Here is a 57,671-nt window from a genome sequence, read left to right on the forward strand (position 1 = left end):
GTCAGCCAGGGCACCCACATCTCGTACGTGGACGCGTCGAAGGCCATGGGGGAGTGGAAGAGGACGCGGGTGTGGTTGCCGTTCGCGTACATCTCCTGGTGGGCCAGGTCGGCCACGTTGCGGTGGGTGACGGCGACGCCCTTCGGCACCCCGGTCGAGCCGGACGTGAACATCGCGTACACCGGCTGGTCCGGGTGGACCCGCACCGCCGGGTCGCTCGCGTCCGTGCCGGTGCCGTCCAGTCCGGCCACGTCGAAGAGCCGTGCGCCGGGCGGGAGCTGGAGGCCCGCGAGGTCGGTGTCCGTGAGGAAGAAGCCGATGCTCGACTGGGCCACGATCAGCTGGACGCGGTCCACGGGGTAGCGGGTGTCGAGCGGAACGTACACCGCGCCCGTCTTCACCACGGCGAGGGTGGTGACGACCGCGTTCACCGACCGTTCCTGGAAGAGTGCGACCCGGCTGCCGGCGCCGACGCCCTCGGCGATCAGCCGGTGGGCGAGCCGGTTCGCCCGCTCGTCGAGTTCCCGGTACGTCAGCTCCTCGGTCCCGTGGACGACGGCCACGGCGTCCGGGGTCCGGGCCGCCTGCGCGGCGAACAGCTCGCCGAGCCCGGCGCCGGCGCCCTCGGTGACCGTGCCCGCCCACGTACGAGCCGGTCGGCGGTCGCCTCGATGGTGCTCGCGTCGTAGAGATCGGTGGCGTACTCGACGGTGATGTCCAGGCCGCCGGGTGCGCCGTCCGCGCCCCGGTGCTCGGCGAAGGAGAAGGTCAGGTCGAACTTGGCGGCCTGAAGCCAGGTGAACTCGGCGTGGGCGTCGAGGCCCTCGGCGACCAGGGTCGGCGTGGCCGCGTCGGTCAGGGTCAGCATGACCTGGAACAGGGGGTGCCGGGACGCGGACCGCTCCGGGTTGAGGACCTCCACCAGCCGGTCGAAGGGCAGGTCCTGGTGGGCCCAGGCGGCCAGGTCGGTCTCCCGGACCCGGGTCAGCAGCTCGCGGAAGGTCGGGCTGCCGCTCAGGTCGGTGCGCAGGACGAGGGTGTTGACGAAGAAGCCGACCAGGTCGTCGAGCTTCTGGTCCGTGCGGCCCGCGATCGGGGAGCCGAGCGGAATGTCGTGGCCTCCGCCGGAACGGGACAGCAGGGTCGACACCGCCGCCTGCGCCACCATGAACACCGACGCCCCGGACTCGCGGGCCAGCCCGGCCAGCGTCGCGTGCACCGCGGGCGGGCAGTGCACGGTGTGCGTGGCGCCCCGGTAGGAGGCGACGGCGGGGCGCGGCCGGACCGCCGGCAGGGTGGCCTCCTCCGGCAGGTCGGCCAGGGCCGAGCGCCAGAAGGCGAGCTGGTCCTCCTCGCACCCCTCCAGCAGCTTCTCCTGCCACAGCGTGTAGTCGGCGTACTGCACCGGCAGCGGTTCCCAGGCCGGACGCTGACCGCGCGAACGGGTCGTGTAGGCGGTGCTCAGATCCCGCATCAGGGGCTGGTAGGACCAGCCGTCCGACACGATGTGGTGCATCACGACCAGCAGCACGTGCTCCCGCTCGTCCAGGCTGAACAGGGCGGCCCGCACCGGGAGTTCACCGCCCAGGTCGAAGGTCCGCGCCGCCTCGGCCGCCAGCAGACCCGGCACCGTGGCCTCGCTCGCCGCCGTGACCGGCAGCCGCACGCGGACCGCGTCCGCGGGCAGCACCCGCTGGTGGGTCCGGCCGCCCTCGCTGCCGAAGACCGTGCGCAGGCTCTCGTGCCGGCCCACCACGTCGGTGAACGCCGTTTCCAGCGCCCGCACGTCGAGTTCGCCCGTGATCCGCACGGTCAGCGGGATGTTGTACGTCGCCGAGGGACCCTCCAGCTGGTCCAGGAACCACAGCCGCTGCTGGGCCGCCGACAGCGGAAGCAGCCGGGGCCGCTCCTCGGCGGCCGTCAGTTCGGGGCGCCCGGAGCCGCCGCCCTCGGTGGCGATGTACTCGGCGAGCAGGGCCACCGTCGGGTGCTTGAAGAACTCCCGCAGGGTGAGCTGGACACCGAGGGTGGTACGGACGCGGCTGACCAGGCGGGTGGCGAGCAGGGAGTGGCCGCCGACGGCGAAGAAGTCGTCGTCGATGCCGACCGAGGGCAGCCCCAGCGCGTGCGCGAACAGGCCGCTCAGCACCTCCTCGACGCCGTTGCGCGGCGCCCGGCCGTTCGCCTTCGTGCCGGCGCCGGGCGCGGGCAGGGCGCGCCGGTCCAGCTTGCCGTTGGGGGTCAGCGGCAGTGTGCCGAGCGGGACGATCGCCGATGGGACCATGTACTCGACCAGTTCCCGGCCGGCGTACCCCAGCAGCTCGGCGGTGTCGACGACACCCTCGACGGCCGGGACGACGTACGCCACCAGGCGCTTGTCTCCGGGGCGGTCCTCGCGGACGATCACCGCGGCCTGGTTCACGGACGGGTGGCCGGTCAGCACCGTCTCGATCTCGCCCGGCTCGATGCGGTTGCCGCGCAGCTTGATCTGCTGGTCGGCGCGGCCCTGGAAGACGATCTCGCCGTGCTCGTTCCAGGCGGCGAGGTCACCGGTGCGGTACATGCGGCTGCCGGCCGGGCCGTACGGGTCGGCGGTGAAGCGCTCGGCGGTGGTGCCCGGGCGGCGGCTGTAGCCCTGCGCCAGGTGCGGGCCGGCGACATAGAGTTCCCCGGTCTCGCCGGGGGCCGTGTGGCGCAGGCCGGCGTCCAGGACGTACATCGCGGTGTTGGCCATCGGGACGCCCAGGTGGAGGCGGTCCAGGGTGCGCACGTCGGGGGTGAAGGCCTGGTAGCTGCAGAAGACGGTGGCCTCGGTCGGGCCGTAGACGTGCACGACCGTGGTGTCCGGGCAGTGGTCGAGGACCTTCTGCAGGGCGGTCGCCGACAGCACGTCGCCACCGGTCCAGATCTCCCGCAGCCGGGCCAGGCCCTCGATCGCCTCGCCGGCCATCGCGTCGAAGAGGGCGGTCGTGAAGTAGGCGGCGGTCACGTCGTACCGGGCGACGGCCTCGCCCAGCTCACCGATGTCGATCTTCGGGGAGGACAGCACGACGGCCAGCCCGCCGCGCAGCAGCGGCACCCACAGCTCGTACGTCGAGGAGTCGAAGGCCAGCGGCGAGTAGGCGAGGACCCGCTCGTGGGCCGCGGTGCCGAAGCCGGGGTCCAGGGCCAGCTCCACCACGTTGCGGTGGGTGTTGACGACACCCTTGGGGGTGCCGGTGGAGCCGGAGGTGAACATCACGTACAGCGCCTGGTCCGGGTGGACCTCGACCCGGGGCGCGGGCGCGTGGTCGTACGCGATCACGCTCGCGTCGCTCACTCGCAGTACGGGAAGCTCCCCCGCGAAGGAGGTCTCCTCCTCGGCCTGCCGGTCCGTCACCAGCAGCACGGCGGAGGTGTTGTCGAGGATCCAGCTCTGCCGCTCGGAGCGCTGACGCGGGTCCAGCGGGACGTACACGCCGCCGGACTTGAGGACGGCCAGCACGGTGACGACGTAGGCGAGGGACCGGTCGAAGAGCAGGCCGACCGCGTCCGCGGGGCCCACACCGGCGTCGATCAGCCGGTGCGCCAGGGCGTCGGAGGCGCCGTCCAGCTCCCGGTAGGTGAGCCGGCGCTCCCCGCTCACCAGGGCGACCGCGTCCGGGGTGCGGGCGGCCTGCGCGGTGAACAGCTCGTGCAGGGCACCGACGGGGAGGTCCACCGCCGTGTCGTTGTACGCGGCGATGTGCGCGGGCACGCCGTCGGCGCCCGTGGAGAGAGCCGGTTCGGCTTGCTGCTGGGACATCTCGACACCTTCTCGGGAAGCTCGGTTGGCTGGTCTCGCGGCGGGCCGGGAGACCGACGGGAGCCACGACGTGTACGAAAGCGGTGGAGCTGGTCAAGTCAGGGGAATCTCAAGGGAGTTCAGGTCGGTGGCAGCAGGACGTCCTTCGCGTCCAGCGCGTCCGCCCGGTACTTGCCGAGCGCGCTGATCAGCAGCCGCAGCTCCAGCGCGATGCTCTCGACGAGCCGGACGAGACCGTCCCCGGCGTCCTCGTCGACCGCCAGCAGGGCGGCCCGGCCGAGTCCGACGGCGTGGGCGCCGAGCGCAAGCGCCTTGACGGCCCGGGTGCCCTCCCACATGCGCCCGCTGGCCAGCAGGCAGTTACCGGTGCGGCCGATCCGGGTCAGGCACTCGCCGAGCGGGAGTCCGACCTGGCTGAGGAACCCGCTGGGGGCCCAGGCCGTGCCGCCCTCGGCGCCGTCGACCGTGACGGAGTCCGCGCCGGCCGCCCACGCGGTGGCCGCCGCGAGCGCGACATCGCGGCCGGGGTGCAGCTTCACCCACACCTTCACCCGCGGGAAGTTGTTGCGCATCAGCCGGATCTGCTGGCGCAGGATCTCCTCGGTGAAGGTGCCGGGGCTGCTGATCCGCAGCACGCGCTCGTCCCCGGCGCCGAACACCTCGTCGGTGGCGTACTGCTCGGCGACCCTCCCGGCGGCCTCGCGGCCCAGGACGGTCAGCCCGCCCAGCCCCGGCTTGGCGCCCTGGCCGACCTTCAGCTCGAAGGCCAGCCGGCCGGAGGCCAGCAGGGGTTCGCAGACCGGGTCGCTGTAGACGAGGTTCCACACCTCGGCGTCCGCGTCCTCGGTGGACTGCTGGACGACGACACCGCCGAACTCCTCGTTGCCGCCGGCCGCGGCGGCCTGTGTGTACGCGGCGATCCGGCCCAGCAGCGGCGAGACCTCGGCCTCGGCCGCGGCCCGGTAGCCGTTGACGGGGACGACGTTCTCGCCGATGACCATGGGGATGCCCAGCCGCCCCGCCTGCCGGCCCGCCGCCTCGCCGAGGTCGCGGCTGGCGACCTGGGTGGAGCCGAACGCCGACACGTACAGCGGCAGCCGGGAGGCGAACCCGCCGACCGCGGCGTCCAGTTCGACGTCCGTGTACAGCGGTTCGCGGGCCAGCTCGATCAGCTTCTTCAGCCGCTCCGGCATGAACACCGGCGGCACGATCCGGGCCCGCTCCAGCAGGTCGTACGGGTCCTGCCCGGCCGGGACGGCGCCGAGCAGGCCGCTGCCGTAGCCCTCCAGGGCGGGGAAGGCGGCGGCCGCGCCGTGCCGGGCCCGGTGCCGCACCTGCTCCTCGGGGAAGCCGGTGGCGCTCAGTACGGTGCTCATGCCGACACCACTCCCGGGACCTTCGGGTAGGCGCTGGCCTCCCACACCGCGGTGCGGCCGGTGACGTAGCGGGTGAAGCGCTCCAGGCCGATGCCGAAGCCGGAGCTGGCGGGGATGCCGCGCCGGGCCAGGTCCAGGTACCAGCCGTACTTGGCCGGGTTCTCGCCCGTCTCCCGCATCCGGGTCACCAGGGCCGCGTAGTCGTGCTCGCGCTCGCTGCCGCTGGCCAGCTCGCCGTACCCCTCGGGCGCGATCAGGTCGAAGTTGCGCAGCACGCCCGGCTGACCGGGGTCCTCGCGGTCGTAGAAGCCGCGCGAGCCCTTCGGGTAGTCGACCACGAAGAACGGCCGGCTGCACTTCGCGGAGATGATCTCCTCGCCCTGCCAGTCGATCTCGGCGCCCGGATCCTGCGGGTGACCCAGCGCCACCAGGTCGGCGGTCGCCTCCTTGTGGGTCGTCCGGCCGAAGACGCCCTGCACCACCTCGCGGAACGCGTCCGTGTCCCGGCCGAGCAGCTCCAGGTCGCCCGGCAGCTCCCGGACCACCTCGTCGACGACGTACGCCACCAACCGCTCGGCGACCTCCATCGCGTCCTCGCGGCGGGCGTCGCGTATCTCCACGTCGATCTGGTGGAACTCGGCGAGATGGCGGTGCGTGACCGCTGTCTCCAACGGCTCCAGACGGACGTTCGGCGCGATGTAGAAGATCTTGTCGAAGGCGAGCAGGGACGCCTGCTTGTACAGGATCGCGCTGGTCATCAGCTTGTACTTGTGGCCGTAGAAATCGACGTCGACCTGCTTGGAACCGCGGATGCCCGGGTCGGTGACCGGACCGATCACCGGCGGCAGCAGCTCCTGGAAGCCGCGCCCGGTCAGGAACGCGCGGGTCGCGGCCAGCATCCGGGACTGGATGCGCAGGGTGGCGCGGGTGTTCTCCCGCAGCAGGTGCTCGTCGGGCGAGGACGGGAACGCGGGCGTGCTGGTCATGCTGCTACCTCCTGGGTCTGGGGGGTGTCGTGGCGGCGCTGCACGAACGACAGCGCGTCGTACAGGCCCATCGCCGTGAGCCGGCGGCCGCGCCGTGAGACGTGGCCGATGGGCATCGCCCCGATCTCCGACCACACGAGCCGGCCGTCGCGGTCGATGGCGCTCCTGGTGCGGCCCGCGTTGTCGGGATGCAGGCAGTAGGGGACGTCGAGCAGACCGCGGGCGAACGCCTTCAGCAGCGCCCGGCCGAGATCCGCGTCCAGGTCGAGTACGGCGTCCACGAGGGCGCGGGCCTCCGCGTAGACGGGGTTGTCGGCGAGGCCGGCGCGCGGTGGGGGCGCCGCGACGTGCCGGGCGGCCGCCCGGGACGCGACACCCAGCGCCTCGGCGTTCTCCGCCACCGTCGGGATCCGGTGCGACTCGGCTGTCGTCTTCACGATCAGCCGGGCAGCGCCCGTCTCCACGGCCAGCTCGGCGGAGCGCTCAAGGAGGTCCAGGGCGCCGCGCCGGGTGCGGGGGTACAGGCCCATGTAGGTGTACAGGACGATGTGCCAGTCGGTGTCGGGCAGCAGTTCGCCGGCCAGCCGGCGCAGCGCGTGCACCGCCTCACGGTCCTGGGCGGGGCTGGTCTGCTGGGCGTAGCTGAGCGAGATGCTGCGCAGGCCCGCCCGGTGGAAGAACAGCGCCTCCAGCGCGCTGATCGCCACCAGCAGTCCCGGCGGGCACAGCTGGCCGAGCATGCAGCCGCCGAACGTCTCCAGGTGCGGCTCCGCGCCGGACGCCCGCAGCGCCGCCAGCGCCTCGCAGCTCTCCCGCCAGTTGCGCACCGAGTCCAGCAGCGGCGTGCGCCCGTACGGCAGGCAGTACGACACCGGCCCGCCCTCGGTGGCGTCCAGGCCGAGCAGGGACAGCGCGGCGACGATGCCCTGGGGGCGGGCCGAGCCGTGCCGCACCTGCACCGGGAAGGAGGCGTCGCGTACGCCGTCCAGCACCCAGGCCGCGGTGTGCGGGCTGTAGGAGGTGATCGGGAAGCCGTTGAGCGGGACCTGGTCGTGCAGCGCCCGGACTGCCGAGGGCTCGTCGCCCACCCGCGTGTAGCTGTCGATGGTGAGGGTGCCGACGACCGCGTCCGCCGCCCCCTTGGTGGCCAGCAGGCCGGCCCGCATCAGCGCCGGGTCCGAGAACCCCATCCGCGGCTGCACCACGAGCGCCCCGCGGGCCTGCGCCTCGGCGACGAACCGGCCGAAGGAGCGCGGGCGCCGGTGCAGCGCGTTCACCGTGTCACCGCCAGGGAACCGACGAAGGACGTGAAGGCGGCGAAGCCGGGCTCTTCGCCGGTCCCGTCCTGGAACACCGCGTCGAATCCGGCCCGCATCAGCTCGCCGGCCTGCTCGCGCTCACCGCCGCCGACGCCGAGCTTGCCGCCGATGACGGCCGGCAGGCCCGCCAGCTCCCAGCGGGACCTGACCGCCTCGATGAGCGGCCGGGCGTCGTTGAAGCCGTGCCCGTTGACACTGCTGACGACCAGCAGGTCCGGCTCGAACTTGCAGCAGGATTCCACGATTTCGTCCTGGGGAACGCACGGACCCAGGTTGACGACCTTGTGCCCGAGGTCTTCGAGCAACAGCTGGATGAATACCAGATTCCAGGTGTGCGCATCGGACGGCAGTCCGGTAACGACGACGTCCAGCGGCCCGGATCGAGGGCGATCCGCCCATTCCACAGGCTTCATTGTTCGTTTCGTCCACATCATGGGATGACAGGGGAGAAAGAGGTTCCGGCGATCCCGGAACTTCCTTTCGGACAACACCGTAGATTCACGCCACGGCCGTATCCGGCGCCCGCGGCGGCAACCGACAGGCAGCCGGGCAGCAGTTGGCGACCGGCTGCCGCCGCCGGCCTCCACGGGCCCCGACACTGGGGTGCACGAGACACCCGAGTGAGGAGTGAGGACATGACGGACACGCTGGAGGACGTGCTGGACCGGGCGCGTGAGGGCATCGACCGGAGCGAGGCCCTGGGGGAGGCCCAAGTCGCCGTGCTGGAAGCGGCATTGAGTCTCGTGCGGGCGGGCCGGCCGCCGGTCGCCCAGGCCCCGTCGGAGCGTGCGGCGCTGCTGCGTGAGGCGCTCGCCTCGGTCCGTGCGGCCACCGTCGCCACCGGGATCGCGGTCACTCGCGCGCACCGCAGTCCGGTTGCCGCCCAACTGCCCGGCTTCCTGCCCGGCAAGGCGGCCACGCGGATCTAGCGTTTTCCCCACAACCCGACTTCACAGAGGTGGACATCATGGCAACGAATCCGTTCGAGGACGCCGAGGGCCGCTACGTGGTGCTGGTCAACGACGAGGGGCAGCACTCCCTGTGGCCCGCCCGTATCGAGCAGCCGGCCGGCTGGGAACTCGTGAAGGAAGAGAGCGGAAAGCAGGAATGCATGGAATTCATCGAGGCCAACTGGACGGACATGCGCCCGCGTTCCGTGGTCGCCGCGCTGGCGGGCTGAAACGACACAAGGGCCGGGCGGGCTGGAGAATTCCAGCCCGCCCGGCCCTTTTCCTGTTCAGTTCCCGGACGAGACCACGCACCACTCCAGCACCGCCATCGCGGCCGTCATCTTGTGGTATGCCTGCCGCCAGGCGACGCTGCGCGGCCCGTCCAGCACCTCGTCCGTGACCTCCTGGCCGCGCACCGCGGGCAGGTCGTGCAGGAACACGGCGTCCGGGCGGCCGAACCGGTCGAGGAAGGCGTCGTCGATCTGGAAGCCCTCGAAGTCCTTCAGCCAGTCCGGGTCGGCCTTGGCCACGCCCATCGTCTGCCAGCGGCTGGTGTACACCGCGTCGACCGGCCCCTCGACCTCGTCCGGGTTCGTGATCTGCGTGACCGCGGCCTTGCCGCCGGCGAGCTCGTCGGCGAGGTCGAGCTTGTCCTTCGGCACCTCGTAGCCGCTCGGGCACAGCAGGGTCAGCCGCAGCCCCGGGCTGAGCGCCGTGGCCAGCGCCAGGGCGGCGCCGGAGCTGTTGCCCTCGCCGACAGCGAGGAGATGCAGCCCGTCCAGCGAGCCGAACCGCTCGGTGAGCGTGGCCAGGTCCGCGATCGCCTGGGTGGGGTGCTCGTCCAGGCTCAGCGCGTTGACGACGGCCAGATCCGGGCTGCTGCCGAGCCGTCGTATCTCCTCCACGTCCTCGTTGGTGCGCACCACCAGGGCGTCCAGGTACTGCCCGAGCACACGCGAGGTGTCCTCGACGGTCTCGCCGGTGGACAGCTGCAGCTCGTTCGGGCCGTAGGTGATGACGTCGGCGCCCAGCCGGGTCGCCGCGCTCCAGAACGACGTACGGGTGCGGGTCGAGGACTTGCGGAAGTACACGCCGACCTGCTTGCCGGCGAGTGACCTGCGGTCGACACCCTCGCGGCCGAAGAACACGGCCCGCCGCACGATCCGGTCGAGCTCGGCGGGCGTCAGGTCGGCGAGGGAGATGAGGTTGCGCATGGGTGGGGTGCCTTTCGTGGAAAGGGTGGTCGGGGAGTGAAGCGGGATCGGGTGTCGCGTGGACGGGATCGGGTGTCGCGTCGGCCGGGTGTCGCGTCGCCGGTCGTTCCGCCGGTCCGGTGTCGCCGGCCGGGTGGTGTGCCGGTCCGGGGGCCCCAGGGGGGTGCCTCAGTCGGAGGCGCCGACCAGGTCCGCGGCCGGTCGCCGCGCGGCCATCAGCTCGCGGACCAGGTTCAGCACCGTGAACCCCACGGGCCCGCCCGGCTCCGCCGGGTGCTGGCGGATCAGGCCCCGCAGCAGCAGGTCGTGCACGTCCCGGGCGGTCTCGCTCAGCGGCCTGCCGCCCGCGCGGGCGCCGGCGTCCACCGTCCACGGCTCGGGAAGGGCCGCCAGGGTGGTGAGCAGGGCGGCGGCACGGGCGTCCAGTTCGGCCAGTGCGGCGCCCAGCTGCTCGCTGAGCGTGGCGCCCGGCTCCGAGGTCGCCGTCGTGACGCCGTCGACGAGGAGCAGCGGGGTCGAGCGGGCGATCTCCAGGAGCTGGTCCGGCGAGTAGAGCAGCAGCCAGGAGGCGGCGGCCTCCAGGGCCTGCGGTATGCCGTCAAGGCGGTGGCAGATGTGCGCGACGGCGGTCGTGACGGTGTCGGTGGGCAGCAGGTCGGGACGCATGTGGCTGACGTACGACAGCATCAGCTCGACGGCGGGCCGGCCCGCGACCAGTGAGTCGCCGGGCAGCGTGGACCCGGCGGTGTGCGGAGCGGGCGCCGGCAGGGGGCCCAGCGGCAGCAGACGACCGGCCGGGGGCCGGGTCACCCGCCGCGAGGTGACGATGATCTTCAGCCGTTCGCAGGCGCGCAGCAGGTTCAGCAGGACGGGCACCGCGGGCGCCGAGTCGTCGAGGCCGTCCAGCACGATCAGGGTCGGCTTGGACCCGATGACCGAGGTCAGCTCCTCGAAGCGGTCGCCGTCGCGGATCAGCGAGCGGACCCATTCGGCCAGCGGCGTCTGCGGCCCCTGCTCCGGGCCTGCGTCGGGGCCGTGGGCCATGGGGACCCACAGCACCGGCATCCGGTCCCGGGTGTGCAGCACGGTCGCGGCCTCCTGGGCCAGCCGGGACTTGCCCACTCCGGCCAGGCCCACCAGGGTCAGCAGCCGGTCGTGCCGGTTGTCCAGCCGTTCCGTCAGCGCCTCCAGTTCGGCGCGACGGCCGGTCAGCGGGCGCAGCGGGGTGGGCGGGGCGGCCAGTTCGGCGCTGTAGAGGGACTGCAGGACCCGGCCCGCCGCGTGGGCGTCGGCCGCCAATTCCAGCTCGACGCGCCGGGCGTCGCTCATGCGCATGGCATCGGCCAGCAATCTGAGAGTTTCTTTACGAGGGTTTCGCACGCGCCCCTGCTCCAGGTCCCGGATGGCGCGCACGCTCACTGTGGCAAGCCCGGCGAGCTGCGTCTGGGTGAGCCCCGCCCGCCGCCGTGCATTCTGCAGCAGCACATCGAGACCGGGTGTGGACTCGGAGTTCATCGGTGTCTCCTTAATCCTCAGATTCTTGGCTGAATGCCAGGTAGGCGACCCGAGGCGATGAGGTGCCTGCCAACGAGGAAGAGACTCGATGAAGTGCTTCCCGAACGATTCCCCGTTCAGTACCGCAGCGTTCCGCGTGCCGTTACGATTCCTCCGGCGCGAAGCGGACTGCTTTAGGGGAGCGCGACCCAGGGGGGAGGCTGTCGGTGACGGCGGCGTCAGGAGATCAGCTTCGGTTCAATATCCTCGGCCCGATGGAAGGATGGTCGAATGGTGTTCGGCTGAAACTCGGCGGAGTCATTCAGGAGCGAGTTCTGGCCACGTTGCTGTTGGAGCCGGGGAAGGTCCTTACGGTCTCCCGGCTGGTCGAGGCCGCCTGGGACGAGGATCCGCCGGCGACCGCGTCCCACCAGGTCCGCAAGGCGGTCGCTGACCTGCGAAGACGAATACCGGGCGGCGCAGGCGTGCTGCTCACGGAGGGTCCCGGCTACCGGGTCGTGATCGACGAGACCCAGAATGATCTGTCCGAATTCGGAATGCTGATACGTACGGCGAAAACGGCCGTGGCCGAAAGTCGACTCTCCGATGCGGCCGAAATTCTACGCGGGGCCCTGGCGTTGTGGCGCGGTCCGGTGCTGTCCGGTATCGGGGGACCGGTCATCGAGGCGGCCGCCACCAGCATCGAGGAACGCCGGCTGGCCGTGTGGGAGGAGCACCTCGGCCTCCGCCTCACCCTCGGCGAGTCCGGCGAGCTCATCCCGGACCTCAGGGAGCTGGTCGCCCAGCACCCGCTGCGTGAGACCCTGCGCGGCCAGCTGATGCTCGCCCTGTACCGCTCCGGACGGCAGGCCGAGGCCCTGGAGGAGTACGGCAAGGTCCGCGAACTTCTCGTCGAGGAACTCGGCGTCGACCCGGGCGCGCACCTGACCAGGCTGTACGAGGGCATCCTGCGCGAGAGCCCGGAACTGGCCGGTCCGGAGCCCGCCGCTCCGGCGCCCGTCGCCGCCCCGCTCCCGGCCGAGCCGCCCTGCACCCTGCCCTACGACCTCGCCGACTTCACCGGCCGCGAGGTCGAGATGGCCGAACTGCTGCGCTGCGCGACGCAGAAAGGGGAGCAGGGGCCGAAAATCGTGGCTCTGGACGGCATGGGCGGCAGCGGCAAGACCTCGCTCGCGGTGCGCGCCGCCTACCAGCTCGTCCCCGAGTACCCGGACGGCCAGCTCCATATCGACCTGCGCGGCTACACCCCCGGTGACCAGCCGGTCTCCGCCGGCACCGCGCTGGACAGCCTGCTGCGGGCGATCGGCATCCCCGGCGACCGCATCCCCGACGACACGGCCGGCCGCACCGCCCTGTGGCGGGCCACGCTCAGCGGCAAGCGGCTGCTGATCCTGCTCGACAACGCGGCCGACGCCGCCGGTATCCGTCCGCTGCTGCCCACCACCTCCGGCTGCCTGGTCCTGCTCACCAGCCGGGGCCGTCTCGTCGACCTGGACGGCGCGCACTGGATCTCCCTGGGCGTGATGTCCCCGCGCGAGAGCGCGGCCCTGGTCGCCGAGACCCTCGGCGCCGGACGCGTCGCCGCCGAGCCCGAGGCCGCCGCCGAACTGGCCCGGCTGTGCGACCACCTCCCGCTCGCCCTGCGCATCGCCACCGCCCGGCTGCGCAACCGGCCCCGCTGGACCCTGCAGTACCTGGCCGAACGGCTACGGGACGAGACCCGCCGGCTCGACGAGCTCAGCTCCGGCGCCCGCAGCGTCTCGGCCACCCTGCGCCTGTCGTACCAGGCCCTGGACGAGGAGAGCCGCACGGCCTTCCGGATCCTCTCCCTGCACCCGGGCGGCGACATCAACGTCCACGCGGCGGCCGCGCTGCTCGGCTCCGGCATCTGGGACGCCGAGGACGTGCTGGAACGCCTGCTGGACGTGCATCTCGTGCAGCAGCCGGAGATCGGGCTGTACTCCTTCCACGACCTGGTGCGCAGCTTCGCCCAGAGTCTCTTCGACGCCGCCGACCAGGACGGCCGCGAGGCGGCGGCCGCCGTGGAACGACTGCTCTGCTACTACCTCACGGCGACCGAGGTGGCCTGCGACGTCCTCTACCCCGGCCGCCGCCACCGCCCCACCGGCATCGAGAAGTCCACGGCCGATCTGCCCTCCCTCGGTGACGCCGAGCAGGCCCAGACCTGGTTCACCCGGGAACAGGACGCGCTGCTCGCCGCGGTCACTCTGGCCGAGCGCCGGGGCCTGGACCGATATGTCGTCTGCCTGAGCCGCAACCTCGTCTTCCAGCTCAACGCGCGAGGGCAGCTGGAGGAGTTCGGGGCACTGGGGCGGGCCTCGGTCGCCGCCGCGAAACGCCTCGGCGATCTCGCCCTGCTGGGCATGAGCCTGTCCAACCTGGGCGTGGCGTGCTGGCGTCTGGGCCGCTTCGAGGAGGGACTGGAGGCGGCCAGGGAGGGCCGGGACGTCGCCGCGCAGCTCGGCGACCGGCACACCGAGGCGCACAGCGAGGGCACCCTCGGCCAGTTCAACAGCCTGCTCGGCAACTTCCCCGAGGCGCTGGTCCATCTGGAGCGGGCCACCGCCTACGAGCGGGAACTGGGCATCGCCCGGGCGGAGGCCGACAGCCTCACCCTGCTCAGCACGCTCTACGAGCAGTGGGGGCGCTACGAGGAGGCCAGGGCGGCGGCCCAGCGCGCGGTCGAACTGCAGAGCGGCCTGGGCAAGTTCGAGAACCAGTTCTCCGCCTTCACCGACCTCGCCTTCGCGCAGGCCGGTCTCGGCGAGTACGAGTCGGCCGCCCGCAGCCTGGAACGGGCCCGCACCCTCGTGGACGACGGCGCGGATCCGGGGAACGTGGCGCTGACCCTGGCCCTGTCGGCCGACGTCGACCAGCACCTGGGCCGGCCCGTGCGCACTCCCGACCTGGCCGAGCAGGCCCTCGAACTGGTGGCGTCCAACGCCTCGCCGCTGCGCCGGGCCAAGGTGGAGAACATCGTGGGCCGGCTGCGCCGGCGGCAGGGGGAGCGGCGGGCCGCCCGCGAACTGCACGCCGACGCCCATGAACTGGCCTCGGCGATGAGCTACCGCATCGAGGAGGCGTACGCGCTGTGCGGGCTGGCGGACGCCGAGGACGACGCCGCGGCCGCGGTCCGGCACCGGGCCGCGGCGGAGGAACTGTTCGCGCGCATGGGGGTCGCGGAGGACCGGCGCCGCCGCTGAACGGGCCGAGAACATACGCCGAAAGGTTTCTTCACCAGGGGTGACCCAGGAGGAGGAGCAGGAGCGGGAACGGCCGCGGGAACGGCGCAGTGCCCCGCCCGGAGATCCGGACGGGGCACTGTCGCGAGACGTGCGGCCTGGGGCGTGGGCTCAGCGCGCGGCGATGACCGTGGGGTTCTGGTTGTCGGCCAGGACGACCGTGGTGGTGCCGGTCGGGTTCTGGTTGTCCGCGAGGACGGTGGTGACGCCGGTGGGGTTCTGGTTGTCCGCCTGGAACATGCCCGGCTGGACGGTGTGGCCGCCGTAGCCGAGGACCAGGGTGGCGGCGATCAGACCGATGAACCCAGCGACCTTGCGTCCCATTGTCTGCCCCTTTTGTGGTGTCTGTGCGTTTCGCGGTGTTTTCCGCTTCCTGACGCCACTGACTTTCCTGGGGGCCGTTCCCGGTGGGTTCCTCGTGCGTTACCGCCCTGCGGGAACGCATGGGGAACGGCCCCGGGAACACCCGGGGCACGTCTTTGACCTGCGGTTACTTACTCAGACTGCACGCCACCACCCGGGGCCCCGCAGGGGTCAGTACCACCTGGGTGCGGGCCGGTCCCGACTCATGGCCGGCCAGGTCGAGCAACGAGCGCACCAGCGAGCGCATGGCGGCCCGCTCGGCCTCGCCGGAAGGGGGCGGGGCGATCCGGGCCACGTTGTGCATCCCGTCCACCGTCTCCGTGTCGACGCTGAACCTGGGGCCGTCGACGGGGCCCTGGACGGTGTACGGCGGCGCCTGGCCGTCGGTGGCCGCCCGCTCCGCCCAGCGCTCCACGGAGGACAGGTCCTGGAGCGCGTGCGCCAGTTCCGTGCCGTCCGGCGAATGGTCCCGCGGATCCTTCACGGCAGTACTCCTTCTGCGGGTTGTGCAGACAACGACCTTGGGACCGTGACGCGGACGGCTCCCGATCCCGTCCCGATCCGTTCCCGTCCTGATCCTCTTCAGACGTTCGCGATGGGAACGCGTCGGTAATCGGCCCCCGCATCATGACGGCCATTCGACAGCGGACCCGGCCCCACCAGCCCGGTGCCCTGACCGCACGCGACCGTCCTGGGGGCAGTGCAGTGACAGCAACTCCAACCGATCCGAGCCCCGGCCGCTTCACCGGCCTCGGGCCGCTCATGCTGGTCTGGTCGGGCCAGGCCGTCTCGCTCGTCGGCAGTGCGGCGGTCCGGTTCGCCTTCGTCGTCGACGTCTGGTCCAGCGGGGAGCGGGCGAGCGCCGTCACCGCGCTCTCGCTGTGCGCGCTGCTCCCACAGGCACTCCTCAGCCCCATTGCGGGCGCAATTGTCGACCGTATGCGAAAGCGGTCCGCGCTCCAGCTGGCGGATGCCGGCGGCCTCCTCGTCGTGGGCTGCCTGGCACTGCTGCACTACCTCGGCCTGCTCCACTCCTGGCAGATCTACGTCGCCACCGCCCTGCTCGGCGCCTGCGCGGCCTTCCAGCTCCCGGCCCTGGCCTCGGCCGTGCCGCTGCTCGTCCGCAAGGACCAGCTCGGCCGCGCCAACGGCCTGCTGAGCGGCGCCAAGAGCGCGGCGAGCATCGGCGGCCCGGCCCTGGGCGGCATCCTGCTCACCCTCTTCGGGATAGGCCCGACCCTCCTGGCGGACCTGGTGAGTTACGTGCTCGCCCTGATCGGCGTACGACTGGTGCGGTTGACCGGAGACCGGCCCGCGCCGCCCGCCGGGCCGCGCCGCGGCATCACCGCGGAGGCCGGGGAGGGCCTGCGCTATCTGTTCCGCACGCCCGGCCTGCGGGACCTGGTCGTCAACTTCTGTGTCGTCAATCTGGTGATGGTCTTCGGCTTCGCCCTGATCCAGCCCATGGTCCTGCTGCGGGCCGACAGCGCCGCGCTCGCCACGGTCAACACCGCCATCGGCGTCGGCGGGGTCGCCGGCGGCCTGCTCATGGCCGCGTGGGGCGGGCCGCGCGACCGGGGCCGCGGCATGATGCTCGGCGTCATCGGGATGTGCCTGTCCGCGCTGGTGGGCATGGCGTTCGCCGGCGGGGTCGTCGGCTGGTCGGTGGCCGTGCTGATCGGCGCCCTGCTGATGACGGTCGTCAACGCCCAGATGAACGCCGTCGTGCAGACCAAGGTCCCCCAGGAGTGGCAGGGCCGCGTCTTCGGCGCGGTGATGTGCCTCGGCTACATCTCCGTCCCGCTGGCCACCGCCCTGTCCGGCCCGCTCGCCGACCACGTCTTCGAGCCGCAGGCCGCCCACGGCACGGGCCTGTTCACCGTCCTCGGCCCGCTCTTCGGCGACCGGCCCGGCAGCGGCATGGCCGGGATGTTCTTCCTCGCCGGCCTGGCGGGCATCGGGGTCTCCCTGTGGGGGCTGGCCAGCCGGAACATCCGGGAGATCGACCTGGTGATGCCGGACGCGGACGACGAGGCGCAGGGCGTTCGGGAACACGAAGGGGTCCGCGATGAAGTGCGTGCATGAACTCGTCGAGCACCAGGCGCGGTCGGCACCCGACGCCCTCGCCCTGATCGACGGCGACGACCGCCTGACGTACGCCGAGCTGGACGCGCGCGCCGCCCGGTCGGCCGCACTGCTCGCCCGGCACGGCGTACGGCACGGCGACACGGTCGGCGTACACCTGGAGCGGTCGGCCGAGCTGGTCGTGACCGTCCTCGGCGCCCTCAAGGCCGGCGCCGCCTATCTGATCCTCGACCCCGCCTTCCCGGCGGCACGCCTCGGCGCGATGGCGGCGGACGCGGCCGTCGGCGCCGTGGTCGCACCCCGCGGCGCGCACCTCACCGGCGTCGAGGCCCCCGTGGTCCACCCCGAGGACGCCGGGACCGCTCCGTCGCTGCCGCACGGCACGCTCGCGGTACGCCCCGCCGACCGCGCCTGCGTGATGTTCACCTCCGGCTCCACCGGCCGCCCCAAGGGCGTCGCCGCCCCGCACGAGGCGATCACGGCCACCCTCACCGGCCAGGACTTCGCCTCCTTCGGCCGGGGCGCGGTCTGGCTCCAGTGCGCGCCGCTGTCCTGGGACGCGTTCGCCCTCGAACTGTGGGGTCCGCTCGTGAACGGCGGCACCTGTGTGCTGCACCCCCCGGGCCGCCCCGAACCCCTCGTGATGGCACGCCTGATCGCCGAGCACGGCGTCACGTCCATGTACCTGTCGGCATCCCTGTTCAACGTCGTCGTCGACGAGTACCCGGACGCCCTCGACGGACTGCGCGAACTCCTCGTGGGCGGCGAGGCGCTGTCCCCCCCGCACGTCGCCCGCGCCCTCGCCCGCCGGCCCGGCCTGCGGCTGAGCAACGGCTACGGGCCGGTCGAGTGCATGGTCTTCCTCACCACCCACCCGGTCACCCCCGAGGACGTGCGCACCGGCGGGCCCCTCCCGATCGGCCGCCCGCTCGCCGGAAAGCGCCTGTACGTCCTCGACGAGCGGCTGCGGCCCGTCCCCGACGGCGGTACGGGCGAGCTGTACGCGGCCGGCGCGGGCCTGGCCCGGGAGTACACCGGCCAACCCGCCCTCACCGCCGAACGGTTCGTCGCCGCCCCCTCCGGCGAGCGCCTCTACCGCACCGGCGACCTGGTCCGCCGCCGCCTCGACGGCGTCCTGGAGCACCTGGGCCGCGCCGACAGCCAGATCAAGATCCGGGGCTTCCGGGTGGAGCCCGGCGAGATCGAGACGGTCCTGGCCGGACACCCGGGCGTCGACCGGGCCGCCGTGGTCGCCCACGCCCACCCGGCGGGGGACCGGCAGCTGACCGCGTACGTCGTCACCCGCGGGGCGCAGGCGCCGACGGCCGGGGAACTGCGCGACCACGCCCGGACGGTCCTGCCCGACCACCTGGTACCGGCCGCTTTCATGATCCTGGACGCCCTGCCCCTCACCCCGAGCGGCAAACTGGACCGGGCGGCGCTGCCGGCGCCGGACCCCGCCGCCGCGCGGACCGGCGGCACGGCCGAGGCGGCCGGCGGCACGGCCGACGGCACCGCACGCACCCTCTGCGACCTGTTCTCCCAGGTCCTGTCGACCCCCCTCGCCCCCGACGACGACTTCTTCCGGCTCGGCGGCAACTCCCTGCTCGCCGCCCGCCTGGCGGGCCGCATCCGCTCCGTGCTCGGCGTCGAGCTCGACATCCGTACGCTCTTCGAGGCGCCCACCCCGGCCCGGCTCGCCCCGCTCGTCGACCGCGCCCCCGCCGCCGCACCGCCGCCCGAGCCCGCCACCGCGTCGGGCCCGCTGCCCGTCTCCGACGCCCAGCAACGCCTGTGGTTCCTCGACCGGACCGGAGCGGGCGCCGCCTACAACCTGCCCATGCTGGTCCGGCTGCGCGGCACGGTCGACCCGGACGCCCTCGCCGACGCGCTGGCCGACGTGGCCGACCGGCACGAGGTGCTGCGGACCCTCTTCGGCGAGACCGACGGCGTCCCCGTGCGGCGGGTGGTGCGCGGGACGGCGGCGAAGCCGCCCTTCGCCCATGAGTACGTCGGGGGACGGGAGCTGGCGTCCCGCATCGAGGAGGCGGCGCGGCGCCGCTTCGAGCTGAGCACCGAACTGCCCGTCCGGGCCGTGCTGTTCACCCTCCGCGAGCGGCCCGACGAGCACGCGCTGCTCGTGCTGGTGCACCACATCGCCGGTGACGGCTGGTCGCTGCGGCCGCTGTTCCGCGATCTGTCACAGGCCTACGCCGCCCGTGTCCAGGGCCGTCCGGCCGGCTTCGGGCCGCTCGCCGTCCCGTACGCCGAGCACGCCCGCCGCCGCCTCGACCGGCTGGGCTCCCCGGCCGACCCCGAGTCCCTGGCGGCCGTCCAGCTCGCCTACTGGACCCGGAGGCTGGCCGGGCTGGACGCCGACGGCCCCCTGCTGCCGCGCCGCCCCGAGGCGCCGGCCGTGCCCGGCCCGGCCGCCGCGGTCGTCGTCCGGCGGCTGGACCCGGCGGCACACACCCGGCTCGTCGACTCCGCGCGACGCCAGGGCGCCACCCTCTTCATGGCCCTGCACGCCGCCCTGGTCACCGCGCTGCTGCGGGCCGGCGCCGGCCCCGACACGGCGGTCGGCGCGCCCGTGGCCGCGCGGGCGTCGGACAGTGACGTCGAGGACGTCGTCGGGTTCTTCGTGAACCTGCTCGTCCTGCGCGCCGACGCCTCCGGCGACCCCACCGCGGCCGAACTGCTGGCCCGCGTCCGGGACACCGACCTCGGGGCCTTCGCCCACCAGGACGTACCGTTCGAGGAGGTCGTCGGCGCGCTCGGCCCCGCCCGCAGGCCCGGCCGGCAGCCGTTCACCGAGGTGGTCCTCGCGCTCCAGAACAACGCACGCGCCGAGGTCGCGCTGCCCGGCGCGGAGACCGGCGTGGAGCTGGTGCGCACCGGGTCCGCCCGGTTCGAGCTGCTCGTGGACGTGTCCGAGACGACCGCCCCCGACGGCACGCCCGGCGGCCTCACCCTCACCTTCGAGTACCGGGCCGAGGCACTGGAGGAGTCCTTCGTCGGCTGGCTGGCCGAGGCACTCCCGCGGGCCCTGGAGGCCGCCGCGGCCGCCCCGGACACCCGCCTGTCCGCGCTCGCCCTGCCCGAACCGCCCCGTCGGGCGGGCGCCGCCGACCGCCTCGCGGCACCGGCCCGCACCACCGCGCCCGCCGTCGGCACCCCCGCCGAGGAGCGCGTCGCCGCCGTGTGGCGCGACGTCCTCGGCCTCACCCGGATCGGCCGCCACGACGACTTCTTCGCGCTCGGCGGCAACTCGCTGCGCGCGGTACGGGTCGCCGCCCGCCTCAGCACACCCGAGCGGCCGGTGACCGCCGCGCAGCTCTTCGCCACCCCCACCGTCGCCGCCCTCGCCGCCGGACTGGAGGAGGCCGCGGCCCGCCAGCAGCCCGCCATGGCACCCATCCCGCGCAGGCCGCGCGTACCGAACCGAGCCCAGACACCCCAGACGACCGCACCCCATCGCGGAAGCAGGAAGCAGGAGGACAGGCAGTGGACCTCAGCGTGATGTTCTTCGGTGCGGACAGCACCGCCACCGGGCAGGTGCGGCACGAGCGCACCTACCAGGACATCCTCACCGTCGCCCGTACCGCCGACCGCCTCGGCTTCCACGCCGTGTGGACGCCCGAGCGCCACTTCCAGCAGGTCGGGCAGGTGTTCTCCAGCCCGCCCGTGCTCAGCGCGGCGCTCGCCATGGCCACCGAGCGGATCGGGATCCGCGCCGGCAGCGTCGTACTGCCGCTGCACCACCCGCTGAAGGTCGCCGAGGACTGGGCGGTCGTGGACAACCTCTCGCACGGCCGGGTGGGCCTGTCGGTCGCCACCGGCTGGCACTCCGCCGACTTCGCGCTCGCGCCCGGCAACTACGCCGACCGCCGCGCCCGCACCCTGGACACCGTTCCCGTGCTGCGCGCGCTGTGGGCGGGGGAGAGCGCCGAGTTCCCCGACGGCACGGGCAAGCCGGTGAGCGTGCTGCCGCAGCCGCGGCCCGTGCAGGAGTCGCTGCCGCTGTGGATCACCACGTCCGGCAACCCCCAGACATGGGAGGCGGCCGGCCGGCTGCGCTGCGGGGTGCTCGGCGCGACCGTCGGGCAGAGCCGCGACGACCTCGCCGACCGCATCGCCCGCTACCGCGCCGCCTGCGCGGCCGCCCCCGACCAGCGGGGCACCGACGCGCACGGCCGCGTGACGCTCATGGCGCACACCTACGTCGGCGCCGACGACGCGGAGGTACGGCGCCTCGCCGCCGCCCCGCTGAAGACGTACCTCGCCTCCTACCTCCGCCAGACCGCCGCCAACCGCACCGCCGACGCCGGCACCGCCGCGCTCACCGAGGAGAAGACCGCGCTGCTCGCGGAGTTCGCGTTCGAGCGCTACCTGAGCTGGGGCAGTCTGCTGGGCTCGCCCGGCCACTGCGCCAAGATGCTCGCCGACCTGGCGGAACTGGGCGTGGACGAGGTCGCCTGCTTCGTCGACTTCGGCCTCGGCCTCGACGACGTCCTCACGAGCCTGAACCGGCTGGCCGAACTGAAAGAGAGCCTGTCATGACCGCCCCCGTCCGTCCGGGACCGCGGCCCGCCGCCTCCCTCGCCGACCGCTTCAGCGCGCTCGGCGGCGAGCAGCGCGTGCAGCTGCTGCGCAAGCTGGTGGAGAGCGGCCGCGTGCGGGACGTGCCCGCCGTCGTCCCGCGGAGGGACCCCGCCCGGCCGGTCCGGCTCAGCCCCGCGCAGCAGGACCTGTGGGCGTACGAGTCGCTGTATCCCGGCACCCCCGCCCTCAACCTGTGCTGTGCCTATCACTTCGAAGACCCCGTGGACCCCGCCCACCTGGAGGGCGCGCTCACCCTCGTCCAGGAGCACCACGACATCCTGCGCACCCGGGTCACCGAGACCCCCGGCGGCGAACTCCGCGTCGACTTCCCCGACCGCGGCCCCTTCGTCCTGGAGCGCGACGACCTGCGCGGCACCGGCACCAGCGTCCACCAGGCCTTCGACGCCTTCCGCCGACGCCCGTTCGACCTGGACGGGGGCAGCCTGGTGCGCGGCCGGTTCGTCCGCGTCGACGACCGCCGTACGACGCTGATGCTCAGCGTGCACCACGTCATCGCCGACTGGTGGTCCTTCGACGTCCTCCAGAACGAATTCGCCGAGGCCTACCTGGCCATCCGCGAGGGCACCCGGCCCCGCCTGACCCGCCCCGGAATCCAGTACGCCGACTTCTCCGCCTGGCAGGGCGAGCTGGAGGACGCCGGTGTCTTCGGCGAGCGCCTCGCCTTCTGGCGCCGCTACCTGGCCGATCCGCCCGCCCCGCTCACCGCCCCCGGCCACGGATCCACCGCCGAGGACCCCGACCGCGACCCCGACGGCATCGTCCACATCGGCTTCGGCCTCGATGCGCCGGCCGCCGCCGCCGTCCGCGCCCTCGCCCGCCGCTCGGGCACCACCGTCTACGGCGTCCTGATGGCCGCGTTCGCCGTCCTCGCCCACCGGGTCACCGGCGCCGAGGACATGGTGCTGGGCACCCCCGTCGCCAACCGGTCAGCCAAGGGCCTGGAACGGGTCATCGGCTACGTCATGAACGCCGTCCCCACCCGCTGGCGCGTCCGCCCCGACAGCTCCTTCGCCGACCTCCTCGCCGTGTTCGCGGCGGACTTCCCCGACCTCGTCGCCAACGCCGACCTGCCGGTCGGCCGGATCGTCGCGGCCGCCGCACCCGAACGCAAGCTCGGCCGGTCCCCGCTGTTCCAGTGGGTCTTCATGCACCTCACCCAGCAGCCGAGCGTCTCCGCGGTACGCGAGTTCGCCGAACCGGAACGCATCCACACCGGCGGCGAGCACGACCTCGTCGGCGTGGTGAAGGACAGCGGCGACGCGATGATCGGCAGCTTCGAGATCCGTACGGACACGTTCTCACCGCAGGCGGTGGCGCGGTGGGCCGAGTGCTACGTCGAGCTGCTGCGGCAGGTCACCGCGGACCCGGCGGTGCGGGTGGGCGACCTCGGCATCGTGCCGTCGGGCCTGCGTGAACGCCTGCTCGGCCTGGCGTCCGGCGCCGCCGCGGCGGCGCCGGTCCCGCTGCCCGAGCTGGTGGCCCGCCAGGCCGCCCGCACCCCGCACGCGCCCGCGCTCGACACCGGCGCGCGGACCCTGTCGTACGGCGAACTCACGGACCGCGTGGACCGGCTGGCCGGCACCCTGGCCCGGCTCGGGGCCGGCCCCGGACGCCTCGTGGCGCTCCTGCGCGGCCGCGGCACGGACTGGCCGGTGACCGCGCTGGCCGTCCAGCGGACGGGCGCCGCGTATCTGCCCCTCGATCCCGAGCACCCCGCGGAACGCCTGCGGCGCACGCTGGCCGACGCGGACCCGGTGCTGGTCGTCGCGGACGACGCGACGCCGGCTTCCGGCGAGATACCGGTACTGGTACTGGGCCCGGAGGCGTACGAGGGCGAGCCGTTCACCGCCCCCTACCCGGACCCGTCCACCCCCGCCTACGTCATCCACACCTCCGGCTCCACCGGCACCCCCAAGGGCGTCGTCGTCCCGCACTCGGGACTGGCCGCGCTCGCACGGTCCCTGGCGGACGGGCTGGACCTGGGCCCCGGGGACCGGGTGCTCCAGCTGGGCCCCCCGACCTTCGACATATCGGTCGCCGACCTGTGCATGGCCTTCGGCGCCGGCGCGACACTGGTACTGCCGCCGGCCGGGATGCTGGTGGGCGAGGACCTGGGGCGGGTGCTGACGCGGCGGCGGGTGTCCGCGGTCATGACGACACCGTCCGTGCTGGCGACCGTACCGGCCGGCAGCTACCCGCACCTGAGGGTGCTCGCCGTCGGCGCGGAGGCCTGCCCGCCGGAGCTGGTGGCGCGCTGGGCGGTGGACGGCCGCCGCTTCCACAACGCGTACGGCCCCACCGAGGCGACGGTCGCCGTCACGCTCTCCGAGCCGCTCGGCCACGAGCGCGGGCAGACGCGCCCGCCCCTGGGCCGTCCCCTCGCCGGCGCGCACGTACGCCTGCTCGACGACCGACTCCGCCCGGTCCCCCCGGGCACGCAGGGCGAGCTGTACCTCTCCGGTCCCCTGGCCCACGGCTACCTGCACCGCCCCGCGCAGACGGCGGACCGCTTCACCGCCGACCCCTACGGCCCCCCGGGCACCCGCATGTACCGCACCGGCGACCTCGCCTGGCAGGACGACGACGGCACCCTCCACTATCTGGGCCGCACCGACGACCAGGTGAAACTGCGCGGCCTGCGCGCGGAGCCCGCCGAGATCGCGGCCGTCCTCGCCGAACACCCCGCCGTCCGCGGATCCGTGGCTCTCGTCCGGGAGGGCAGGGCCGGCCGCCCGCAGCTGGTCGGATACGTCGTCCCGGTCCCCGGCCACACCCCGGACCCGGACGCCCTGCTCACCCACGCGGCCGAACGTCTGCCCGCCGGCCTGGTCCCGGCCGACGTGGTCGTCCTCGGCGCGTTCCCGCTGACCTCCAACGGAAAGATCGACAAAGCCGCCCTGCCCGCCCCGGCCCCCCGCGGCCCGGCCGCCGCGCCCGCCGTCCCCCGCGTCACCTCCACCGCCGAACAGACCCTGTGCGCCCTGTACGCCGAGGTCCTCGGCACCGAACCGGTGGATGTGGACGCCGACTTCTTCCGGCTCGGCGGCGACAGCATCATGGCCATCCAGCTCGCCGCCCGGGCCGCGGCGGCCGGCCTGCTCCTCGCCCCGAGGGACGTCTTCACCGCCCGCACCCCGGCCCGCCTGGCCCTGACGGCCCGCCCGGCCGCCCCCGAGCAGCCGACCGGCCCCGACCTGGCCGAGGGCCGCTTCCCGCTCACCCCGATCATGCGCTGGTGGCGCGAACAGGGCGGCCCCCTGGGCACGTTCATCCAGTCCATGGCGTTCCCCGTGCCGCACGGCGTCGACCAGGACCGCGTCCGCGCCGCCGTCACGGCCCTGGCCGACCGTCACGCCGCCCTGCGCATGCGACTGATCCGGCACGCCGCGTCCGCCGACTGGGAACTGGAGGCGGGCCCCGCCACCGTACGCGCGGAGCGGATCGCCGTCCCCGCCGGCGCCGACCCGGCAGACCTCGCCGAGGCGGCGGCGCGCTCCGCCGTACTGGATCCGGAGCGGGGGGAGATGCTGCGGGCCGTCTGGTTCGACGCCGGGCCCGAGCGGCCGGGTCTGCTGCTGCTCCTGGTGCATCACCTGGCCGTCGACGGAGTGTCCTGGCGGGTGCTGGGGCAGGAGCTGGCACGGTTGCTGGCGGACGGCGGTGAGCCCCCGGCGGACCCGGGCGCCTCGTTCGCCCGGTGGGCGCGGCTGCTGCCCGCCGAGGCGGACCGGGTGATCGACGAACTGGACTGGTGGACGGCCCGGTTGAGCACCGCCGGACAGGCCCGGCTGCTGACCGGAGAGGACGACTGGGCGAGCCGGTCGGCCGGCGCCCTGCGCCGCGCCGTCGTCACCGTCGACGTGGACGCCGAACTGACCCGGTCCGCCCTGGTCACCCTCCCCGGCGCCTTCCACTGCGGTGCCGACGCCGTCCTGCTCACCGCCCTGGTCCGCGCGGCCGTCCGCCGGCGCGGCACCGGTACCGACCTCCTGCTCCACCTGGAGGGACACGGACGCGAGGCACTGTCGGCACCCGTGGACGTCTCGCGCACCGTCGGCTGGTTCGTCACCCAGTACCCGGTCCGCCTCGACCTCGGCACGGACACCGGACCCGCGGCGCTCAAGCAGGTCAAGGAGCAGCTGCGGGCGGTGCCGTCCGCGGGACTCGGCTGGGGCCTGCTGCGCTACCTCCACCCCGAGGCCGGCCCGGCCCTGGCCGGGCTGCCCGCTCCCGACGTCCGCTTCGCCTACCTGGGCCGGTTCGCCGGGGACGACGCGGCCGGTGGCCGGCTGCTCGACTCCGGGCCGGACGCGGTGCCGGTCGCCCACGCCCTGGAGATCGACGTACTGGCCCGGGGCACGGAGGGCGCACCGCGGCTGGAGGCGACCTTCTCGTACGCGGAGGGCGTGCTCACCGAGGACGACGTACGCGAGCTGGCCCGGCTGTGGACCGAGGAGCTCGCCGCGCTCGCGGCGGACACGGCGGACGGCGCGGCCGCCGGTCACACCCCCTCCGACTTCCCGCTGGTCGCCCTGACCGTGGATCAGCTCGCCGAGCTGGAGGACGGCTTGGAGTTTGGGGACGACGTGGAGTCCGAGGAGGACACCGACGGTTTCGCCGGCTTCAACGGCTCCGGCGGCGCCGAGGGCTTCGGCGGCTTCGACGGTGAGGTGGCCGGCCGATGAGCGGAAACGTCCAGGACGTCCTGCCGCTGTCCCCGGCCCAGGAGGGACTCCTCTTCCACACCCTTCGGGAGACGACGGGACCCGACCCCTACCTGGTCCACGCCCGCTTCCGGATCGGCCCCGGCACCGACCCGCAGCGGATACGGGCCGCGGTGACGGAACTGCTGCGGCGCCACCCCAACCTGCGCGCCTGCTTCCGCCACGAACGCCTCGACCGGCCCGTGCAGATCATCCCGCGCGCGGTGCGGGTGCCGTGGCGGGAGGCCGACCTCACCGGCCTCGGCCCGGACGAGCGGGCCGTACGGATGCGGCGGCTGCTGGACACGGACGCGGCCCGGCGCTTCGACCCCGCACGGCCGCCCCTCCTGCGGGCCACCCTCGCCCGCCACGACACGGGCGCGGAACTGCTCCTGTCCTTCCACCACATCCTGCTCGACGGCTGGTCCATGCCGGTCCTGGAGGCGGACCTGGCCGCCCTGGTCGCGGGCCGCCCGCTGCCGCCCGCCGCTTCCTACCGCGACTACCTGGCGTGGCTGGCGCGGCAGGACCGGGACAAGGCGGAGACGGCCTGGGCCGAGGCCCTGGAGGGCCTCGAACCGCCCGTGCCGCTCACGTCCCCGGCCACCGCCGGCGACTCCTCCTGCGACCGCGCCCTGATCCGCCTGCCCGCGGGCCTGACCGCCACCCTCACCCGACGCGCGGCGGAGGCCGGTGTCACCCTCAACACCCTCGTCCAGGCCGCCTGGGCCCTCGTCCTGGCCCGCACCACCGGCGCCCGGGACGTGGTCTTCGGTGCGGTCGTCTCCGGCCGTCCGCACGACCTGCCCGGCGTCGAGAGCATGGTGGGCCTGTTCGTCAACACGCTCCCGGTACGGGTCCGGCTGCGGGCCGGCGAGACCGTCACCGAGCTGCTGGTCCGCCTCCAGGACGAGCAGTCCCGGCTCGCCGCCCACCAGCACGCACGGCTCGCCGACATCCAACACGCGGCCGGTGTGGGGGAGTTGTTCGACTCCGTCCTCGCCTTCGAGAACTTCCCGCAGCGCGGCGAGGACGACGCGGACCCGGACGAACCGGCCCTCCTCCAGGTCACGGACGCCACCCACTACCCGGTGACCCTGGCCGTCACCGCCGGCGAGCGACTGACGCTGTCGGTCGGCTGCCGCCGGGGCCTGTCGGCGTCCGCGACGGCCGGGCGAACGGCCCATGCCCTGGCCCGGCTGGCGGACGGCCTCGACCTGGTCGCGGACCGCCTCGACGTACTGCCGCCCGCGGAGCACCAGGGGCTGATCGACCTCGCCACCGGCCCGGTCCGTCCCCCGGCCCTGCCGGCCACCGTCACCGGCCGGTTCGCCGAGCAGGTCGCGCGCATCCCCGACGCCCCGGCCGTCGAGTCGGACGACGGCGTCCTCACCTACGCCGGCCTGGACGCGGCCTCCGACGCCCTGGCCGCCCGTCTGGTCCGGGCGGGCACGGCCCCCGGTGACACGGTCGCCCTGCTGGTGCCCCGCTCCCCGGCCGTGGTCGTGGCCCAGCTGGCCGTCCTCAAGGCGGGCGCCTGCTGGCTCCCGCTGGACCCGGCCCAGCCGGCCGAACGCCTGGCCCGGCTGACGGAGGCGGCGGGGGCCCGGCTGGCGTTGACCGCGGGGCCGGCAACCGAACTGCCCAGGCACATAACGGTGTTGGACGTCCATGCGCCCGGCGCGGCCATCACCTCGTCCCTCCCGGAACCCCACCCCGGCTCAGCCGCCTGCATCCTGCACACCTCCGGCTCCACCGGCGAACCCAAGGGTGTCGTCGTCCCGCACCGCGGCATCGTCGAACTCGCCGCCGACGCCCGCTTCCAGGGCGACGGCCACCGCCGTGTGCTGCTGCACGCCCCGTACACCTTCGACTCGTCGACGTACGAGGTGTGGATCCCGCTCCTGAACGGCGGGACGGTCGTGGTCGCCCCGCCCGGCCCCGTCACCCCCGGACTCCTGCGCCGCGTGATACCCGAACGGGGCATCACCGCGCTGCTCCTCACGCCCGAACTGCTGCGCACGATCGCCGAGATCGCACCGGAGTCGGCGGCCGGGCTGACGGAGATCTGGGCGGGCGGCGATGTGCTCGACCCCGCGACCGTGGCCCGTGTCCTGGCCCACTGCCCGGGCGCCACCGTCGTCAATGGCTACGGCCCCACCGAGGCGACCGTCTTCGCCACCGCCCACACCGCCGACGGCGGCCCCGGCGTGATCCCCCTCGGCCGCCCGCTGGACAACACCCGCGCCTACGTCCTGGACGGCCTCCTGCGCCCGGTGCCCGAGGGAGGCACCGGCGAGCTCTACCTGGCCGGCACCGGCCTGGCGCACGGCTACCTCGCACGTCCCGGACAGACGGCCGAGCGGTTCGTCGCCGACCCGTACGGGCCGCCGGGCGGCCGTATGTACCGCACCGGCGACCTGGCCCGCTGGACCGGCGACCGCGTCCTCGACTTCCGAGGCCGTGCCGACGACCAGATCAAGGTGCGCGGCGTCCGTGTCGAACCGGCCGAGGTGGAGTCCGCGCTCGCGGCCTGCCCCGGGGTACGGCGGGCCGTCGTCGCCGCACGCCCGGACGCCACCGGCGGCAAGCGGCTGGCGGCATGGCTCCTGCCGGACGAGGCCACCGGTGACGACTGGCCCGCCCTCCTGGCCAGGGCCAAGCAGGCCGCCGCCCGACGGCTCCCCGCCCACCTCGTCCCCTCCGTATGGGCCCGCATCGACCACGTACCGCTCACCCGGCACGGCAAGACGGACCGGGCCGCACTGCCCGAGCCGACGGGCGACGCGCTCGGCGTCCGCCGCACCCGCGCCCCGCGCGACGAGCGCGAACGGCGGCTGTGCGCGCTGTTCGCAGAGGTGCTCGGCGTGCCCGACGTCCACCCGGACACCGACTTCTTCACGGCCGGCGGCCACTCCCTGACCGCGCTGCGGCTGGCGTCCAAGGCCCGGGTGCCGCTGGCCACCCTGTTCGCGGCCCCGACCCCCGCCCTGCTCGCCGCCCGCACCGTCCCCACTCCCGACAACGACCTGTCACCCCTCCTCACCCTCCGCCCAGGCGGCGGCCGCATCCCCCTCTTCTGCGTCCACCCGGCCCTCGGCCTCGGCTGGTCCTTCGCCGCCCTCCTCCCGCACCTCCACCCGGACCGCCCGGTGCACGCCCTGCAGAGCCCCGCGCTCACCGAGGGGGCGAGCGGACTCCCGGCGAGCGTCGCCGCGTTGGCCGAGGCGTACACCGAGCGCATCCACGCCCGCGTGCCGAACGGCCCGTACGCCCTGCTGGGCCACTCCTTCGGCGGCTGTGTCGCCCACGAGATCGCCGTACGCCTGCGCGCGGCCGGGCAGGAGGTGCGGCTGCTGGCCGTGCTGGACGCGATGCCCCAGCCGCCCGGCACCCCCCGGTTGCCGGCGGACGTGGCCGAGCGGGAGTCGTTGCGGATGCTGCTCGACAGCCACGCCCCGGGCCGGCCCGCACCACCGGGCCGGTTCGGCCGCGCCGAGGCGTTCGCCGCGGTCCGTGCCGCCGACGGGCCGCTCGCCGCTCTCGGCGACGGGGTCCTGGACGCGGTCACCGACGCGCAGGCCCACCACATCCACCTCTCCCGCGCCTGGCGCCCGTCCCCGTACGACGGCCCCGTCACCCTCTTCTCCGCGACCCGCCGGTCCCACGCCACCACCGCCGAGAAGGCGGCCGCCTGGCGACCCTCGACCGCCGCCCTCGACGTGCACGAACTCGCCTGCACGCACGACGGAGTACTCCAGCCGGACCCGGCGACACACGTCGCCGCGGTCCTCGAAACCACCCTCCGGGGGGAGTGACCGATGACCACCGACACCCTTGCCCTCGTCCCGCCGGCCACCGACGAGGAGTACGCGTTCCCCGTCTCCGACGCGCAGAGCCGGCTGCTCGTCCTCGACCAGCTGAACCCGGGCACCGCGCAGTACAACGTGCCCGTGGCCTTCGCCGTGACCGGCCCCTTCGACGCCGCCGCGTTCGGGCGTGCCCTGGACACGCTGGTCGCCCGGCACGAGTCACTGCGCACCGTCTTCCGCACCGCCCCGGACGGCACCCAGACCCAGCTCGTGCGGGCCGCCGGCGGCGCCGCGCTCACCGTCGAGGGCGCGGTTCCCGCCGACCGGGTGGACACGCTGCTGCGGCAGGAGGCCGCCCGCCCCTTCGACGTGGCCACCGGACCGCTGCTGCGCTGCACGGTGTACGCCCTCGACGACGGTACCCACCGCGTGCTGCTCGTCGCCCACCACCTGGTCTGCGACGGCTGGTCGCTGGGCGTCATGCTGGACGAGCTGGGCGCCGCCTACCGGGACGAAGCGGCCGGACGGCCGCACAGTCCACCCGGGCAACCCCTGCAGTTCCCGGACTTCGCGGTCTGGCAGCGCGAACGCCAGGCGGCGGGGGAGTCCGACACGGCCGTGAGGCACTGGGTGGAGGCGCTGCGCGGCGCGCCCACCACCCTGGAGCTGCCCACGGACCGTCCGCGGCCCGCCGTGCGCTCCGCTGACGGCGGCTGTGCCCGCTTCCCGCTCCCGGCCGCCACGCGTGCCCGCCTCGCCGAGGCGGCCGGGGCCTGCGGGGCGACGCCCTTCATGGCGCTGTTCGCCGCCTACGCCGCCTTCCTCGCCCGGCTCTCCGGCCGCGACGACCTCGTCATCGGCTACCCGGTGTCCGGCCGTGAGCACCCCGACCTCCAGCACACCGTCGGCATGCTGGCCAACACCCTCGCCCTGCGCGTCGACGTGAGCGGCGACCCGTCCTTCCACGAGCTGACCGCCCGCGTCCGCACCGCCCTGCGGGCCGCCGCCCCGTACCAGGACGCCCCGTTCGAGGCGGTGGTGGACGCCCTCGCCCCGGTCCGCGAGACCGGCCACGACCCGGTGGTCCAGGTCGTCTTCTCCTACGACGACGACACCGCCCTCACCCTGGACCTCGCCGGCACCGACACCCGACGGCTCGAACTCACCCTGGACACCGCGAAGTTCGACTTCCATCTGCATGTGGAGCGCTGGGGGGACGACCTGGCCGCCCAGTTCATCCACCGCGGCGACCTGTTCGAGGCGGCGACCGTGCGCCGCTGGACCCGCACCTTCACGGTCCTGCTGGACGGCCTCCTCGCCGACCCGCACGCCCCGCTCTCCCGCCTCGCCCCGGTCGCGGAGGACGAGCGCCGGCTGCTCGTCGCACAGAACGACCGCCTCGGCGAGGCCGCCCCCGTCGACCGGCTGGTCCCCGACCTGATCGCCGGCGTCGCGGCGGCCCGCCCGGACGCCACCGCGCTCGTCCACGGCACACGACGCCTCAGCTACCGGCAGCTGCTGGAGCGGGCCGACGCGCTGGCGGCCCGGATGCGGGCCCTCGGCGTACGCCCCGGCAGCCGGGTCGGACTGCTCCTGCCCCGCTCGGCGGACCAGGGCATCGCCGCGCTCGCGGTGCTGCGGGCGGGCGGCGCCTACGTGCCCCTCGACCGCGCCCACCCCGACGACCGCCTGCGCTACATGCTCGACTGCTCCGGCGCCGGCCTGCTGCTGACCGCCGAGGCCACCGCGGAGCGGGCCGCGGAACTCGGCGTGCCCTGCCTGCGCGTCGACCGCGCCGACCCGGCCGAACCGCGGCCCGTCACCGACGGCCCGGCACCCGGCGCCCGCGACCTCGCCTACGTCCTGTTCACCTCCGGCTCCACCGGCCGCCCCAAGGGCGTGGCCGTCGAGCACCGCTCCCTGGTCAACCTGACCACGGCCGTGCGCCACTCCTTCCCGGTGACGGCCGCCGACCGGGTGCTGCAGTTCGTGGCGTTCGGCTTCGACGTCGCCGTCTCCGACCTGTTCTTCCCCTGGGTCGCCGGCGCCGAGCTGCACGTCCCGACCGAGGAGGAACGGCTCGGCGAGGCCCTGCTGCAGCGGCTGCGCGACTCCCGCATCACCTACGTGTTCCTGCCGCCGTCCGCCGCCATGCTGCTGCCCGACATCAAGGGACAGCTGCCCGACCTGCGTACCATCGCGGTCGGCGGCGAGGCCTGTCCCGCCGAACTCGTGGAGCGGCTGCACGAACCCGGCCGGCGGATCGTGAACGCCTACGGTCCGAGCGAGGTCTCCGTCTACTCCCACACGGCCGACCTGACCCCCGGCGAGCCGGTGGTGCTCGGCCGCTCGGTCGCGGGCAGCCGCTTCTACGTCCTGGACGAGTGGCTGCGGCCCGTCCCCGTCGGCGTCACCGGCGAGATCTACATCTCCGGCGCCGGACTCGCCCGCGGCTACATCGGACAACCCGGCCTGACCGCCGAGCGGTTCGTCGCCGACCCGTACGGCGCACCCGGCACCCGCATGTACCGCAGCGGCGACCTCGGCCGCGTCGACGCGCACGGGGCGCTGACCTACCTCGGGCGCAGCGACTTCCAGGTCAAGCTGCGCGGGGTGCGCATCGAACTGGGCGAGATCGAGTCGCTGCTGGCCGCCCACCCGGACGTGCGGATCGCGGCGGTGACCGTGCGCGGCACCGGCGACGAACAGCGGCTCATCGGCTACGTGGTGTGCCGCGACGAGGCCGCACCGCCCACCGCCGACGCCCTGCGCGCCCACCTCGCCGAGCGGCTGCCCGCCTTCATGCTCCCCGAGCTGTTCGTCCGCCTCGCGGAACTGCCGCTCAGCGGCAACGGCAAGGTCGACCGCTCCCGGCTGCCCGAGCCGGACGTCACCCGCCGTGTGCCGGACGCGAGCGCGGCGGCCGCCGGGACCGCGACGGAGCAGCTGGTCGCCGGCATCTGGGCACGCGTCCTGATCATGAACCGGGTCGGCGTCCACGACAACTTCTTCGAGATGGGCGGCAACTCGGTCCGCCTGCTGCGTGTGCTGGCCGCCCTGCGCGAAGCCGGTGCGGACGGCGGGATCACGTTGGTCGACCTGTTCCGCCACCCCACCGTCGCCTCCCTCGCCGCCCGCCTCGACCAGGCACGAGAGGCGGAACCCGACGACTCCGCCGCCCGCGGCCGTGAACGACACCACCGGCGCACCGCCGCCCGACGACTCCGCTCCCGGAAAGGCACACCCCGATGACCGACACCGCAGCCGCCGAGGCCCTCGACTCCGCCATCGCCGTCATCGGCATGAGCGGCCGCTTCCCCGGCGCCCCCGACCTCGACACGTACTGGAAGAACCTCCTCGGCGGGGTCACCTCCATCACCGACTTCACCGAGGAGGAACTCCTCGCCGACGGCGCGGACCCGGACGAGATCCGCGGCCGCGACTACGTGCCGGCCAAGGGCGTCCTCGCCGGCGCCGACCGGTTCGAGGCCGGCCTCTTCGGCTTCAACCGCACCGAGGCCGCCGCCCTCGACCCCCAGCACCGGCTGCTCATGCAGACCGCCTGGTCCGCCCTGGAGGACGCCGGCCACGACCCCCTCGGCGCACCGCGCCGCACCGGCGTCTACGTCGGCGGTGGTGTCACCGAGCACATGCTGGCCGCCCAGACCGACCCCGCACTGGCCGCGCGGATCGGCGCCCTGCAGGTGCGCATCCTCACCGACCGCGAGTTCCTCGCCCCCTGGATCTCCTACCGTCTCGGCCTCGACGGCCCGAGCCTCACCGTCCAGACCGCCTGTTCCACCTCCCTGACCGCGATCCACCTCGCCTGCCAGGCGCTGCTCCTCGGCGACTGCGACACCGCGCTCGCCGGCGGGGTCGCCGTCGACACCGTCCGCAGCCGCGGCTACGTCCATTACCAGGGCGGGATCTTCTCGTCCGACGGCCGCTGCCGCCCCTTCGACGAGGCGTCCGGCGGCACCGTGCCCGGAAACGGCGTCGGCGTGGTCGTACTGCGCCGCCTCGCCGACGCGCTCGCCGACGGCGACCCCGTCCGCGCGGTCATCCGCGGCAGCGCCGTCACCAACGACGGCTCCGCCCGCGTCGGCTTCACCGCCCCCGGCGTCGACCAGCAGACCGCCGCCATCGTGGAGGCCTGGACGACGGCGGGCCTGGACCCGGCCGACGCCCAGTACCTGGAGGCGCACGGCACGGCCACCGAGCTCGGCGACCGCATCGAGGCGACCGCCGCGACCGCCGCGTTCAAGGGCGCCCTCGGCACCAACTCCATCGGGCTGGGTTCGGTGAAGGCGAACATCGGCCACCTGGACGCGGCCGCGGGCGTGGCGGGGGTCATCAAGACCGTCCTGATGCTGGAGCACGCCGTCATCGCCCCGACCGCCGGAGCCGGCCGTGCGCACCCCGAACTCGCCCTGGACGACTCGCCGTTCCACGTCGTCACCGAGGCCGAACCGTGGCCCGAGCCCGAGTACGGCCCCCGCCGGGCCGGCGTCAGCTCGGTCGGCATCGGCGGCACCAACGTCCATGTCGTCCTGGAACAGGCCCCGCCCCGCTCCCGGGGCGCCGAATCACCGGACCCGCAGGTGCTGCTTCTGTCCGCGCACACCGAGGACGCCCTGAGGGCCCTCGCCGGCCGCCTGGCCACCGCCCTGCGCGCCCCGGAGGCCCCCACCCTCGCCGACACCGCCCACACCCTCCGCTTCGGTCGCACCCCCCTGGCCGTCCGCGCCTACGTCCTGGCCGCCGACCGGGAGGAGGCCGCGATCCGCCTCGCTGAACTCGCGGAAGGCCGCACGGCGGTGGCCCCGGCCGTCGCGGAGGATCTGCGGGCGATCGGGGAGGCGTGGCTGCGGGACGAGATGCTGCCGTGGCCGGGGCAGGGCCGCCGGGTCTCGCTGCCGACGTACCCGTTCGGCGGCGAGAGCTACGGGGCGCTCACCCTGGGGACGGCCTCGGCGTCCCGGGAACAGGAGTCCCGGCAGGCGGATTCCATGGCCCCGGATCCCCGGACCCCGTCCTCTGGGGCCCCGGATGCTCAGCTCCCGGATGCCCAGCTCCCGGATGCTCAGGGACCGGAGGCGGGCGATGGCCTGGACGCGTCCGTCCGCGCCCTGCTCGTCGAGACGCTGGGCCTGAACGACGCCGGCGATCTGGGCATGACGTACTTCGCCGCCGGCGGTGACTCCCTCGCCGCCGTCCACCTGGTCGGCTGCCTGCGCGACGACTTCGGCATCGACGTGCCGCTCACCCTGTTCCTGGAAGAGCTGACGCTCGACGAGCTGGCCCGGCGGATCGTCGAGTCGCGGGAACCCGACGACGCGCTGGACGCGCTGCTCAGCGAGTTCGAGAACGCGTGAGGACATGAGCGCATGGGAAAGGGGGCCGGTGGTCGTCACCGGCCCCCTTTCCCCTTCCTCGCCTTCCCCCTCCTCACGCGTGCGCGAAGAGCGACGTCAGCACCTTCGTCACGTACGGCAGATGGTCGTCCAGGTAGAAGTGCCCGCCGGGCAGCACATGCGTCGTGAACGCCCCCTCCGTCTCCCGCTGCCAGGCCGGCACCTCGGCCACCGGCACCCGCGGATCGGCATCCCCCGTCAGCGCCACCACCGGGCAGCGCAGCCGGGCGCCGGGGCGGTAGGAGTAGGCGGACAGCATCGCGTAGTCCGCGCGCAGGACGGGCAGCGCCAGCTCCAGCAGCATCGGGTCGACCAGCAGACTGTCGTCCGTGCCGGCCAGCAGCCGCAGCTCCGCCAGCAGGTCGTCGTCCGAGGGCACCCCCGTCCACCGCGTCACGAGCGGCAGCGAGGGCCCTCCGCGACCCGAGACGAACAGCGCGGCGGGCGTCCGGCCCCGTGCCTGGAGCGCCCTGGCCGTCTCGAACGCCATGAGCGCGCCCATGCTGTGTCCGAACAACGCGAGCGGCCGGCCCGCAGGATCCGCGGGCAGCGCGTCCAGGACGGCGTCCACGACCTGGTCGATCCGCTCGGCGAACGGCTCCGTGAGGCGGTCGTGCCGGCCCGGGTACTGCACCACCGAGGGCTCCAACGGGCCGGCGACCGCGGCCGACAGGGCGTGGTAGGCGGCGGCCGCGCCGCCCGCGTGCGGGAAGCACAGCAGGCGGGCGGGGGCGTCGGGGGCGTGGTGGAAGCGCCGTATCCACTCGTCCATGGGAGTCCCTCTCTGTCCTGAACTACACGCTGGGTCAAAAGGTGAAGCGCACGCTGAAAAACGATGAGGCACACGCACGCGCATGCCGAAGTACGGGCCGGCGCGGGGAAACGGGCCGGGCCCCGTGCCGGTTCGCCCGGCCCGGGGCCCTGTCTCGTCCGTCCGCGCCGGCCGGCTCACTGCGCCGCGGCCATCCAGCTCTCCAACTGCTCCAAGGTCGTCCCGGGGTCGGCGACGAGCACGTTCAGCTCGTCGTCGTGCGGGTTGAGGGTGACGACGGCGGGGCAGCGGTGGCAGCCCTCGACGCCCACCTGGTTCCACCACTTGCAGTGCGGACGCAGGTGGCACCGTGGTACGGCCCCGGATCCGGCCTCGGACTGCGCCGGCACGGTCCGGATGCGCTCGATCAGACCGCACGCCTCGCCCACCCGGTTCGCGCAGTCCGACACGCAGTGCGAGGCGAACCGCAGCACCCGATGGGGGGCGATGCCCTCCGGGATGCTGCCCAGGACCTCGGCAGCCGGCACCGGATCGGCGAGATAGACGACCTCGCCCTGGTCCCCGGAGCGGACGCCGAGGACCACGCTCTCCGGGCGGCTCGCGTCGCCGGAGGGACACCAGTTGAGGGGCTGACGCCCCGCGGAACCGTCCACGGTGCTCACCTCCGCACCCCTAGCAGTTTGGCCGGTTGATGCCCGACGCCTCGCTGAGGGCGACCAGGCCGCCGGTGACGCCGTCGCTGACGACGCCGTGCTCCTTCTCGGCCGCGACCGCCTTGGCGATGCTCGCCGCCAGCTGCTCCTGCGAGGTGATCCGATCGGTCCGGCCGGCCGCCGCCGCGGGCGCGGCCGACGCCGTGACGATGCCGGTGACCAGCGCCGCGGCCGCGGCCGCCGTACGAAGACCCTTGTTCATCTGTGCCCCTTCCCAACTCTCCCAAGTCGCTTTGCAGGTACGCGACTTGACGGTACGGGCGACGCGGGTCCGGAACCGGCGGTCGGGGCGGCAGCTTCGCGGAATCATCGAGTCGCGGCCACCACCCGCTGCCGGACGAGCGGGCGGTTGGCTCGATCATCGCCTGTCGTGCCGCTCGCGCCGCGTCCTATGATCACCACTCCGCGTACGAGGGGGCGAGATGGCGGCTGGTGGACCGACGATGGCCGGGCACCCGTGCGGCCAATGTGGACATGCTGGTCGGGCCGGGTGGGGTCTTCGTCCTGGACGTCAAGAACTGGCGTACGGCCCCGGACACGTCGGGGGGCCGTCTCAGCGCCGGCGGCGAAGACCGCCAGGAGCATGGGGGCAGGCTCCTTGCCATGTCCAGGACGGCGGAGGGAGCCGTCGCGTCCCTGGGGAAGGAGCCGCGGCGGCTGACGGCGTGGGGACCGTCCGCTCCGGCTGACCGTATCGCTCCGATAACATGTTCGAACTTGTGATGACGACCCTCATCGCTTTCCTTTATCTCGCCCATATCGAATAAATCGGCTGAACGATTGATATCTAGAGCGTCGCGGGTGTTCTCGCGAATCAACGGCAGAGCAGCTGCGCCGTCCGCCGCCTGGGGGCAACGGCGAGTGATGCTGTGGACGGCGGCGGGTGCGGCGGCTCTCGGAATCCTCGTCGCGATGGAGATCATCGCACGCCGATACGGTCAGCCGGGGCCGATCACCGACCAGCTGAAAGAGCTGCTGTGGGCCCCGAAGCCCGGGCCGGTGTACGGCGGCCTGGCGCTGATGACGGTGGTGCTCACCTGGCGGCAACGGTTCATCGCGGCCGGTGCCGCGATCGCCATCGATGCCGTCTTCGTGCTGGTGCGGTGGGCGGTCGGCATCAGGGCGACCGAAGGCCATCTCTTCGGCAACGGCGCGCTGTGGGTGATGCTGGGGTGCGCGGTCATCGCCGTCACCCGTCGCACCGGCGCCGAACGCCTCCTGCTGCTGAAGGGCGTCGGGCTGGGCCTGCTGCTCGTGGCCGGCCGTAAGACCGGCGACACCTGGCTGGTCATCACCTCCAAGGCCCGCCCGGCGGTGCTCGACCCATACGTGGCCACCGCCGATCACGCGCTGGGCAACCCGTCGTGGCTCGTGGGCCGGATGGTCAGGGCCACCGGCCCGATCGGCACGCATGTCCTCCACCTGGTCTACGCCCAGCTCGCGGTGGCCGCGGTCGTCGTCGCCCTGTACCAGCTGCGCGACGTGGCCGCCGAGCGCCGCTTCCCGAGCCATCACCTGGTGCGCACCTTCCTGTGGCCGGACACCCCGCCGCCGGTCCACCCCCCGCACCCGATGACGTACGACGAGATCACCCCCCGCAACTGCATGCCCAGCCTGCACACGGCGTGGGCCACCGCGATATTCGTTCATTCCCGCAGAGCCCCGCGGTTTCTGCGGTACGCGGGAACGTTCTGGCTGATCGCCACGCTCACCGCGACGCTCGGATTCGGCTACCACTACGGCGCGGATCTCGTCGCCGGCGTGGTGTTCGCGCTCACCATCGAGGCAGCGCTGCGTGCGCTCGACCGTGGCTGGGACCGGCCGGGAATCCAGCTGGTCGCCTACGGCACGACGGTCTTCGCCGCGCTCCTGGTGGCGTACCGCTGGCTGCCGATGGAGATGGCCGGACATCCGTGGGTGTTCGGGCCCCTGCTCCTTCTGGCGATGACCTCGGTGATCTACGGCTATGTGCGGACCACCCGGCCATGGGAACCGGCACCCGCACCGACGCGACGACCGGAACCCCAGCCCGAACTCGTCTGAATCATTCAGAACACTGTCTATCCTGATCAAGTGCGTAGGCGGCCCGACCGAGAACGGCCGTACCGGGGGAAGGATCAGGATGGGCTCGTTCTGGTGGGTGTGGATCGTCTTCGGGACGGGCGGCTTCGGGTGGGCCGCCGACACCGTCCGTACGGCGCTGAAGAACCGGCATGAGCGGAAGCTGGAGCTGATGGAGGCGGCGAAGCAGGAGCGCCTCGCCCTCGAAGCCGCCCAGCGCACGCCGGAACCCGTGTGCGGCTGTACGCACCACCTGGCCAAGCACGACAAACAGGGCCGCTGCCACGAACGCGTCGAGGTGCCCACGGCCTGGGACGAGAACAAGAAGCCGCTGCGCTTCGAGGCGGGGCAGTGCAACTGCCAGCAGTACGTCGGCCCGCAGCCACTGTCCCAGGTGTACGCCGAGGACCTGACGGACCGCCTCTGATCCATGGTGTCTGAACTTCGTCGGTGACGAATCCCCAGGCCGGTGCCCCCGTCTACGATCGAAGCCGTTTTGTGATCTCGGACAGAGGATCGAAGGACAGTGACGGACAAGCGAGTTGTCATCGTGACCGGCGCGGGCTCGGGCATCGGCGAAGCCACCGCACGGCTGCTGTGCGAGGGCGGACACCACGTGGTCGCCTCCGGGCGGCGGGTCGAACCGCTGCAACGGCTCGAGAAGGAGACCGGGGCACTGGCGTGTCCGTCCGACGCGGGCGATGCGGCCGCCGTCGAGGCTCTGGTGGGTGCGGCCCTCGACACCTACGGGCGCATCGACGGGCTGGTGCTCAACGCGGGCATCGGGCGCGGCGGAACCGCCGGGGACCTGTCGCTGGCGGACTGGGACGAGGTCATGCGCACCAACGTCACCGGTCCCATGCTCCTTCTGCGCGCGGCGATGCCGCACCTGGAGCAGGCGCGTGGCGCGGTCGTCGGCGTCGCGTCGGTCTCCGCGCTGCGCAACGGCCCGAGCAACGCCCCGTACGCCACCTCGAAGGCCGCCCTGCTGCAGCTGTGCCGTTCCGTCGCCGTCGACTACGGGCGGCAGGGGGTGCGCGCCAACGTGGTGTGCCCCAGCTGGATCAGGACCGAGATGGCCGACCGGCGCATGGCGCGTTTCGCCCAGGAGGCGGGCCTGGGGGAGGGCGGCGCGGAGTCCGCCTACGAGCAGGCGACCAGGCTGCTGCCCATGGGCCGGCCGGGCGAGCCGCGTGAGGTCGCCGAGGCGATCAGCTGGCTGCTCTCTCCGGCGGCGTCCTTCGTCAACGGCGCGGTGCTCACCGTGGACGGGGGGGCCACGGTCATCGACCCCGGCACCGTCGCCTTCGACTTCGACGTCACGCCGCGCGGCACCGGAGACTGACACCCACCACGCAACCGGCCCGCCTACCCGGTGCCTGTGCCCGTCAGGGGCGCCGGGGGCGGAGCGGGCCGGGCGCGGCGGGCAGCGGGCCGGTGGGGGAGGGCCACATCCCGGCGATCGCCAGGAGCGTGGCCTGGCTGCCGCGTTCCACACCGGGCAGCGGGCACGGGTCGGACGGCTCCGCCCCGCTGAGCTTGGCCCGCCGGGCCTCGCCCAGCGCGCCGGCGAGCGCCGCCGCGGCAAGGCGATCGCCCCGCATCCCCGTGCGACTGGCTTGCCGGTGTGCCGTGTCGTAGGCCTCCGGCCGGACGTACTGCTGCAGTTCCAGCAGCGCGTCGTACGTCTCGATGATCTGCCGGTGCGCCTGCAGCGCCCACGAGGAGCGTGGCCGCAGCACCGCCTGGAGCCGGGTGCGCTGCGGGTCGGCGAGGGCCACCTGGGGGACCGCGACCACGAGATCGCGCCACAGTGGCCACAGCCGCCAGACGGTCCGCAGCGCCGTCATGGACCGGGCGAGGGCGGTCGCGGTCGGCGCCAGCAGCGAGGCCGCGCGGAACAGGCCGTGCACGCTGATGATCACGGACAGCCAGGGCATCAGGTCCTGGTCGGGCACGTAGAGGTGGTAGAGGTAGCCGGTCCAGAAGACCAGGGCCAGGACGCTGCCCATCGCGAACAGCCGGAGCGACCACACGAGGTCCCGGTCGGCCGTCCGCAGGCTGTACGGCCAGCAGACGACCACCGCGGCGGCGTCGCCGGCCAGATGGGCGACGACGAGGATCAACCAGTACACGGACGAGGCGGTGGCCGGCCCCTGGGGCGCGGCCGGGGCGGTCGTCCGGGCGTCACCGAGCAGGTTCAGGGCGAGCAGCGAGCCCAGCGCCGTCACCAGCCCCGCGATCACGGTGAGGCGCTGGTGCCGGGCCCGCGTGGAGTCGACGATGAACAGGAGCACCAGACCCGCGCTCAGCACACCGATCAGGTTCCGGGTCAGCGAGACCGTCTGCGTGCCGACGCCGGCGTGCGCGAGCCAGGCCACCACCTTCGGCTGGAAGAGGGTGATGGCGATGGTCGCGGCGAACACCGTGAGCCACAGTCCCCGCTGGTTCGGCAGACGCAGCGCGGACCCCGCCCGCCAGACCAGGGCGATCCACAGCGTGACGACGCTGCAGACCCCGACCTGGTTCGCCAGCTCAGTCGCGGTCAACGGCCGTCACTCCCAGGAAGGCACCGAGGCGGCCCAGGGGCCCGGCCGGGCGACCGGGTTTCCCGGCGCTCTGTATCAGACTGGCGATCATCTCGGCTTCTTGTTCCTCGCTGGTCGTGTAACTGGTCCGGGCCATGAGCCGCTTGACGACATGCGGCTGGAGATCGCCTACCAGCGGACCGGCCAGGTCGTCGGCTCGGTCGGTGACGCCCCGGTGATGATCACAGAGCACATGGCCGATCTCGTGGAGGATGATGTGCTCGCGGTGCAGGGGCGCGGTCCGGGCTTCGTAGAAGACGTAGTCGGCCTTGTCGGTGGCCATCCACAGCCCGCAGACCCCGATCTCCGCGACCTGCTCGGGCAGTTCCTGCAGTACGAGCGGGCGGCCCCGCAGCTCCTCCACCCGCTCGCGGATCGCATCGAAGGGCAGGGAACGCGGCACACCGAGATCGCGCAGGATCGCCATGCACCTGCGCTGCAACGCGACGTACTCACCCGTCGTCCGCACTTACTGTCTTGACCTCCTCCCGATGAAGACAGTTCGTGACACGTCACGTCGCGCTCGTGGCCCGGACGCGCGCGGATCTCCTCGGCGGTCCAAGCTAACCGACCGTCCGCCGCTCAGACCAACCCCGGCCCGCCCGATGCCCGGCCTTTGGCTCAAACCCGGCGCTCAGGTTCCCGCGGGGGGAGTCGTACGGCCCTCGAACGCCTCCAGGATGCCTTCCGCGGCCCGTGTCGCGGTCAACCGGCCCTCCCGGACCAGCCGTTCGAGGCCGGGCGCGGCCTCACGCACCGCCGGGTCGGCGTGCAGCCGGCCGAGCAGTTCGTCACGGACCATCGCCCACGTCCAGCCGACCTGCTGGTCGCGCCGCTTGGCCGCCAGCCGCCCGGTGGAGTCGAGCAGCGTACGGTGCCGCTCCAGCCGCTCCCAGACCGTGTCCAGGCCGGTCGACTCGCGGGCGCTGCAGTGCAGCACCGGCGGCGTCCAGAACGTGTCCTTGCCGTGCATCAGCCGCAGCGCGCCCGCCAGTTCCCGTGCCGCCGCCCGCGCGTCCCGTTCGTGCGGACCGTCCGCCTTGTTGACCGCGATCACGTCGGCCAGCTCCAGGACGCCCTTCTTGATGCCCTGCAGCTGGTCGCCGGTGCGGGCCAGTGTCAGCAGCAGGAAGGAGTCGACCATGTCGGCGACCGCGGTCTCCGACTGGCCCACGCCGACGGTCTCGACGAGGATCACGTCGTAGCCCGCCGCCTCCATCACCACCATCGACTCCCGGGTGGCCTTCGCGACCCCGCCCAGCGTGCCCGCGCTGGGGGACGGCCGGACAAAGGCCGCCGGGTCGACCGCCAGGCGTTCCATGCGGGTCTTGTCGCCGAGGATCGAGCCGCCGGTGCGGGTCGAGGACGGGTCCACGGCGAGGACCGCGACCCGGTGGCCCAGCGAGGTCAGCAGGGTGCCGAACGCGTCGATGAAGGTCGACTTGCCGACACCCGGCACGCCGCTGATACCGATCCGCCGCGCCCGGCCGCTGTGCGGGAGCAGCTCGGTGAGCAACTCCTGCGCCAGCGCCCGGTGCTGCGGCCGGGTGGACTCGACGAGCGTGATGGCACGGGCCACCAGGGCCCGCTTCCCGTCGAGCACACCCTTCACATAGGTGTCGAGATCGATCGCAGCCATCGCGGCTCTACAGCTCGTGGCCGAGGTCGGCCGACAGCCGCTTCACCAGGTCGTAGGCCGCGTCCGGGATGACCGTGCCCGGCAGGAACACCTCCGCCGCGCCCATCTCCCGCAGCGTCGGCACGTCCTGCGGCGGGATCACCCCACCGACCACGATCATGATGTCCTCGCGGCCCTCCTCGGCGAGCTTCTCGCGCAGCGCCGGTACGAGCGTGAGGTGACCGGCGGCCAGCGAGGACACGCCGACCACGTGCACGTCCGCCTCGACCGCCTGCCGGGCGACCTCCTCCGGCGTCTGGAAGAGCGGGCCGACGTCGACGTCGAAGCCGAGGTCGGCGAAGCCGGTGGCGATCACCTTCTGGCCGCGGTCGTGGCCGTCCTGGCCCATCTTGGCGACCAGGATGCGCGGCCGGCGCCCCTCGGCCTCCTCGAAGGCGTCCACCAGGGCACGGGTGCGGTCCACGGACGGGGACTGGCCTGTTTCGTTGCGGTACACGCCGGAGATCGTACGGATCTGGCTCGCGTGCCGGCCGTACACCTTCTCCAGGGCGTCGGAGATCTCGCCGACGGTCGCCTTGGCGCGGGCCGCGCGCACGGCCAGCTCCAGCAGGTTCTCCGTGCCGTCGGCCGCCCGCGTGAGCGCGTCCAGGGCGTCCTGGCAGACCTGCTCGTCCCGCTCCGCGCGCAGCCGCCGCAGCTTCTCGATCTGCTGGGCGCGCACGGACGAGTTGTCGACCTTCAGGACCTCGATCTGCTCGTCGTTCTCGACGCGGTACTTGTTCACGCCGATCACCGGCTGTCGGCCGGAGTCGATGCGGGCCTGCGTGCGCGCGGCCGCCTCCTCCACGCGCAGCTTCGGGATACCGGCGTCGATGGCCTGCGCCATGCCGCCCGCCTGCTCGACCTCCTGGATGTGCGCCCAGGCCTTGCGGGCGAGGTCGTACGTCAGCCGCTCCACGTACGCGCTGCCGCCCCACGGGTCGATGACCCGGGTGGTGCCCGACTCCTGCTGGATGAGCAGCTGGGTGTTGCGGGCGATGCGCGCCGAGAAGTCGGTCGGCAGGGCCAGGGCCTCGTCCAGTGCGTTGGTGTGCAGCGACTGGGTGTGGCCCTGGGTCGCCGCCATCGCCTCCACGGCCGTACGCGTGACGTTGTTGAACACGTCCTGCGCGGTCAGCGACCAGCCCGAGGTCTGCGAATGGGTGCGCAGGGACAGGGACTTGGTGTTCTTCGGCTCGAACTGGGCGACCAGCTTGGCCCACAGCAGCCGGGCCGCCCTGAGCTTCGCGACCTCCATGAAGAAGTTCATGCCGATCGCCCAGAAGAACGACAGCCGGGGCGCGAACGCGTCCACGTCCAGGCCCGCCTCACGCCCCGCCCGGATGTACTCCACACCGTCCGCGAGCGTGTACGCCAGCTCCAGGTCGGCCGTCGCGCCCGCCTCCTGGATGTGGTAGCCGGAGATGGAGATGGAGTTGTAGCGGGGCATCCGCTGTGAGGTGTACGCGAAGATGTCGGAGATGATCCGCATCGACGGCTTCGGCGGATAGATGTAGGTGTTGCGGACCATGAACTCCTTCAGAATGTCGTTCTGAATGGTCCCGGCCAGCTTCTCGGGCGGTACGCCCTGCTCCTCCGCCGCCACGATGTACAGCGCCAGCACCGGCAGCACGGCACCGTTCATCGTCATCGACACGGTCATCCTGTCCAGCGGGATCCCGTCGAACAGCTGCCGCATGTCGTAGATCGAGTCGATCGCCACGCCCGCCATGCCGACGTCACCGGTCACCCGGGGGTGGTCGCTGTCGTAACCCCGGTGCGTGGGCAGGTCGAAGGCGACCGACAGGCCCTTCTGCCCCGCCGCCAGGTTGCGCCGGTAGAAGGCGTTGGACTCCTCGGCGGTGGAGAAGCCCGCGTACTGGCGGATGGTCCAGGGCTGGTTGACGTACATCGTCGGGTACGGGCCGCGCAGATACGGCGTCATGCCCGGGTACGTCCCCAGGAAGTCCAGGCCCTCCAGGTCACGGCCGGTGTACAGCGGCTTGACCCCGATGCCCTCCGGGGTCTCCCACAGCGGCTGAGTGCTTCCGGTCGCCCGCTCGACGGCCGCACGCCACTGATCGGCACTGCCGTCGGCGGCCGGCGTCCCCAGCTCGATGCCGGAGAAGTCGGGGATTCCCATCAGGACACTCCCATGCGGTCGAGGGTCGCGGACAGCACGGCGACGGCGTCGCAGCCCGCGAAGACGTACGAGTCGATGCCGGCGTGCTCGCCCCGGCCCGCCAGGAACAGATGCCGGGCGCCGGCCGCGCGCAGCGACTCGGCGGCCTGCGCGCCCTGTTCGGCGTACAGGGCGTCGCTGGAGCACAGCACGGCCTCGGTGGCGCCGCTGTCCTCGAAGCGGCCCTCGGAGACCGGCTCGATGCCGCCCGCCTGGAAGAGGTTGGCGGCGAACGTCGCGCGCGCGGTGTACGCGGCGGCCGGGCCGATCGTCGCGAGGAAGATGCGCGGGCGGGCGCCGGTCGCGGCCAGGTGGGCGTCGGAGCGGGCGCGCAGCTCCTCGTACGCCTCGTCGCGGCGCACGCGCGGCAGCCCGCCGGACGGCGGCTCGGGCGCGGGCTCGCGCTCCACCGGCTTCTCGGCGAGGAGCGGGAACTCGCTGACACCGGTGATGGGTTCGCGCCGCTTGGCGAGCTTCTTGGAGCGCTCGGCCCAGGTCGTCGCGAGGTCGGTGCGCAGCCGGCCGGAGCGCAGCACCGCCGCCTGGCCGCCGTCGCGCTCGATCGACCGGAAGAACTCCCAGGCCGCCCGGGCGAGTTCGTCGGTCAGCCGCTCCACGTACCAGGAGCCGCCCGCCGGGTCGATGACCCGGGCCAGGTGGGACTCCTCGATGAGGATCGTGGAGGTGTTGCGGGCGATCCGGCGGGAGAACGCGTCGGGCAGGCCGAGCGCGTGGTCGAAGGGCAGCACGGTCACGGAGTCGGCGCCGCCGACCCCGGCGGCCAGTGTCGCCACCGTCGTGCGGAGCATGTTCACCCACGGGTCGCGGCGGGCCATCATCACCGGCGAGGTCACCGCGTGCTGCACCTGGGCGCCGGGCGCTCCGCAGACCTCGGCGACCCGGGCCCACAGCCGGCGCGCGGCACGCAGCTTGGCGATGGTGAGGAACTGGTCGGCGGTGGCCGCGTAACGGAACTCCAGCTGTCCCGCGGCCTGCTCGACGTCCAGCCCCGCCTCGGTGAGCTCCCGCAGATAGGCCACCCCGGTGGCGAGCGAGGCGCCCAGCTCCTGCGCGGCCGAGCCGCCCGCCTCGTGGTACGGCAGTGCGTCCACGGTCAGCGCGCGCAGGCCCGGGTACTGCCCGGCGCACCGCGCGGCGAGGGCGGTGTACGGCGCGAGGTCCAGCCGGGTGCCGGTGCGGGCCTCGTAGCCCAGCGGGTCGCCGCCCAGATTGCCGCGTACGGCCCCGGCGTCGACGCCGTTGTCCGCGTACAGCCCCAGCAGTGCCTCGGCGGCCCGCTCGGTGTCCCGGCCCGCGTCCAGGACGACCGGGGCCAGATCGAGGTACACGCCCTCCAGCGCCCGGCCCAGCCCGTCGACCGGGATGCCGCCCTCGCCCAGCACGAGCCACAGCGAGGTGCCGCCGTTCTCCAGGTCGGCCAGGGGGGCGCCCTCGGTGAGGGCGGTGTGCCGCTGCCGTACGTCCCAGCCGCCCGCGGTGTTGCCCTCCGGGCGGCTGCCGCGCACGTACGGGGCGAAGCCGGGCAGGCCGGGGTCGGGCGCGTCGTCGCGCGCAGTGTAGAGGGGCCGGGTACGCAGCCCGTCCTCCAGCGTCGTGGACAGAGCGTCCTCAGCTGCCGCGCCCGAGACTTCCTTGCCCGACTTGCGCAGCACACCCTCGACCAGGTGTTGCCACTGCTCGTGTGTCGCGTCAGGGAACTCGGCGGCCAGTGAGAGCCCGTCGTCAGGCAGGACCGTCATGGCTCGGATGCTAGGGCAGTGCGCTCAGGTGAGAGCACCGTGGGGGCTGTGAGGTTTCTCCACTTGCGCGTGTGATCTGCGCCGCTCAGCCGCCGGAGGGCGTCTCGTCCGGGTCCGGCGGCTGGGGTACGAGGGCGCACATGGCCGCGCGCTGGTCGGGGCCCATGGAGTCGGCGAGGGCCTCGCGGACGGTGCCGGCGAGCAGGGCGGAGGTCTCGCTCAGCAGGTCGCGGGCCTGGTCGGTGAGGGCGACCTGTACGCCGCGCTTGTCGCCGCACACGGACCTGCGGGTGACGAGGCCGGCCCGCTGGAGGCAGGCGATCTGGTAGGTCAGCCGGGTCTTGGGGCGGCCGAGGAGGTCGGCGACCTGGGTCATGCGCAGTCCGGTGCCGGGCTGCTCCGCCAGCAGGCACAGGATCAGGAACTCGTCGTGGGAGACGTCGAGGTTCTCCTTCACGACCGACCGCAGCCGCTGCTCCACGGCGCCCGTGGCGGCCAGCAGGACCATCCAGGCGCGCAGTTCGGCGGGCAGCAGGCCGTTTCCCGCGGCGGGGCATGCGGGCGGGGCGGCGGGGTGCGCGTCGGGGGCGGACATGAGCCGATCCTACCTGTGGTCCATTTTTGGACGAGCTGGTTGTCCAAATTTGGATGAGGCGCTAGCGTGCAGTCATCCAAATTTGAACCATCAAGATCCCGGGAGTACGACCATGACCGTCGCCGTGGAAACAGGCACCTGGCAGCTCGACCCGGCCGCGTCCACCGTGGGCCTGCGGCACAAGACCTTCTGGGGCCTGGTCACCGTGAAGGGCGCCTTCGCCACCGTCGCCGGCTCGGGCGAGGTCGGGCCCGACGGCTCGGCCACCGGCACCGTGACCCTGGACGCCGCCTCCCTGGACACCGGGCACACCAAGCGGGACACCCACCTGCGCTCGGCCGACTTCCTCGACACCGACAACCACCCGGAGATCACCTTCGCCGTGCGCGGCGCCGACCGCCTCGACGGCGATCAGGCGCGGATCGCCGGGCAGCTGACCGTGCGGGGCGTCTCCCGGCCCCTGTCCGTCACGGCGCGCCTGAGCGACGCCACCGCCGACGCGCTCACTCTGGAGACGGAGTTCAGCGTGGACCGCGACCAGTTCGGCATGGGCTGGAACCAGCTGGGGATGATGCGCGGCCTGACCGCCGTGACGGCCAGGCTGCGCTTCACCCGCGTGCAGGCGTGAGCCGCCCGCTCGGCCCTTGACCCGCCCTCAGCCCTTCAGGCCCAGCTCGGCGCGGCGGACGTCCTTGGTGGAGAGCGTCTGCGGGGTAGCCGTGAAGGCGCGCAGCCGGATGTGGGTGTACTTCTTCACGGGCAGCGGAAAGCCGCCCTTCGGCGCCCGCAGTTCGACGGTCGCCGTGCCGTGGGCGGGGATCGTGGCCGGGCCGTGTGCCAGCGACCAGTACCGGTTCATGCCCTGGCCCGTGGTGAGCATGTAGTGCGGGGTCAGCGCGTCGCCGCCCGTGTTGACCACCCGCACCGTCATCGCCGACAGGGTGCGCGCCGATCCGTTGCGGACCGCCGTGATGTCCATCCGCAGCGGTGGCCTGCCCGTCACCGCGAGGGCCGCGCTCGCCAGCGCGGGCATGATCAGCAGGACGACCGCGCCGACCAGGGCCGGCCGGCGGCGCGGCCCGGTCAGCCACCGGGGCCGCGGCTGCCAGGCGTTCCTGAACTCCGACAGGGGCACGGTGATCGCCGCCGCCAGCCACAGCGGGGTGTACATCAGGTAGTAGCCGTCCTGGGACCGGGTCGCCAGGTAGAAGGCGCACCAGGGCAGCACGGTCGCGGCCGGGCCGAGCCGCCGCACGAACAGCACGTACAGCGCCAGCAGGGCCGCGGCGAGCAGCATGCTCGCGTGGCCGTACCAGTCGAGCCGGTCGCTGCCGTGGGTGAAGTACAGCGAGATGTCGACCAGGCCCTGGCCGTGCAGCACCGCGCCCTGGGTCAGCGGCAGCGCGATGCCCCGGAGCCACGGGCCCGGCTCGCTCACGACGAAGTACGCGTTGATCAGCAGCCAGGTGCCGACCGCGATCGCGGCGATCCGCAGCACCACCCGCGCGGCCTCCCGGCCGCCGAGTTCACCGCGGCGCACGGCGTAGATCCCGGCCAGCAGGAACGGGGTGACGAACCAGGGAAGCTGCTGTGCGGCGCACGCGGCCCCGATGCACGCGGCCCGCGCGACCCCGGCGGGACCCAGCCGGCCCCCGGCGCCGAACCGCGGCCAGCGCACCGTCACCGGCACCAGCAGGACCAGGCCGACGATCGCCGGGTAGCCCTGACGGGCGTACATCGGCAGGAAACCGAAGCCCAGGCAGACCATCGTGGCCGCCGACCGCCACGGCGTCGGCAGCATCCGCCACAGCACCGCCGCGCCCACGATCAGGACGACCGTCACCGCCAGCGTCGCCGGTGCCCCGGTGTGGCCGAGCCACAGGAAGGGCGCGGTGACGAGCGGCGCCAGCGGGGGGTAGCCGTACGTGTAGTCGTACCCGCCCGTCGTCGTCGCCGTCAGGGCGACGCCCTTGATGTGGAAGAGCCACGGCCACGGCTGGTCGTACACCTGGTGGCCGCCGACGATCTCCTTCGCGGCCTGCGTGGTCAGGACCGCCTCGTCGCCGCCGGCGTGGTTGAGCGCCCAGGCGCACAGGGTCAGGACGATCGCCGTCACCAGCACCACCAGGTCCAGGCGGGCCAGTGAACGCGTCCGGCGGACCGTGAGGGCCAGCACGCCGGTGACCAGGATCGAGGCGTAACAGACGGAGATCGCGGCCGTGAGGACCAGATTGTGTGTCGCGGCCTGCGTCCACACCGAACGCGTACCGATGAACAGGCTGACGTCGGCGAGCAGCGTCAGCACCCGGTGCCACTGCGCGGGCGGTCCGAGGACCTCCGCGCGGGCGACCGGGACGGCGGACACCGCCGACTGCGTCCGCCGGCCGGGTGTCACCTGCTGTGTTTCTGCCAAGTGCACGTCACCGGACGCTAACGGCGGCCGGTGAGCAGGGCGTGGCCGCATGTGAAGAGTCCGGTATGAGGGCGGTAAGAAGCGGGCGTAAGCGTACATGTTCCGCGCGTCGTTCCTGGCGTCAGGGCAGTGTATCGGTCGCGCAGTGTGTCGTTGTTGGGCCGAACGGGTGACTTGGCGTAAGAATTGGCTGGTGCAGGCATTGAGTGCGAGTCAGGTCAGGGGGAGCCGGTGAGCCGCTACGACGTCACCGATGAACAGTGGGAAGGGCTCGCCCAGGTGGTGCCGCTGCGGGGCCGGGACGCCTGGCCGTCCGCGGTGAACCACCGCTCGCTGCCGGACGACGAGACCGAGACCCGGCGCCGCTTCGTGGTCCTGCGGGTCAACGTCTTCGCGGACGCCCGGGAGGTCGCCGAGACCCTGATGGCCGGTGCGCCGGTCCTGCTCGACCTGACCAGTGCGGAGAGCGAGGTCGCCAAGCGTGTCCTCGACTTCAGCACGGGCGTGGTCTTCGGGCTGGGCAGCGGTATGCACCGCGTGGACCGCAATGTGTTCCTCCTCACCCCGCCCGGCACGGAGGTCAGCGGGCTGATGGAGGGCGTCGGCGTGACGGGCACCTGAGGGCGCCTCCGGCGGCTGGGCGGGGTGCGTCCGGCTGAACGCGGTTCCTTGCACGGCTGGCCGGGTGCGTCCGGCTGACCGGGGTTCCTCGTCCGGCTGACCGGGTGCCTCTGACTGACCGGGGGTTCCTCGTGTGGCCGGGGCGGGTGCGTCCGGCTGGCCGCGGTCCCTCGTGTGGCGGGGCGGGTGCGTCCGGCTGGCCGCGGTTCCTCGTGCGGCTGGGCGGGTTCTTGCGGCGGTCGCCGCGGGCCGAGCGGATGCCTCCGACGGTCAGCGCCGGGCGAGTGGGTGTCTCCGGCGGTCAGTGCGGGTCGAGCGGATGCCTCTGGCGGCCGTTGCGGTCGAGTGGGTGTCTCCGGCGGTCGCGGTACCTCTGGTGGCTGAGCCCGCCGTCTTCGCGATGGGCGATGGCGGGGCGTAGGCCCTCCCGGTCGAGCGGGCGGTGCGGGCCGCTGGATCGGCTGGTGCGTTTCGGTGGCAGTGGCAGCGGCGCCGTGGCGGTGGCAGGGCCACGGTGGTGACAGCGGAGGCGCGGTGGTATGGCAGAGGTGGGCAGCGGCTCCGTGGTGGCGTCCGGGAAGGCGGGTGGGACCGGTCGCCCGACGTCCGGTGTCCGCCGCCTGGTGTCCGGCGTGCGGCGTTCGGTGTCCACGGCCCGGCGGTCCGCTGTCCTCGGCCCCGCGCCCGCGGCCCGGTGTCCGTCGTCCACCGCCCGGTGCCCCCGGTCCGGAGCCCGAGCGTCGTCCGCCGTCCGGTGCCCGCGCACGTCGTCCGCCGCTCGCGGCCCGGCGCCTGCGGCCCGCCGTCCTCGGCCTGGTGTCCGCTGTCCTTGGCCCCGTGCCCGCGCCCGGCGTCCGGCGTGCGCCGCCTGGTGCCCGGGAATCCAGCGTCCGCTGTCCTCGGCCCGCCACCCGCCACCCGCCGCGCGGGGCCCCGGGTCTGGTGCCCGAGCCGTCGTCCGCGGTCCGGTGCCCGCGCACGTCGTCCGCCGCTCGCGGCCCGGCGCCTGCGGCCCGCCGTCCTCGGCCTGGTGTCCGCTGTCCTCGGCCCCGTGCCCGCGCCCGGCGTCCGGCGTGCGCCGCCTGGTGCCCGGCCATCCGGCGTCCGCTGTCCTCGGCCCGCCACCCGCCACCCGCCGCGCGGGGCCCCGGGTCCGGCGAACCGAGCCGTCGTCTGCGGGCCGCCGCCCGCCGCCCGGCGTCCGTCGCTCGCCGCCCGGCGTTGTCACCCGACCGGGGGGTCCCGGAGCGGTTTGGTTCGGTCCGGTCGCCCGATCGTAGGAAGGTGTCGGGCGGGAAACGGTTCGGCAGGTGGCTCGGGTCCTACGGTCCGGGCATGGCCGTGCCCTCCGTGTCCGCCGTGCCCGCGGCCGACGCCTCCACCGTGACCGTCCCCGCGCAGTCCCGCGAGTCCCGCGTGTCCACCGATGTACGAGCCCGGGTCACCGAGCTGCGGCTGTCGGCCTTCGCCGGGCATCGGCGGGCCGGGTTTCCGCTGGGGCCCGTCACCCTGTTCGCGGGGCCCAGCGGCGCGGGGAAGACGACCGCGCTCGCGGCGTACGAGGCGCTGGCCCGGCTCGCCGGCGGAGCCTCGCTCGGCGACGCGTTCCCGGACCCGGTCGCCTGCGTCCCGCAGCGGGCGCGCCCCGACGCCGGAGGGCGGCGGGGCTTCCGGATCGGGTGTACGGCCGACGGCGCCGAGGGACCGGTCCGGCTCGACATCGCCGTACAGGCCGAGCCGGACCTGCGGATCGCCGGGGAGCGGCTGACCGCGGGCGGGGTGGTCCTGCTGGAGACCGCACTGCGCGACCCCGGGCGCCGTACCGTCCAGGCCGCCTGGCACACCGCGGGCTCCGCCCCGGTGACCCGCGCCCCGCTCCCCGACGACCGCCTCGGCACCGCCCTGCTGCCGCTGCGCGTGGCCGGCAAGACGGTCGGGCAGCGGCATGTGCTCGCCGCGGCCGAGCAGATGGTGGTCGCCCTGCGGTCCGTCTTCCCCTGCGATCCCCGCCCGGAGTGCATGCGCACCCCCGTCCCCCTCGGCTCCGGCCGGCTGCTGCCCGGCTGCGACAACCTCGCCGACGTGCTGTGGCGCACCCGCGCGGAGTGCGCGCGCCGGCACGGCCGGCTGGTCGAGGCGCTGGGCGCGGGCTGCGCCGGCCCGGTGGCCGACCTGGTCGCCGAACCGCTGCCGGACGGCACGGTACGGGCGCTGCTCGACCGCGGCGCCGGCCCGCGCACCGACCTCGCCCGGCTCGGCGACGGCGGACTGCGCTATCTCGCGCTGACGCTGGTCCTGCTGACCGGGCCCGGCGTCCTGGACGTGGACGCGCCCGGCGAGGTGCCCGACGCCCTGCGCACCCTCACCGTCCTCGCCGACGGCTTCGACCGCTGCCTCGACCCGGCCCAGCGCCGGGAACTGCTGCGGACGGCGGTCCGGATGGGCGAGCGCGGGCACATCCGGTGCGTGGGCGCGGTGAGCGACGCCTCGTGGGCGGCCGGGACCGAGGGTGTCACGGTGGTACACCTGGAGGCGTGACGGAACCCCTCGACCTGGCCCGACTCCAGCGCAGGCTCGCCGAGTTCGCGGCCGCGCGGAACTGGCAGCCCTACCACATCCCCAAGAACCTCGCCGCCGCCCTCTCGGTGGAGGCCTCCGAACTGGTCGAGATCTTCCAGTGGCTGACCCCGGAGGAGTCGGCCCGGGTGATGGCCGACCCCGGCACCGCGCACCGGGTCACGGACGAGGTCGCCGATGTCCTCGCCTATCTCCTGCAGTTCTGCGATGTGCTCGGCATCGACCCGCTGGCCGCTCTGGCCGCCAAGATCGACCGCAACGAACAGCGCTTCCCGGCGCCCGGGGCACCGGGCGGACCCGAGGGACGTCAACGACCGGAAGGCTAAACTCCGTTATTACTCTCCGGAGTCAAATAGCCGGTCGAATCCGAATTGTTGTCCAGAGATTTCCGTTTACCTCTGGCTTTTCGCCCCCGACGCCTTCACTCTGGGTAGTGGACACGGGAGTTCAAGCGACGTGCGAGGAAGCACGCGGAAGGACGGGGGCGACGCATGGATGCGGTACGGCTCATCCTCACGAGCCGGCGCGCCCTGGCGGGCGGCGCCGACACGGGCGAGATCCTGGCGGAGGTGTGGCAGGCACAGGCCCTGGCGCAGGCGATCGGCAGTCGGCTGGCGGTCTCCGGCCCGCCCGAGCTGCGCGGCGAGGCGCTCGGCCTCACGGAGCTGGCGGGCCGCGGCTGCGGCGTCCTGGACCCGCCCGAACTGGACCTGGGCGACCTGCGCGCCGCCCAGCTCACCGAGCTGGCCGACGCCCGCGAGACGCTGCTCTGCCTCAGCGGTCTGCTCGGCGAGGTCGGCATAGCCCTGGTCGGCGTGGCCAGCGCCGCGGCCGACGAGGCGACCTACTGGCAGTGCATGGAGGCCATCGACGCGGCCGACGAGTCCCGCGACCGCGTCCTGGAGATGCTGCGCAAGCTGGCGGCGCGGGAGGAGGCCTTACAGGAGAACGACAACCGCAACAGCCCGTCCGGCGTGTGAGGACGAGGGGCCGCCAGGCCCGGCAGCGGGGATCCGGGGGCGGCGGCCGCCAGGACGGCACATCAGCCGAGCCCGGCCTCTTCCACGGAGTCGCGCTCCCCGCCCTGCAGATCCGCCAGCTCCGACAGATCCGCGTTCAGCGCCGCCATCAGCTCTTCCATCTGCTCCAGCAGCCCCTTCGGCTGACCGGTGCAGCCGGCCCGCTGACCGGCGGAGCCACTCTCTTCGGACATGACGGTCTCCTCACCCCCCGGCCCGGCAGGGCCGACCGTGACGCGCGACGGCGGACACCGTCCGCCGCGGGTGCCGGGCGGTCCGGCTCCGACGGCCCAACGATCACCAGGGGGGCCGGTCACTGGCCCACGGGGTGCCCGGTGCGCCGGATGGGTGATTTTCACCCGACCGGGGAGGACCGCGCCCGGTGGTACCGGCCAGGTTGACGCGGTGTGCGGCGTGCAGGATAGATGTATGGACCTTCGAATCTTCACCGAGCCCCAGCAGGGGGCCACGTACGACACGTTGCTCACCGTGGCGAAAGCCGCCGAGGACCTGGGCTTCGACGCGTTCTTCCGCTCCGACCACTATCTCCGCATGGGCGCTGCCGACGGCCTGCCCGGCCCCACGGACGCCTGGATCACGCTGGCCGGCCTGGCCCGCGAGACCAAGCGCATCCGCCTCGGCACGCTGATGACGGCCGGCACCTTCCGGCTGCCCGGCGTGCTCGCCATCCAGGTCGCCCAGGTGGACCAGATGTCCGGCGGCCGGGTGGAGCTGGGCCTCGGCGCGGGCTGGTTCGAGGAGGAGCACAGGGCGTACGGCATCCCGTTCCCGAAGGAGAAGTTCGCGCGGCTGGAGGAGCAGCTGGCGATCGTCACCGGGCTGTGGGGGACCGAGGCCGGCAAGACCTTCGACTTCCACGGCACCTACTACGACCTGACCGACTCGCCCGCGCTGCCCAAGCCCGCCCAGAAGAAGGTCCCGGTGCTCATCGGCGGCCACGGCGCCACCCGTACCCCGCGGCTGGCCGCCCGGTACGCCGACGAGTTCAACATCCCGTTCGCCTCCGTCGAGGACACCGAGCGGCAGTTCGGCCGGGTGCGCGCCGCCGCGGAGGAGGCGGGCCGCGGCGCGGACGCCCTGACGTACTCCAACGCGCTCGTGGTCTGCGTCGGCCGGGACGACCAGGAGGTCGCCCGGCGCGCCGCCGCGATCGGCCGCGAGGTGGACGAACTGAAGGCCAACGGCCTGGCCGGCTCACCGGCTGAGGTCGTCGACAAGATCGGCCGGTACGCCGCGATCGGTTCCCGGCGGATCTATCTGCAGGTGCTGGACCTCGGCGACCTGGACCACCTGGAACTGATCTCGTCGCAGGTCCAGTCCCAGCTGTCGTAACACCCCCGGGCAGCCCCCGCCCCGCTCGTGCCGCCGCGCGCAGGGGTGGGGGCCGCCGTCGCCGTCCACCGCGGCGGCGGCCCCGGCTGCGTCAGCCGCGCTGTGCGAACCCGTAGTCGAGGATGTTCACCGCGTCCTTGAAACGCTGCTGCGGCGACGTGTCGGCGAGCACCGTGCCCACGACCGTACGGCCCCCGCGGGTCGCCGCGAACACCAGGCAGAACTTCGCCTCCGGCCCGGAGCCGGTCTTCACGCCGATCGCGCCCCGGTAGGTACCGAGCAGCGTGTTGCTGTTGGTCCACGCGTCCATCGCGTGCGTTCCGCCGCCCGGGCGGTAGGACTTCATGTCCTTGTACACCGGGGTGCCGACGACCTTCTTGAACGTCTTGTTCTTCAGGGCGGTCGCGGCCAGCTTGGTCAGGTCGCGCGGCGAGGCGAAGTTGTTGCCGTTGGACACCCCGTCGAAGCCGTCGAAGTGGGTGTTGGCCAGGCCCAGTTCCCTTGCCTTGGCGTTCATCTTGGCGACGAAGGACCTGGTCCGCTGGGCCGTCGTCGCACCCGAGCCGTAGGTGTCCGCGAGCGCGTAGGCCGCGTCGCAGCCCGAGGGCAGCAACATCCCGTACAGCAGGTCCCCGACGCTCATCGAGTCGCCGAGGATCAGGCGGGCGCTCGAATAGCGCTGGTTCTTGGTGGTGGGGTCGATGACGTAGTCGGTGTACTCCTTCTTGATCCTCACCTTGCGGCCGAGGTCCAGGTGCGGCTGCGACAGCACCACGAGCGCCGTCATGATCTTCGTCGTGGACCCGGTCCGCAGCCGTGCGTCCGGCGCCTTGCCGAACAGCGTCTTGCCCGTGGCCGGGTTCAGCGCGAACGCGCCCTCGGCCGGCACCTGCGGTGCCGGGGCCGCCTGGGCGGGAGCGGCCGCGAGGACCCCCGTGCTCAGGACCGCACCCGCCAGTGCCGCGACGACGGTTCTCCTGCGGGCGCGGACTCCATGGCCGTGGGACATGGTTTCCCCCTTCGGTCAGTGGTCAGTTGACGGGGGCTCACTTCACCAGGTTCGCGCCGCCGGGGCCATGGTGGAGATCACAGGAGTCTTCTGCGAAGTCCCTGTGGACTCCCTGTGCCGGAACTGTGGGCTCCATCACGGCTCCCATGATCCAGGTTTGGTCGGATGGCCGGGTGCGCAGAGTTCTTCCTTATGCCCTCATCGGTCTCCTCGCCCTGTCGGCCTGCCGGTTCGCCGACCAGGACGACCCCGCCGACGAGGCGCGCGGCCTCAACAGCATGGCCGCGCTGCCGTTGCACGCCTACCTCCCGGACCCGGCGTCGGACGGCGTGAAGGCCGTCAGCCGGGCCCGGTGGACCCTCGGGAAGAAGTGCATGGTCGAGCTGGGATTCGCCGGCTTCGCCGCGCTCGACACCAAGTCCCTCGACTCGACCTACCCCGTCCGGCAGGGAACGCTCACGGGAGACGACGACAGGCCCGGCGACGACACGCCGTACGGCATCGCCGACCCCGGCCTGGCCGCCGAGCGCGGCTACCACAACCGCGAGCCCGACACCTCCGGCCAGCCCCAGGAATGGCCCGCCGACCAGTACACCGCCCTCACCGGCAGCTTCGAGCCCGGCGACAGCCACCGCACGCACGGCCACCGCATCCCCGAGGGCGGCTGCCTGGGCCGGGCGACCCGGAAGATCTACGGCCCCGCGCCCAAGGCGGTGAAGGTCGACGGCGTGAAGCTGTCCGGCTCCTACTCGCTCGCCCTGGAACTGTGGCACGACTCCCGCGACCGGGCGAGCAAGGACCCGGCCTGGAAGAGGGCCGACCGCGCGTGGGCGGCCTGCATGAAGAAGAAGGGCTTCTCCTACTCCGACCCGGACAAGGCCTCCCTCGACACCGACTGGTTCGGGCACAAGGAGCCGACGGAC

General features: G+C 73.5%; 42 protein-coding genes (1 of these 42 running past the window's edge). 20 read left to right on the top strand and 22 right to left on the bottom strand.

The window, feature by feature from the left end; all coding sequences use genetic code 11:
• The 6 genes from IO33_RS46060 to IO33_RS0125580 all read right to left on the bottom strand — a co-directional run.
• The coding region (locus tag IO33_RS46060; RefSeq protein ID WP_167349470.1) for an AMP-binding protein at nucleotides 1-563 on the bottom strand (563 nt) is incomplete at its 3' end.
• Nucleotides 533-3,784: a non-ribosomal peptide synthetase gene (locus IO33_RS44510; protein WP_051926966.1), complete on the bottom strand. Its 3,252-nt coding sequence runs from the start codon at nucleotides 3,782-3,784 to the stop codon at nucleotides 533-535. The genes IO33_RS44510 and IO33_RS46060, both read right to left, overlap by 31 nt.
• A 119-nt stretch (nucleotides 3,785-3,903) precedes the next feature.
• Nucleotides 3,904-5,160 carry a glutamate synthase-related protein gene (locus tag IO33_RS0125565; protein ID WP_031169014.1) on the bottom strand — a complete coding sequence of 419 codons (1,257 nt, stop codon included), beginning with the start codon at nucleotides 5,158-5,160 and terminating at the stop codon, nucleotides 3,904-3,906.
• Entirely contained in the window at nucleotides 5,157-6,146 is a 990-nt protein-coding gene (locus tag IO33_RS0125570) for an asparagine synthetase A (protein ID WP_031169016.1), read from the bottom strand. Before IO33_RS0125570 ends, IO33_RS0125565 begins: the two co-directional genes overlap by 4 nt.
• Complete coding sequence (locus tag IO33_RS0125575; RefSeq protein ID WP_063765786.1) at nucleotides 6,143-7,414, bottom strand: methylaspartate mutase; 1,272 nt, start codon at nucleotides 7,412-7,414, stop codon at nucleotides 6,143-6,145. Before IO33_RS0125575 ends, IO33_RS0125570 begins: the two co-directional genes overlap by 4 nt.
• A 5-nt stretch (nucleotides 7,415-7,419) precedes the next feature.
• Entirely contained in the window at nucleotides 7,420-7,869 is a 450-nt protein-coding gene (locus tag IO33_RS0125580; protein ID WP_245235888.1) for a cobalamin B12-binding domain-containing protein, read from the bottom strand.
• Between the two features lie 231 nt (nucleotides 7,870-8,100).
• Here IO33_RS0125580 and IO33_RS0125585 point away from each other — a divergent pair, with 231 nt between their 5' ends.
• Nucleotides 8,101-8,394, top strand: coding sequence for a hypothetical protein (locus tag IO33_RS0125585; RefSeq protein ID WP_031169022.1), 294 nt, complete (start codon nucleotides 8,101-8,103; stop codon nucleotides 8,392-8,394).
• 38 nt (nucleotides 8,395-8,432) lie between these two features.
• Nucleotides 8,433-8,645, top strand: a complete 213-nt coding sequence (locus tag IO33_RS0125590; RefSeq protein WP_031169024.1) for an MbtH family protein — start codon at nucleotides 8,433-8,435, stop codon at nucleotides 8,643-8,645.
• Nucleotides 8,646-8,702: 57 nt separating this feature from the next.
• Here the strand turns inward: IO33_RS0125590 and IO33_RS0125595 are convergent, their stop codons facing one another.
• Nucleotides 8,703-9,629: an ornithine carbamoyltransferase gene (locus tag IO33_RS0125595; protein WP_031169026.1), complete on the bottom strand. Its 927-nt coding sequence runs from the start codon at nucleotides 9,627-9,629 to the stop codon at nucleotides 8,703-8,705.
• A 168-nt stretch (nucleotides 9,630-9,797) separates the two neighbouring features.
• The gene (locus IO33_RS0125600; RefSeq protein WP_031169028.1) at nucleotides 9,798-11,144 is read right to left on the bottom strand and encodes a helix-turn-helix domain-containing protein; all 1,347 of its coding nucleotides are present in this window, start codon (nucleotides 11,142-11,144) and stop codon (nucleotides 9,798-9,800) included.
• Between the two features lie 254 nt (nucleotides 11,145-11,398).
• On the opposite strand from IO33_RS0125600, the gene IO33_RS0125605 reads away from it, so the two are divergent.
• Nucleotides 11,399-14,368, top strand: coding sequence for an AfsR/SARP family transcriptional regulator (locus IO33_RS0125605; RefSeq protein WP_051926968.1), 2,970 nt, complete (start codon nucleotides 11,399-11,401; stop codon nucleotides 14,366-14,368).
• Nucleotides 14,369-14,518: 150 nt separating this feature from the next.
• Here the strand turns inward: IO33_RS0125605 and IO33_RS0125610 are convergent, their stop codons facing one another.
• Both IO33_RS0125610 and IO33_RS0125615 read right to left on the bottom strand, forming a co-directional pair.
• Nucleotides 14,519-14,731 (bottom strand): hypothetical protein, encoded by a 213-nt coding sequence (locus IO33_RS0125610; RefSeq protein WP_031169032.1) that lies wholly within the window; start codon nucleotides 14,729-14,731, stop codon nucleotides 14,519-14,521.
• A 166-nt stretch (nucleotides 14,732-14,897) separates the two neighbouring features.
• Complete coding sequence (locus IO33_RS0125615; protein ID WP_031169034.1) at nucleotides 14,898-15,254, bottom strand: hypothetical protein; 357 nt, start codon at nucleotides 15,252-15,254, stop codon at nucleotides 14,898-14,900.
• 221 nt (nucleotides 15,255-15,475) lie between these two features.
• Between IO33_RS0125615 and IO33_RS0125620 the strand changes: the two genes are divergently transcribed.
• From IO33_RS0125620 to IO33_RS0125650, 7 genes are read left to right on the top strand one after another with little or no spacing between them, the layout of a single operon-like run.
• Nucleotides 15,476-16,855, top strand: coding sequence for an MFS transporter (locus tag IO33_RS0125620; RefSeq protein WP_157857902.1), 1,380 nt, complete (start codon nucleotides 15,476-15,478; stop codon nucleotides 16,853-16,855).
• Entirely contained in the window at nucleotides 16,839-20,375 is a 3,537-nt protein-coding gene (locus IO33_RS0125625; protein WP_078963895.1) for a non-ribosomal peptide synthetase, read from the top strand. Before IO33_RS0125620 ends, IO33_RS0125625 begins: the two co-directional genes overlap by 17 nt.
• Complete coding sequence (locus IO33_RS0125630) at nucleotides 20,360-21,415, top strand: MupA/Atu3671 family FMN-dependent luciferase-like monooxygenase (RefSeq protein WP_031169040.1); 1,056 nt, start codon at nucleotides 20,360-20,362, stop codon at nucleotides 21,413-21,415. The genes IO33_RS0125625 and IO33_RS0125630 overlap by 16 nt, the downstream gene beginning before the upstream one ends.
• On the top strand, nucleotides 21,412-26,163 hold the full coding sequence (locus IO33_RS0125635; RefSeq protein ID WP_051926970.1) for a non-ribosomal peptide synthetase: 4,752 nt from the start codon (nucleotides 21,412-21,414) through the stop codon (nucleotides 26,161-26,163). Before IO33_RS0125630 ends, IO33_RS0125635 begins: the two co-directional genes overlap by 4 nt.
• Nucleotides 26,160-29,999: a non-ribosomal peptide synthetase gene (locus tag IO33_RS0125640; protein WP_031169043.1), complete on the top strand. Its 3,840-nt coding sequence runs from the start codon at nucleotides 26,160-26,162 to the stop codon at nucleotides 29,997-29,999. Before IO33_RS0125635 ends, IO33_RS0125640 begins: the two co-directional genes overlap by 4 nt.
• Before the next feature lie 3 nt (nucleotides 30,000-30,002).
• Complete coding sequence (locus IO33_RS0125645; protein WP_051926971.1) at nucleotides 30,003-33,245, top strand: non-ribosomal peptide synthetase; 3,243 nt, start codon at nucleotides 30,003-30,005, stop codon at nucleotides 33,243-33,245.
• Nucleotides 33,242-35,368: a beta-ketoacyl synthase N-terminal-like domain-containing protein gene (locus IO33_RS0125650; RefSeq protein WP_051926972.1), complete on the top strand. Its 2,127-nt coding sequence runs from the start codon at nucleotides 33,242-33,244 to the stop codon at nucleotides 35,366-35,368. The genes IO33_RS0125645 and IO33_RS0125650 overlap by 4 nt, the downstream gene beginning before the upstream one ends.
• Nucleotides 35,369-35,441: 73 nt before the next feature.
• Here IO33_RS0125650 and IO33_RS0125655 read toward each other — a convergent pair whose 3' ends face one another.
• The 3 genes from IO33_RS0125655 to IO33_RS0125665 all read right to left on the bottom strand — a co-directional run bounded on the left by IO33_RS0125655 (nucleotide 35,442) and on the right by IO33_RS0125665 (nucleotide 37,094).
• Entirely contained in the window at nucleotides 35,442-36,179 is a 738-nt protein-coding gene (locus tag IO33_RS0125655; RefSeq protein ID WP_031169049.1) for a thioesterase II family protein, read from the bottom strand.
• 176 nt (nucleotides 36,180-36,355) lie between these two features.
• A complete protein-coding gene (locus IO33_RS0125660) occupies nucleotides 36,356-36,841 on the bottom strand; it encodes a hypothetical protein (RefSeq protein ID WP_245235889.1) in 486 nt (161 codons plus the stop codon).
• Nucleotides 36,842-36,851: 10 nt separating this feature from the next.
• Nucleotides 36,852-37,094: a hypothetical protein gene (locus tag IO33_RS0125665; protein ID WP_031169054.1), complete on the bottom strand. Its 243-nt coding sequence runs from the start codon at nucleotides 37,092-37,094 to the stop codon at nucleotides 36,852-36,854.
• A 662-nt stretch (nucleotides 37,095-37,756) separates the two neighbouring features.
• Between IO33_RS0125665 and IO33_RS0125675 the strand changes: the two genes are divergently transcribed.
• The 3 genes from IO33_RS0125675 to IO33_RS0125685 all read left to right on the top strand — a co-directional run bounded on the left by IO33_RS0125675 (nucleotide 37,757) and on the right by IO33_RS0125685 (nucleotide 40,298).
• Nucleotides 37,757-38,935, top strand: coding sequence for a DUF5933 domain-containing protein (locus tag IO33_RS0125675; protein WP_031169058.1), 1,179 nt, complete (start codon nucleotides 37,757-37,759; stop codon nucleotides 38,933-38,935).
• Between the two features lie 79 nt (nucleotides 38,936-39,014).
• Nucleotides 39,015-39,380: a hypothetical protein gene (locus tag IO33_RS0125680; protein ID WP_031169060.1), complete on the top strand. Its 366-nt coding sequence runs from the start codon at nucleotides 39,015-39,017 to the stop codon at nucleotides 39,378-39,380.
• A 99-nt stretch (nucleotides 39,381-39,479) separates the two neighbouring features.
• Nucleotides 39,480-40,298 carry an SDR family NAD(P)-dependent oxidoreductase gene (locus IO33_RS0125685; protein WP_031169062.1) on the top strand — a complete coding sequence of 273 codons (819 nt, stop codon included), beginning with the start codon at nucleotides 39,480-39,482 and terminating at the stop codon, nucleotides 40,296-40,298.
• Nucleotides 40,299-40,341: 43 nt separating this feature from the next.
• On the opposite strand, the gene IO33_RS0125690 is transcribed toward IO33_RS0125685, so the two are convergent.
• The 6 genes from IO33_RS0125690 to IO33_RS0125715 all read right to left on the bottom strand — a co-directional run bounded on the left by IO33_RS0125690 (nucleotide 40,342) and on the right by IO33_RS0125715 (nucleotide 47,756).
• Nucleotides 40,342-41,502 (bottom strand): MAB_1171c family putative transporter, encoded by a 1,161-nt coding sequence (locus IO33_RS0125690; protein WP_051926973.1) that lies wholly within the window; start codon nucleotides 41,500-41,502, stop codon nucleotides 40,342-40,344.
• Nucleotides 41,489-42,010 (bottom strand): regulator component, encoded by a 522-nt coding sequence (locus IO33_RS0125695; RefSeq protein ID WP_031169066.1) that lies wholly within the window; start codon nucleotides 42,008-42,010, stop codon nucleotides 41,489-41,491. The genes IO33_RS0125690 and IO33_RS0125695 overlap by 14 nt, the downstream gene beginning before the upstream one ends.
• Before the next feature lie 165 nt (nucleotides 42,011-42,175).
• Nucleotides 42,176-43,180, bottom strand: a complete 1,005-nt coding sequence (meaB, locus tag IO33_RS0125700; protein ID WP_031169068.1) for a methylmalonyl Co-A mutase-associated GTPase MeaB — start codon at nucleotides 43,178-43,180, stop codon at nucleotides 42,176-42,178.
• 7 nt (nucleotides 43,181-43,187) lie between these two features.
• Nucleotides 43,188-45,362 carry a methylmalonyl-CoA mutase gene (gene scpA, locus IO33_RS0125705; protein ID WP_031169070.1) on the bottom strand — a complete coding sequence of 725 codons (2,175 nt, stop codon included), beginning with the start codon at nucleotides 45,360-45,362 and terminating at the stop codon, nucleotides 43,188-43,190.
• Entirely contained in the window at nucleotides 45,362-47,161 is a 1,800-nt protein-coding gene (locus tag IO33_RS0125710; protein WP_031169072.1) for a methylmalonyl-CoA mutase family protein, read from the bottom strand. The genes scpA and IO33_RS0125710 overlap by 1 nt, the downstream gene beginning before the upstream one ends.
• An 85-nt stretch (nucleotides 47,162-47,246) precedes the next feature.
• On the bottom strand, nucleotides 47,247-47,756 hold the full coding sequence (locus IO33_RS0125715) for a MarR family winged helix-turn-helix transcriptional regulator (RefSeq protein WP_031169074.1): 510 nt from the start codon (nucleotides 47,754-47,756) through the stop codon (nucleotides 47,247-47,249).
• Between the two features lie 112 nt (nucleotides 47,757-47,868).
• Between IO33_RS0125715 and IO33_RS0125720 the strand changes: the two genes are divergently transcribed.
• Nucleotides 47,869-48,384 carry a YceI family protein gene (locus tag IO33_RS0125720; RefSeq protein ID WP_031169076.1) on the top strand — a complete coding sequence of 172 codons (516 nt, stop codon included), beginning with the start codon at nucleotides 47,869-47,871 and terminating at the stop codon, nucleotides 48,382-48,384.
• A 27-nt stretch (nucleotides 48,385-48,411) separates the two neighbouring features.
• Here IO33_RS0125720 and IO33_RS0125725 read toward each other — a convergent pair whose 3' ends face one another.
• A complete protein-coding gene (locus tag IO33_RS0125725) occupies nucleotides 48,412-50,121 on the bottom strand; it encodes a membrane protein (RefSeq protein ID WP_037685964.1) in 1,710 nt (569 codons plus the stop codon).
• Between the two features lie 279 nt (nucleotides 50,122-50,400).
• Here IO33_RS0125725 and IO33_RS0125730 point away from each other — a divergent pair, with 279 nt between their 5' ends.
• The 4 genes from IO33_RS0125730 to IO33_RS0125745 all read left to right on the top strand — a co-directional run bounded on the left by IO33_RS0125730 (nucleotide 50,401) and on the right by IO33_RS0125745 (nucleotide 54,347).
• Nucleotides 50,401-50,790, top strand: coding sequence for a cell division protein SepF (locus IO33_RS0125730; RefSeq protein WP_031169080.1), 390 nt, complete (start codon nucleotides 50,401-50,403; stop codon nucleotides 50,788-50,790).
• 1,335 nt (nucleotides 50,791-52,125) lie between these two features.
• Entirely contained in the window at nucleotides 52,126-53,328 is a 1,203-nt protein-coding gene (locus tag IO33_RS0125735) for an AAA family ATPase (RefSeq protein WP_031169082.1), read from the top strand.
• Nucleotides 53,325-53,693 (top strand): nucleotide pyrophosphohydrolase, encoded by a 369-nt coding sequence (locus IO33_RS0125740; RefSeq protein WP_031169084.1) that lies wholly within the window; start codon nucleotides 53,325-53,327, stop codon nucleotides 53,691-53,693. Before IO33_RS0125735 ends, IO33_RS0125740 begins: the two co-directional genes overlap by 4 nt.
• Nucleotides 53,694-53,858: 165 nt before the next feature.
• A complete protein-coding gene (locus tag IO33_RS0125745) occupies nucleotides 53,859-54,347 on the top strand; it encodes a DUF6099 family protein (RefSeq protein ID WP_031169086.1) in 489 nt (162 codons plus the stop codon).
• A 62-nt stretch (nucleotides 54,348-54,409) separates the two neighbouring features.
• Here the strand turns inward: IO33_RS0125745 and IO33_RS51300 are convergent, their stop codons facing one another.
• Nucleotides 54,410-54,580: a hypothetical protein gene (locus IO33_RS51300; protein ID WP_167349471.1), complete on the bottom strand. Its 171-nt coding sequence runs from the start codon at nucleotides 54,578-54,580 to the stop codon at nucleotides 54,410-54,412.
• A gap of 235 nt (nucleotides 54,581-54,815) precedes the next feature.
• On the opposite strand from IO33_RS51300, the gene IO33_RS0125755 reads away from it, so the two are divergent.
• Nucleotides 54,816-55,739, top strand: a complete 924-nt coding sequence (locus tag IO33_RS0125755) for an LLM class F420-dependent oxidoreductase (RefSeq protein ID WP_031169089.1) — start codon at nucleotides 54,816-54,818, stop codon at nucleotides 55,737-55,739.
• A 91-nt stretch (nucleotides 55,740-55,830) separates the two neighbouring features.
• Here IO33_RS0125755 and IO33_RS0125760 read toward each other — a convergent pair whose 3' ends face one another.
• Entirely contained in the window at nucleotides 55,831-56,748 is a 918-nt protein-coding gene (locus tag IO33_RS0125760; RefSeq protein WP_031169091.1) for a D-alanyl-D-alanine carboxypeptidase family protein, read from the bottom strand.
• A gap of 173 nt (nucleotides 56,749-56,921) precedes the next feature.
• Between IO33_RS0125760 and IO33_RS0125765 the strand changes: the two genes are divergently transcribed.
• Nucleotides 56,922-57,671, top strand: partial view of a hypothetical protein gene (locus tag IO33_RS0125765; protein WP_031169093.1) — the 5' portion only. It continues 192 nt past the right edge of the window; only the first 750 of its 942 coding nucleotides appear in the window; its start codon is at nucleotides 56,922-56,924; its stop codon lies beyond the right edge, outside the window.

Origin of the sequence: Streptomyces durhamensis, assembly GCF_000725475.1 — a bacterium.
GTDB classification, from domain to species: domain Bacteria; phylum Actinomycetota; class Actinomycetes; order Streptomycetales; family Streptomycetaceae; genus Streptomyces; species Streptomyces filipinensis.

Excerpts from the sequence above, each read along its gene's own strand:
- IO33_RS44510 (WP_051926966.1), bottom strand. The coding sequence starts at position 3,784 with ATGTCCCAGCAGCAAGCCGAACCGGCTCTCTCCACGGGCGCCGACGGC.
- IO33_RS0125565 (WP_031169014.1), bottom strand. The coding sequence starts at position 5,160 with ATGAGCACCGTACTGAGCGCCACCGGCTTCCCCGAGGAGCAGGTGCGG.
- IO33_RS0125570 (WP_031169016.1), bottom strand. The coding sequence starts at position 6,146 with ATGACCAGCACGCCCGCGTTCCCGTCCTCGCCCGACGAGCACCTGCTG.
- IO33_RS0125585 (WP_031169022.1), top strand. The coding sequence starts at position 8,101 with ATGACGGACACGCTGGAGGACGTGCTGGACCGGGCGCGTGAGGGCATC.
- IO33_RS0125590 (WP_031169024.1), top strand. The coding sequence starts at position 8,433 with ATGGCAACGAATCCGTTCGAGGACGCCGAGGGCCGCTACGTGGTGCTG.
- IO33_RS0125595 (WP_031169026.1), bottom strand. The coding sequence starts at position 9,629 with ATGCGCAACCTCATCTCCCTCGCCGACCTGACGCCCGCCGAGCTCGAC.
- IO33_RS0125600 (WP_031169028.1), bottom strand. The coding sequence starts at position 11,144 with ATGAACTCCGAGTCCACACCCGGTCTCGATGTGCTGCTGCAGAATGCA.
- IO33_RS0125605 (WP_051926968.1), top strand. The coding sequence starts at position 11,399 with ATGGAAGGATGGTCGAATGGTGTTCGGCTGAAACTCGGCGGAGTCATT.
- IO33_RS0125610 (WP_031169032.1), bottom strand. The coding sequence starts at position 14,731 with ATGGGACGCAAGGTCGCTGGGTTCATCGGTCTGATCGCCGCCACCCTG.
- IO33_RS0125625 (WP_078963895.1), top strand. The coding sequence starts at position 16,839 with ATGAAGTGCGTGCATGAACTCGTCGAGCACCAGGCGCGGTCGGCACCC.
- IO33_RS0125635 (WP_051926970.1), top strand. The coding sequence starts at position 21,412 with ATGACCGCCCCCGTCCGTCCGGGACCGCGGCCCGCCGCCTCCCTCGCC.
- IO33_RS0125640 (WP_031169043.1), top strand. The coding sequence starts at position 26,160 with ATGAGCGGAAACGTCCAGGACGTCCTGCCGCTGTCCCCGGCCCAGGAG.
- IO33_RS0125645 (WP_051926971.1), top strand. The coding sequence starts at position 30,003 with ATGACCACCGACACCCTTGCCCTCGTCCCGCCGGCCACCGACGAGGAG.
- IO33_RS0125650 (WP_051926972.1), top strand. The coding sequence starts at position 33,242 with ATGACCGACACCGCAGCCGCCGAGGCCCTCGACTCCGCCATCGCCGTC.
- IO33_RS0125655 (WP_031169049.1), bottom strand. The coding sequence starts at position 36,179 with ATGGACGAGTGGATACGGCGCTTCCACCACGCCCCCGACGCCCCCGCC.
- IO33_RS0125665 (WP_031169054.1), bottom strand. The coding sequence starts at position 37,094 with ATGAACAAGGGTCTTCGTACGGCGGCCGCGGCCGCGGCGCTGGTCACC.
- IO33_RS0125675 (WP_031169058.1), top strand. The coding sequence starts at position 37,757 with ATGCTGTGGACGGCGGCGGGTGCGGCGGCTCTCGGAATCCTCGTCGCG.
- IO33_RS0125680 (WP_031169060.1), top strand. The coding sequence starts at position 39,015 with ATGGGCTCGTTCTGGTGGGTGTGGATCGTCTTCGGGACGGGCGGCTTC.
- meaB (WP_031169068.1), bottom strand. The coding sequence starts at position 43,180 with ATGGCTGCGATCGATCTCGACACCTATGTGAAGGGTGTGCTCGACGGG.
- scpA (WP_031169070.1), bottom strand. The coding sequence starts at position 45,362 with ATGGGAATCCCCGACTTCTCCGGCATCGAGCTGGGGACGCCGGCCGCC.
- IO33_RS0125710 (WP_031169072.1), bottom strand. The coding sequence starts at position 47,161 with ATGACGGTCCTGCCTGACGACGGGCTCTCACTGGCCGCCGAGTTCCCT.
- IO33_RS0125715 (WP_031169074.1), bottom strand. The coding sequence starts at position 47,756 with ATGTCCGCCCCCGACGCGCACCCCGCCGCCCCGCCCGCATGCCCCGCC.
- IO33_RS0125720 (WP_031169076.1), top strand. The coding sequence starts at position 47,869 with ATGACCGTCGCCGTGGAAACAGGCACCTGGCAGCTCGACCCGGCCGCG.
- IO33_RS0125735 (WP_031169082.1), top strand. The coding sequence starts at position 52,126 with ATGGCCGTGCCCTCCGTGTCCGCCGTGCCCGCGGCCGACGCCTCCACC.
- IO33_RS0125745 (WP_031169086.1), top strand. The coding sequence starts at position 53,859 with ATGGATGCGGTACGGCTCATCCTCACGAGCCGGCGCGCCCTGGCGGGC.
- IO33_RS51300 (WP_167349471.1), bottom strand. The coding sequence starts at position 54,580 with ATGTCCGAAGAGAGTGGCTCCGCCGGTCAGCGGGCCGGCTGCACCGGT.
- IO33_RS0125755 (WP_031169089.1), top strand. The coding sequence starts at position 54,816 with ATGGACCTTCGAATCTTCACCGAGCCCCAGCAGGGGGCCACGTACGAC.
- IO33_RS0125760 (WP_031169091.1), bottom strand. The coding sequence starts at position 56,748 with ATGTCCCACGGCCATGGAGTCCGCGCCCGCAGGAGAACCGTCGTCGCG.